This window comes from Erwinia sp. AC075 (genome assembly GCF_979253995.1).
On record NZ_CEEDEU010000001.1, the window covers coordinates 3,595,389 to 3,652,808 of the forward strand.

At 55.6% G+C, this 57,420-nt stretch carries 53 protein-coding genes and 1 riboswitch (2 of these 54 running past the window's edge); of the genes, 28 read left to right on the forward strand and 25 right to left on the reverse strand.

Annotated features, from left to right (window positions below; translation table 11 throughout):
• On the reverse strand, positions 1-197 hold the 5' portion of the coding sequence (gene btuB, locus AC0IXH_RS16915; protein WP_471720742.1) for a TonB-dependent vitamin B12 receptor BtuB. Its footprint begins 1,678 nt before the window's first position; only the first 197 of its 1,875 coding nucleotides appear in the window; the start codon lies at positions 195-197; the stop codon falls past the left edge of the window.
• 72 nt (positions 198-269) lie between these two features.
• Positions 270-449: riboswitch (cobalamin riboswitch) on the reverse strand.
• Positions 450-573: 124 nt separating this feature from the next.
• Here btuB and trmA point away from each other — a divergent pair.
• Positions 574-1,674, forward strand: coding sequence for a tRNA (uridine(54)-C5)-methyltransferase TrmA (gene trmA / locus AC0IXH_RS16920; protein WP_134823171.1), 1,101 nt, complete (start codon positions 574-576; stop codon positions 1,672-1,674).
• A gap of 27 nt (positions 1,675-1,701) precedes the next feature.
• Here trmA and AC0IXH_RS16925 read toward each other — a convergent pair whose 3' ends face one another.
• Complete coding sequence (locus AC0IXH_RS16925; protein ID WP_013200215.1) at positions 1,702-2,058, reverse strand: YijD family membrane protein; 357 nt, start codon at positions 2,056-2,058, stop codon at positions 1,702-1,704.
• Between the two features lie 11 nt (positions 2,059-2,069).
• Positions 2,070-2,711, reverse strand: a complete 642-nt coding sequence (fabR, locus tag AC0IXH_RS16930; protein ID WP_041692180.1) for an HTH-type transcriptional repressor FabR — start codon at positions 2,709-2,711, stop codon at positions 2,070-2,072.
• Positions 2,712-2,913: 202 nt separating this feature from the next.
• Here fabR and sthA point away from each other — a divergent pair, with 202 nt between their 5' ends.
• Entirely contained in the window at positions 2,914-4,314 is a 1,401-nt protein-coding gene (gene sthA / locus AC0IXH_RS16935; RefSeq protein WP_013200213.1) for a Si-specific NAD(P)(+) transhydrogenase, read from the forward strand.
• Here sthA and oxyR read toward each other — a convergent pair.
• The gene (oxyR, locus tag AC0IXH_RS16940; RefSeq protein WP_013200212.1) at positions 4,297-5,214 is read right to left on the reverse strand and encodes a DNA-binding transcriptional regulator OxyR; all 918 of its coding nucleotides are present in this window, start codon (positions 5,212-5,214) and stop codon (positions 4,297-4,299) included. The two genes, sthA and oxyR, sit on opposite strands and share 18 nt — an antisense overlap.
• A gap of 135 nt (positions 5,215-5,349) precedes the next feature.
• Here oxyR and AC0IXH_RS16945 point away from each other — a divergent pair, with 135 nt between their 5' ends.
• Positions 5,350-6,081: a redoxin family protein gene (locus AC0IXH_RS16945; protein ID WP_013200211.1), complete on the forward strand. Its 732-nt coding sequence runs from the start codon at positions 5,350-5,352 to the stop codon at positions 6,079-6,081.
• Positions 6,082-6,222: 141 nt separating this feature from the next.
• Here the strand turns inward: AC0IXH_RS16945 and argH are convergent, their stop codons facing one another.
• From argH to argC, 4 genes are all read right to left on the reverse strand, one after another.
• Positions 6,223-7,596 (reverse strand): argininosuccinate lyase, encoded by a 1,374-nt coding sequence (argH, locus tag AC0IXH_RS16950; protein WP_013200210.1) that lies wholly within the window; start codon positions 7,594-7,596, stop codon positions 6,223-6,225.
• 84 nt (positions 7,597-7,680) lie between these two features.
• Complete coding sequence (locus AC0IXH_RS16955; RefSeq protein WP_013200209.1) at positions 7,681-8,901, reverse strand: argininosuccinate synthase; 1,221 nt, start codon at positions 8,899-8,901, stop codon at positions 7,681-7,683.
• A 26-nt stretch (positions 8,902-8,927) separates the two neighbouring features.
• Complete coding sequence (gene argB, locus AC0IXH_RS16960; RefSeq protein WP_053145354.1) at positions 8,928-9,704, reverse strand: acetylglutamate kinase; 777 nt, start codon at positions 9,702-9,704, stop codon at positions 8,928-8,930.
• 15 nt (positions 9,705-9,719) lie between these two features.
• Positions 9,720-10,724 carry an N-acetyl-gamma-glutamyl-phosphate reductase gene (gene argC, locus AC0IXH_RS16965; protein WP_013200207.1) on the reverse strand — a complete coding sequence of 335 codons (1,005 nt, stop codon included), beginning with the start codon at positions 10,722-10,724 and terminating at the stop codon, positions 9,720-9,722.
• A gap of 180 nt (positions 10,725-10,904) precedes the next feature.
• Here argC and argE point away from each other — a divergent pair, with 180 nt between their 5' ends.
• Both argE and ppc read left to right on the forward strand, forming a co-directional pair.
• The gene (gene argE, locus AC0IXH_RS16970) at positions 10,905-12,056 is read left to right on the forward strand and encodes an acetylornithine deacetylase (protein ID WP_053145335.1); all 1,152 of its coding nucleotides are present in this window, start codon (positions 10,905-10,907) and stop codon (positions 12,054-12,056) included.
• 245 nt (positions 12,057-12,301) lie between these two features.
• Positions 12,302-14,953, forward strand: a complete 2,652-nt coding sequence (gene ppc, locus AC0IXH_RS16975; protein WP_151038575.1) for a phosphoenolpyruvate carboxylase — start codon at positions 12,302-12,304, stop codon at positions 14,951-14,953.
• A 100-nt stretch (positions 14,954-15,053) separates the two neighbouring features.
• On the opposite strand, the gene metF is transcribed toward ppc, so the two are convergent.
• From metF to metB, 3 genes are all read right to left on the reverse strand, one after another.
• Positions 15,054-15,953: a methylenetetrahydrofolate reductase gene (gene metF / locus AC0IXH_RS16980; protein ID WP_013200204.1), complete on the reverse strand. Its 900-nt coding sequence runs from the start codon at positions 15,951-15,953 to the stop codon at positions 15,054-15,056.
• A gap of 223 nt (positions 15,954-16,176) precedes the next feature.
• Complete coding sequence (locus AC0IXH_RS16985; RefSeq protein ID WP_346596223.1) at positions 16,177-18,606, reverse strand: bifunctional aspartate kinase/homoserine dehydrogenase II; 2,430 nt, start codon at positions 18,604-18,606, stop codon at positions 16,177-16,179.
• Between the two features lie 2 nt (positions 18,607-18,608).
• On the reverse strand, positions 18,609-19,769 hold the full coding sequence (gene metB, locus AC0IXH_RS16990) for a cystathionine gamma-synthase (protein WP_013200202.1): 1,161 nt from the start codon (positions 19,767-19,769) through the stop codon (positions 18,609-18,611).
• 286 nt (positions 19,770-20,055) lie between these two features.
• On the opposite strand from metB, the gene metJ reads away from it, so the two are divergent.
• Positions 20,056-20,373, forward strand: a complete 318-nt coding sequence (gene metJ, locus AC0IXH_RS16995) for a met regulon transcriptional regulator MetJ (RefSeq protein WP_013200201.1) — start codon at positions 20,056-20,058, stop codon at positions 20,371-20,373.
• 104 nt (positions 20,374-20,477) lie between these two features.
• Here metJ and AC0IXH_RS17000 read toward each other — a convergent pair whose 3' ends face one another.
• Positions 20,478-21,479, reverse strand: a complete 1,002-nt coding sequence (locus AC0IXH_RS17000; protein WP_013200200.1) for an aldo/keto reductase — start codon at positions 21,477-21,479, stop codon at positions 20,478-20,480.
• Between the two features lie 99 nt (positions 21,480-21,578).
• Here AC0IXH_RS17000 and AC0IXH_RS17005 point away from each other — a divergent pair, with 99 nt between their 5' ends.
• Positions 21,579-22,481 carry a LysR family transcriptional regulator gene (locus AC0IXH_RS17005; RefSeq protein WP_346596226.1) on the forward strand — a complete coding sequence of 301 codons (903 nt, stop codon included), beginning with the start codon at positions 21,579-21,581 and terminating at the stop codon, positions 22,479-22,481.
• A gap of 81 nt (positions 22,482-22,562) precedes the next feature.
• Here the strand turns inward: AC0IXH_RS17005 and rpmE are convergent, their stop codons facing one another.
• Positions 22,563-22,778, reverse strand: a complete 216-nt coding sequence (gene rpmE, locus AC0IXH_RS17010; protein WP_013200198.1) for a 50S ribosomal protein L31 — start codon at positions 22,776-22,778, stop codon at positions 22,563-22,565.
• 217 nt (positions 22,779-22,995) lie between these two features.
• Between rpmE and priA the strand changes: the two genes are divergently transcribed.
• From priA to rraA, 7 genes are all read left to right on the forward strand, one after another.
• Positions 22,996-25,194: a primosomal protein N' gene (gene priA, locus AC0IXH_RS17015; RefSeq protein ID WP_346596228.1), complete on the forward strand. Its 2,199-nt coding sequence runs from the start codon at positions 22,996-22,998 to the stop codon at positions 25,192-25,194.
• A 192-nt stretch (positions 25,195-25,386) separates the two neighbouring features.
• Positions 25,387-26,424 (forward strand): DNA-binding transcriptional regulator CytR, encoded by a 1,038-nt coding sequence (gene cytR / locus AC0IXH_RS17020; RefSeq protein ID WP_013200196.1) that lies wholly within the window; start codon positions 25,387-25,389, stop codon positions 26,422-26,424.
• A gap of 168 nt (positions 26,425-26,592) precedes the next feature.
• Positions 26,593-27,498, forward strand: coding sequence for a cell division protein FtsN (gene ftsN, locus AC0IXH_RS17025; protein ID WP_346596229.1), 906 nt, complete (start codon positions 26,593-26,595; stop codon positions 27,496-27,498).
• A 90-nt stretch (positions 27,499-27,588) separates the two neighbouring features.
• Positions 27,589-28,119, forward strand: a complete 531-nt coding sequence (gene hslV / locus AC0IXH_RS17030; protein WP_013200194.1) for an ATP-dependent protease subunit HslV — start codon at positions 27,589-27,591, stop codon at positions 28,117-28,119.
• Between the two features lie 11 nt (positions 28,120-28,130).
• Entirely contained in the window at positions 28,131-29,462 is a 1,332-nt protein-coding gene (gene hslU, locus AC0IXH_RS17035; RefSeq protein WP_346596231.1) for an HslU--HslV peptidase ATPase subunit, read from the forward strand.
• A 157-nt stretch (positions 29,463-29,619) separates the two neighbouring features.
• The gene (locus tag AC0IXH_RS17040; RefSeq protein ID WP_471720743.1) at positions 29,620-30,549 is read left to right on the forward strand and encodes a 1,4-dihydroxy-2-naphthoate polyprenyltransferase; all 930 of its coding nucleotides are present in this window, start codon (positions 29,620-29,622) and stop codon (positions 30,547-30,549) included.
• A 106-nt stretch (positions 30,550-30,655) separates the two neighbouring features.
• Positions 30,656-31,141 carry a ribonuclease E activity regulator RraA gene (gene rraA / locus AC0IXH_RS17045; protein ID WP_013200191.1) on the forward strand — a complete coding sequence of 162 codons (486 nt, stop codon included), beginning with the start codon at positions 30,656-30,658 and terminating at the stop codon, positions 31,139-31,141.
• Positions 31,142-31,186: 45 nt separating this feature from the next.
• On the opposite strand, the gene zapB is transcribed toward rraA, so the two are convergent.
• Entirely contained in the window at positions 31,187-31,426 is a 240-nt protein-coding gene (zapB, locus tag AC0IXH_RS17050; RefSeq protein WP_013200190.1) for a cell division protein ZapB, read from the reverse strand.
• A 448-nt stretch (positions 31,427-31,874) separates the two neighbouring features.
• Here zapB and AC0IXH_RS17055 point away from each other — a divergent pair, with 448 nt between their 5' ends.
• The 3 genes from AC0IXH_RS17055 (at position 31,875) to glpX (ending at position 35,381) form a co-directional block, all read left to right on the forward strand.
• Positions 31,875-32,723, forward strand: a complete 849-nt coding sequence (locus AC0IXH_RS17055; protein ID WP_013200189.1) for an MIP/aquaporin family protein — start codon at positions 31,875-31,877, stop codon at positions 32,721-32,723.
• 32 nt (positions 32,724-32,755) lie between these two features.
• The gene (gene glpK, locus AC0IXH_RS17060; protein ID WP_013200188.1) at positions 32,756-34,270 is read left to right on the forward strand and encodes a glycerol kinase GlpK; all 1,515 of its coding nucleotides are present in this window, start codon (positions 32,756-32,758) and stop codon (positions 34,268-34,270) included.
• Between the two features lie 100 nt (positions 34,271-34,370).
• On the forward strand, positions 34,371-35,381 hold the full coding sequence (gene glpX / locus AC0IXH_RS17065) for a class II fructose-bisphosphatase (protein WP_471720744.1): 1,011 nt from the start codon (positions 34,371-34,373) through the stop codon (positions 35,379-35,381).
• 91 nt (positions 35,382-35,472) lie between these two features.
• On the opposite strand, the gene emrD is transcribed toward glpX, so the two are convergent.
• Complete coding sequence (emrD, locus tag AC0IXH_RS17070; RefSeq protein WP_471720745.1) at positions 35,473-36,651, reverse strand: multidrug efflux MFS transporter EmrD; 1,179 nt, start codon at positions 36,649-36,651, stop codon at positions 35,473-35,475.
• A gap of 305 nt (positions 36,652-36,956) precedes the next feature.
• On the opposite strand from emrD, the gene fpr reads away from it, so the two are divergent.
• Entirely contained in the window at positions 36,957-37,703 is a 747-nt protein-coding gene (gene fpr, locus AC0IXH_RS17075) for a ferredoxin--NADP(+) reductase (protein WP_013200185.1), read from the forward strand.
• On the opposite strand, the gene AC0IXH_RS17080 is transcribed toward fpr, so the two are convergent.
• Positions 37,694-38,137 carry a DUF805 domain-containing protein gene (locus tag AC0IXH_RS17080; RefSeq protein ID WP_471720746.1) on the reverse strand — a complete coding sequence of 148 codons (444 nt, stop codon included), beginning with the start codon at positions 38,135-38,137 and terminating at the stop codon, positions 37,694-37,696. The two genes, fpr and AC0IXH_RS17080, sit on opposite strands and share 10 nt — an antisense overlap.
• 90 nt (positions 38,138-38,227) lie before the next feature.
• Here AC0IXH_RS17080 and AC0IXH_RS17085 point away from each other — a divergent pair, with 90 nt between their 5' ends.
• Together AC0IXH_RS17085 and tpiA are read left to right on the forward strand one after the other, a co-directional pair.
• Positions 38,228-38,821, forward strand: a complete 594-nt coding sequence (locus tag AC0IXH_RS17085; RefSeq protein ID WP_151038583.1) for a DUF1454 family protein — start codon at positions 38,228-38,230, stop codon at positions 38,819-38,821.
• 119 nt (positions 38,822-38,940) lie between these two features.
• A complete protein-coding gene (gene tpiA / locus AC0IXH_RS17090; protein ID WP_013200182.1) occupies positions 38,941-39,708 on the forward strand; it encodes a triose-phosphate isomerase in 768 nt (255 codons plus the stop codon).
• A 44-nt stretch (positions 39,709-39,752) separates the two neighbouring features.
• Here the strand turns inward: tpiA and pdxR are convergent, their stop codons facing one another.
• Positions 39,753-41,183, reverse strand: a complete 1,431-nt coding sequence (gene pdxR / locus AC0IXH_RS17095; protein ID WP_471720747.1) for a MocR-like pyridoxine biosynthesis transcription factor PdxR — start codon at positions 41,181-41,183, stop codon at positions 39,753-39,755.
• Positions 41,184-41,270: 87 nt separating this feature from the next.
• On the opposite strand from pdxR, the gene AC0IXH_RS17100 reads away from it, so the two are divergent.
• Positions 41,271-41,723: a carboxymuconolactone decarboxylase family protein gene (locus AC0IXH_RS17100; RefSeq protein ID WP_013200180.1), complete on the forward strand. Its 453-nt coding sequence runs from the start codon at positions 41,271-41,273 to the stop codon at positions 41,721-41,723.
• Positions 41,724-42,131: 408 nt separating this feature from the next.
• A complete protein-coding gene (gene mqo, locus AC0IXH_RS17105) occupies positions 42,132-43,751 on the forward strand; it encodes a malate dehydrogenase (quinone) (RefSeq protein ID WP_471720748.1) in 1,620 nt (539 codons plus the stop codon).
• 53 nt (positions 43,752-43,804) lie between these two features.
• Here mqo and AC0IXH_RS17110 read toward each other — a convergent pair whose 3' ends face one another.
• Entirely contained in the window at positions 43,805-44,389 is a 585-nt protein-coding gene (locus AC0IXH_RS17110) for a LysE family translocator (protein ID WP_013200178.1), read from the reverse strand.
• Between the two features lie 136 nt (positions 44,390-44,525).
• Here AC0IXH_RS17110 and AC0IXH_RS17115 point away from each other — a divergent pair, with 136 nt between their 5' ends.
• Positions 44,526-45,983 (forward strand): aminotransferase-like domain-containing protein, encoded by a 1,458-nt coding sequence (locus AC0IXH_RS17115; protein WP_013200177.1) that lies wholly within the window; start codon positions 44,526-44,528, stop codon positions 45,981-45,983.
• Positions 45,984-45,985: 2 nt separating this feature from the next.
• Here the strand turns inward: AC0IXH_RS17115 and AC0IXH_RS17120 are convergent, their stop codons facing one another.
• The gene (locus AC0IXH_RS17120; RefSeq protein WP_013200176.1) at positions 45,986-46,609 is read right to left on the reverse strand and encodes a glutathione S-transferase family protein; all 624 of its coding nucleotides are present in this window, start codon (positions 46,607-46,609) and stop codon (positions 45,986-45,988) included.
• Positions 46,610-46,770: 161 nt separating this feature from the next.
• Here AC0IXH_RS17120 and AC0IXH_RS17125 point away from each other — a divergent pair, with 161 nt between their 5' ends.
• A complete protein-coding gene (locus AC0IXH_RS17125; protein WP_471720749.1) occupies positions 46,771-47,622 on the forward strand; it encodes a PhzF family phenazine biosynthesis protein in 852 nt (283 codons plus the stop codon).
• A gap of 59 nt (positions 47,623-47,681) precedes the next feature.
• On the opposite strand, the gene AC0IXH_RS17130 is transcribed toward AC0IXH_RS17125, so the two are convergent.
• A complete protein-coding gene (locus AC0IXH_RS17130; RefSeq protein ID WP_471720750.1) occupies positions 47,682-48,440 on the reverse strand; it encodes an SDR family NAD(P)-dependent oxidoreductase in 759 nt (252 codons plus the stop codon).
• A gap of 114 nt (positions 48,441-48,554) precedes the next feature.
• Between AC0IXH_RS17130 and AC0IXH_RS17135 the strand changes: the two genes are divergently transcribed.
• Together AC0IXH_RS17135 and yhjD are read left to right on the forward strand one after the other, a co-directional pair.
• A complete protein-coding gene (locus AC0IXH_RS17135; RefSeq protein WP_053145298.1) occupies positions 48,555-49,454 on the forward strand; it encodes a LysR family transcriptional regulator in 900 nt (299 codons plus the stop codon).
• 57 nt (positions 49,455-49,511) lie between these two features.
• Positions 49,512-50,513, forward strand: a complete 1,002-nt coding sequence (gene yhjD, locus AC0IXH_RS17140) for an inner membrane protein YhjD (RefSeq protein WP_013200172.1) — start codon at positions 49,512-49,514, stop codon at positions 50,511-50,513.
• Positions 50,514-50,544: 31 nt separating this feature from the next.
• Here yhjD and AC0IXH_RS17145 read toward each other — a convergent pair whose 3' ends face one another.
• The 5 genes from AC0IXH_RS17145 to cpxP all read right to left on the reverse strand — a co-directional run bounded on the left by AC0IXH_RS17145 (position 50,545) and on the right by cpxP (position 55,362).
• Complete coding sequence (locus AC0IXH_RS17145) at positions 50,545-51,303, reverse strand: CDP-diacylglycerol diphosphatase (RefSeq protein WP_206404656.1); 759 nt, start codon at positions 51,301-51,303, stop codon at positions 50,545-50,547.
• Positions 51,304-51,523: 220 nt separating this feature from the next.
• Positions 51,524-52,516, reverse strand: a complete 993-nt coding sequence (locus AC0IXH_RS17150; protein ID WP_106382037.1) for a sulfate ABC transporter substrate-binding protein — start codon at positions 52,514-52,516, stop codon at positions 51,524-51,526.
• Between the two features lie 144 nt (positions 52,517-52,660).
• Positions 52,661-53,623, reverse strand: a complete 963-nt coding sequence (gene pfkA, locus AC0IXH_RS17155; protein WP_013200169.1) for a 6-phosphofructokinase — start codon at positions 53,621-53,623, stop codon at positions 52,661-52,663.
• 207 nt (positions 53,624-53,830) lie between these two features.
• Positions 53,831-54,733, reverse strand: a complete 903-nt coding sequence (gene fieF, locus AC0IXH_RS17160; RefSeq protein ID WP_206404635.1) for a CDF family cation-efflux transporter FieF — start codon at positions 54,731-54,733, stop codon at positions 53,831-53,833.
• A 119-nt stretch (positions 54,734-54,852) separates the two neighbouring features.
• Positions 54,853-55,362, reverse strand: a complete 510-nt coding sequence (gene cpxP, locus AC0IXH_RS17165; RefSeq protein WP_106382036.1) for a cell-envelope stress modulator CpxP — start codon at positions 55,360-55,362, stop codon at positions 54,853-54,855.
• A 150-nt stretch (positions 55,363-55,512) separates the two neighbouring features.
• On the opposite strand from cpxP, the gene cpxR reads away from it, so the two are divergent.
• On the forward strand, positions 55,513-56,211 hold the full coding sequence (gene cpxR, locus AC0IXH_RS17170; RefSeq protein ID WP_013200129.1) for an envelope stress response regulator transcription factor CpxR: 699 nt from the start codon (positions 55,513-55,515) through the stop codon (positions 56,209-56,211).
• Positions 56,208-57,420, forward strand: the 5' portion of a protein-coding gene (gene cpxA / locus AC0IXH_RS17175; RefSeq protein ID WP_013200128.1) for an envelope stress sensor histidine kinase CpxA. Its footprint extends 164 nt past the window's final position; the window shows 1,213 of its 1,377 coding nt (coding positions 1-1,213); the start codon lies at positions 56,208-56,210; its stop codon lies beyond the right edge, outside the window. The genes cpxR and cpxA overlap by 4 nt, the downstream gene beginning before the upstream one ends.

Genomic DNA, 57,420 nt, shown 5'->3' on the forward strand with positions numbered 1-57,420 from the left:
ACGCTTTTGGACTGCCAACGGTCAATTTCTTCCCGGGTGACAACCGTAGTCGGGGCTAATACCGAAGAAACAGGCTGCGCAAAGCGATTCGCCGTGGTGACCAGCGTATTATCCGCATCCTGTGCAAAGCCATTTTGCGCCCAGAGGGAAATCGCCGTTGCGCTAAAAGCCAACAGTGGGGTTTTATTAATTATCATTTTTGACAAAGCATCCATAAATTCATGCAGGATGCCGCAGGCCTGCGACCGATAGCACGCGATGGTCACAGGAATTGCGACGTAATACCGGCAGGTCTTCGGGCTCGGAATCATAAATGGCGAAGACTTCCCATCCGGAGACAGTGTCTGAATTACGTTCGCCAAGACATTCCCTACCGCTGCGCGTCAGCTCCAGCTTGGTACTGGATTCCCTTTTAACTGTTTGAAAGGCCGGAAATCGCATCTTATGTTCAACAATGAGAGAAGTCCAGATATCCAGACATCCAAAACCCAGCGAAACTGCACAATACTGGACATTGAGTGCCAGATGCCTACAATCGCCCGGCAATAAAAGCCCTTCAACCCAGGAAAACGCATGACGCCCGAACAGCTGCCCATTGAACACTATGATGCCCAACTTGAGGAAAAGGTTACCCGTCTGCAGACGTTGATGACCCCGTTTGCGGCTCCGGAAGTTGACGTATTTCGTTCACCGGTCAGCCATTACCGTATGCGCGCGGAGTTTCGTCTCTGGCATGAAGGGGATGACCTGTATCACATCATCTTTGATCAACAGACCCGCGAGCGGATTCGGGTTGACAGCTTCCCGGCGGCCAGCCAGTTAATCAATGCGCTGATGCCACGCCTGATTGCCGCCGTTCGCGATAACAAAACGCTGCGCCACAAGCTTTTCCAGGTCGATTATCTGTCCACGCTGAGCAACCAGATCGTGGTTTCAATGCTGTATCACCGTGCTCTGACCGAAGAGTGGCAGCAGGAAGCGGAAGCCCTGCGGGATGCGCTGCGGGCAGAAGGCTTTGACGTACAGCTGATTGGTCGCGCCACCAAGACCAAAATCTGCCTGGATCGCGATTACGTTGATGAGTGTTTACCGGTTGCCGGAAAAGACATTATCTATCGTCAGGTCGAAAACAGCTTCACCCAGCCGAATGCGGCGATGAATATTCAGATGCTGGAGTGGGCGCTGGAAGTCACCAAAGATTCATCCGGGGATTTGCTGGAGCTGTATTGCGGTAACGGCAATTTCTCGCTGGCGCTGGCCCGCAACTTTAACCGCGTGCTGGCGACTGAAATCGCGAAACCGTCGGTGGCCTCAGCTCAGTACAATATTGCGGTGAACAATATTGATAACGTGCAGATCATCCGCATGTCAGCGGAAGAGTTTACCGAAGCAATGAAAGGGAAGCGCCAGTTCAGGCGTCTGGAAGGCATCGATTTGCAGAGCTATCAGTGCGAGACGATCTTCGTCGATCCGCCGCGCAGTGGGCTGGATGCCGATACGGTGAAAATGGTGCAGGCTTACCCGCGCATCCTTTATATCTCCTGCAACCCGCAAACGCTGTGCGAAAACCTGGCCACACTGTCAGAAACGCACACGGTTGAGAAGCTGGCGCTGTTCGATCAGTTCCCGTATACCCACCATATGGAGTGCGGCGTTCTGCTGACCCGACGCTAAAAGGTTGGGCGACCTCAGTCGCCCATTTTACTCCTGGCTTTTGCGCGTACGCAGCTTCAGCCCAATCCAGAACACCAGCGCTACCATCAGGATGGTCGGGATAAAGTTAGAGCCGATTTCCGGGTATTCCGCGCGCACAATGGCGCTGTAAAGCAGGATACCAAGCAGAAAAAAAGCGGCGGCCAGTGAAGGCATGCCATCCGGCATTGAGCGGTTAAGATAGCGTTGATGCAGGCACCAGGCCGCCAGGCCAAGCGCGATAAGCGGAAAAATTGAGAACGGCACAAGGGAACTGAATAACACCGAAAACGTCCCGTTGATCGACAAACCGGTAAGAAATGCCAGCAACAGCGTACCTCTGTCACGGCCAGGCGCTAAACTCATGTCACTTTCCTTTAGTCATGGGATTCCAGCGTTACCGCCAGCCTCTCCTGTTCACGACGATACCAGTAATAAGCCCCTTTCGAAATCATCCGCAGCTGCAACACCAGCCGTTCTTCCAGCTGACGGCGCTGATCGATATCGATATCCAGCGCTTCTGCACCGGCGTTAAACACGATAATGACCATGGCTTCCGCCTGCGCTTCAGTGAAGCTGCGCGGCATGCGGTTTTCAATCTCAAGGTAGTCCGCCAGTTCGGCGATAAAATGCTGAATTTCCCGGGCCACCGCGGCACGAAACGCCGCCGAAGTCCCCGAACGTTCCCGCAGCAACAGGCGGAATGCGTTGGGATTGTTGCCAATAAACTCCATAAACGTGGAGACCGAGGTGCGAATGACGCTGCCCCCTTTGGCGATGCGTTGACGCGCCTGGCGCATCAGCTGGCGTAGCATCAGACCACTTTCATCTACCATGGTTAGCCCTAACTCATCTACATCACGGAAATGACGATAGAATGACGTCGGTGCGATCCCCGCTTCCCTGGCGACTTCTCTCAGACTCAGGCTGGCAAAACTCCGCTCGGCACTTAGTTGACTAAATGCCGCTTCAATCAGCGAACGTCTTGTCCGTTCTTTCTGCTGTGCTCTGACGCCCATGGTAGTCATGTTTGTGCCTGTTTTACTTAGCTGATCGGCACTATAACAAAAATTTCAGCGTACAGTGGCATCTAGTTTGTGAGCGCCTGTTAACCCCACGCTTTGACAAATGATGGCAAAAAAGTCGGTTAGAATTGGGAAGTGGTCATCGGGATGTTAGAATCTCGTTGAAAAATTGTATAAAAAAATAGGACGTATTGGTATGCAACAGTCTTATGATTACGACGCCATTGTGATTGGTTCAGGTCCTGGCGGTGAGGGAGCCGCCATGGGCCTGCTGAAACAGGGTGCCCGCATCGCCGTTATCGAGCGCTATCACAACATCGGTGGCGGCTGTACGCATTGGGGAACCATTCCATCTAAAGCACTGCGTCACGCAGTCAGCCGTATTATCGAGTTCAACCAGAACCCACTTTACAGCGATCAGACCCGTCTGTTGCGCTCCTCGTTTGCCGACATCCTTAACCACACTGAAAACGTGATTAGCCAGCAAACCCGTATGCGCCAGGGGTTCTATGAACGTAACCGCTGCGAACTTTATCAGGGTGATGCACGCTTTATCGATGCCAACACCATTGAAATTGCGTCCCACGACGGTAGCCTGGAGCGCCTGACGGCAGAGAAATTTGTCATCGCCTGCGGTTCACGCCCTTACCATCCTGCAGACGTCGACTTTACCCATCCTCGCGTGTACGACAGCGACTCCATTCTGAACCTGCACCATGAACCCGGCCACGTCATTATTTATGGCGCTGGGGTGATTGGCTGTGAGTACGCCTCAATCTTCCGTGGCCTGAACGTGAAGGTCGATTTGATTAACACTCGCGACCACCTGCTGGCGTTCCTCGATCAGGAAATTTCGGATTCGCTTTCCTACCACTTCTGGAACAGCGGCGTGGTTATTCGCCATAACGAGGAGTTCGAGAAGATTGAAGGCGTCAGTGACGGGGTGATTATGCACCTGAAGTCAGGCAAGAAAGTGAAAGCTGACTGCCTGCTTTACGCCAACGGACGTACCGGTAACACCGATTCGCTGTCGCTGGAAAATGTGGGTCTGGAAGCGGACGGCCGTGGATTGCTGAAAGTGAACAGCATGTATCAGACCGCTCAACCGCATATTTACGCGGTGGGTGATGTGATTGGCTACCCAAGTCTGGCCTCTGCGGCCTACGATCAGGGCCGTATTGCGGCACAGGCGCTGATTAAAGGTGAAGCCAATGCTCACCTGATTGAAGACATCCCTACCGGGATTTATACCATCCCTGAGATCAGCTCTGTCGGCAAAACGGAACAGCAGCTGACGGCGATGAAGGTGCCATACGAAGTCGGTCGTGCGCAGTTTAAGCATCTGGCGCGTGCGCAGATTGTCGGGATGAATGTTGGGAGCCTGAAAATTCTCTTCCACCGCGAAACCAAAGAGATCCTTGGCATCCACTGCTTTGGTGAGCGTGCTGCGGAGATCATTCATATCGGCCAGGCCATCATGGAACAGAAGAACGGCGGCAACACGATCGAGTACTTCGTGAATACCACCTTCAACTATCCCACCATGGCCGAAGCCTACCGCGTGGCGGCATTAAACGGTTTAAACCGCCTGTTTTAACGCCGGGCCCATATAGTTTTGCATATGGACCTTGATTGCCTCTGCCAGCTGCTCATAGCGGCCGCGCAGTGGCGATCCAGGGCGATAAACCAGCGCGATAGTACGCTGCGGGACAGGTTTGTAGCACGGCAGATAGCAAACCCCGTCGCGCACGCGTTCTTTCGGTACGGCTAACGCAGGTAACAGCGTAATGCCGCTGCCTGCTGCCACCATATTGCGCAACGTCTCCAGACTGGTCGCACGGAAGTGCGTATCTTCATCTGCGCCTGCCTGGAAGCAGAATCCCATTGCCTGATCGCGTAAGCAGTGCCCGTCTTCCAGCATCAACAGCTTTTCACCGGCCAAATCGGACATCGGTACACGATCGCGATCGCGCCACGGGTGATCCTGATAAATCGCCAGCTTCATCGGCTCGTCAAACAACGGCACCTCAATAAAGGCTTCCGACTCTTTCACCAGCGCCAGAATGGCACAATCCAGCTTCCCGCTATCCAGCTGAGCCAGCAACTGTTGGGTCTGCGCTTCGTGCAGGTACATTTCCAGCTTAGGGAAGGTTTTATGCAGGTTGGGGACGATCTGCGGCAACAAATACGGCCCGACAGTCGGTATCAGCCCGATATGCATTGGCCCGGACATCTCTTCGCCTTGCTGGCTGGCCATCTCCTTTAGCACTTTCACTTCACGTAAAACCGTACGCGCCTGATCGACCAGCAACAGTCCAGCCTGGGTAAACAGTACCTTACGACTGGTTCGCTCGAGTAACATCACGCCAAGCTCATCTTCGAGCTTGCGGATCTGGCCGCTCAGGGTGGGTTGGCTGACATGGCAGGAATCTGCTGCACGTCGAAAATGACGATGTTCGGCCAACGCTACCAGGTATTCAAGATCACGAATATTCATTTTATCCTCCGGGCCACGATAGTCCGTGGCGATAGATAGGATAGCAATCAACGATTATCCCTATCAAGCGCAGATGGCAATAATGTCCCCCGTTCGCGAGATAAATCAATTTTTAAGAAATTACAGAGGGTATTTATGTTTGCTAGTCAGGAAGGTAAGTCAGTCCCGCAGGTCACTTTTCATACTCGTCAGGGCGATAACTGGGTAGATGTTACTACTGATGAGCTGTTCAAAGATAAAACCGTCATTCTGTTTTCGCTGCCGGGTGCCTTTACCCCAACCTGCTCTTCCAGCCATTTACCACGTTACAACGAACTGTCTGACGTCTTTAAAAAGCACGGCGTTGATAGCATTCTCTGCGTGTCGGTAAATGACACCTTTGTGATGAATGCCTGGAAAGCCGATCAGCACGCCTCGAACATTACGTTTATTCCCGATGGCAACGGTGATTTTACCCGTGGCATGGAGATGCTGGTTGAGAAAGCCGACCTCGGCTTTGGCCCACGTTCATGGCGTTACTCCATGCTGGTGCGCAACGGCGTGGTAGAAAAAATGTTCGTTGAACCCAACAAGCCGGGCGACCCGTTTGAAGTGTCTGATGCTGACACCATGCTGCGCTATCTGGCACCGGAATTTAAGGTGCAGGAGTCCGTCTCGCTGTTCACCAAGCCAGGCTGTTCATTCTGCGCTAAGGCCAAACAGATGCTGCAGGATCGCGGTATTCAGTACGAGGAGATTGTGCTGGGCCAGGACGCGACAACCGTCAGCCTTCGCGCCGTAACGGGCCGAGCAACGGTGCCACAGGTCTTTATCGGTGGACGCCACATTGGTGGCAGCGACGATCTGGAAAAGTTTTTTGTAGCCTGAGAACCTGAGCAGAACGGGTGATGCCTGCATGACCCGTTCTCTTATGTGCCGAGAACGTATAATAAAGTCGAATCTTATTTGGCGGACCCTTGGTCCGCCTTTTTTTCGCGAGAAGGAAAACGCTTCCCGCTCTGACGCACCTTAAATCAGACGATTTTTCGCATCAGTGATCGCCAGCGACACCTGATGAGGAGAAACGCCGCCCTTCGCATTACGTTTGTCCAGGCAGGATTGCAGTGACAGGAACGGATAGACATCTTCGGCAATCACGCTGCTGTAAGCCTGCAATTCCGTCAGCGGCAGAGCTTCCAGCGCCACGCCTTTAGCAATCGCCGCCACCACCACTTCACCGACAACATGGTGAGCTTCACGGAACGGCACGCCTTTGCTGACCAGATAATCCGCCAGTTCGGTTGAGTTAGCGTAACCCTGTTCTGCCGCTTCCTGACAACGCGGACGCTTCACCTGAATACCATCCAGCACCAGCGCCGCCATATGCAGGCAGTCTGACCAGGTATCCAGCGCGTCAAACAGGCCTTCTTTGTCTTCCTGCATGTCTTTGTTGTAAGCCAGCGGCAGACCTTTCAATGTCATCATCATGCCGGTCAGTGCGCCCTGTACACGGCCACATTTGCCACGGATCAGCTCCAGCGCATCCGGGTTTTTCTTCTGAGGCATCAGAGAAGAACCGGAGGTCACGCGGTCGGATAGCTCTACAAAGCCCGCTTCACCGGTGTTAAAGAAGATCAGGTCTTCTGCGAAACGCGACAGATGCACCATGCCGATCGAGGCATTGGACAGCAGTTCCAGCACGTGATCGCGGTCAGACACCGTGTCCAGACTGTTACGGGTGGCGGACGCAAAGCCCAACCAGCCGGCCAGCTGTTCACGATCGATTTCGTACGCGGTTCCGGCTAATGCGCCACAGCCTAACGGGCTGACATCCAGGCGCTTCAGCGTATCCTGCAGGCGGCTTTCATCGCGCGCCAGCATTTCCACATATGCCAGGCACCAGTGCGCAAAGGTCACCGGCTGAGCGCGTTGCAGGTGGGTGTAACCCGGCATCACCGCATCCTGGTTTGCTTCCGCAGTGGCCACCAGCGCCTGCTGCAACTGGCGGGAAGCGATCAGCAATTCGCTGACCTGCGCTTTACACCACAATTTCAGATCGGTCGCCACCTGGTCATTACGGCTGCGTCCGGTATGGAGCTTTTTGCCAAGCGCGCCGACCTTCTCGATCAGGCGTCCCTCAACATAGCTGTGAATATCTTCTGCATCGCTTTCAAGGATTTGCTGCGGATTGGCACGCACCTCTTCCAGCAATACCGTCAGCGCGCTTTCCAGCTGCTGCTGCTCTTCTGCTGTCAGAACATTGACCGTCACCAGCGCTTTGGACCAGGCAACGGATCCGACAATATCCTGCTCTGCCAGACGATAGTCGAAGCGCAGCGAGTCATTAAACTGTTTGAAACGTTGATCTGCTGCCTGAGTAAACCGTCCACCCCAAAGTGCCATGTCAGTGCTCCATTAATTCGTTTGGTGAGAGTAAATTTTTAGCGGGGCGCCAGAGAGGATCTCCCTGGCGCGATTGGCCTGAACTCAGGCCTTGTTCTTTTCGTTCAGCGCACGGATGCGTGAAGAAAGGGAGAACAGACGGATGAAGCCACCCGCGTGACGGTGATCGTACACTTCATCTTCGCCGAAGGTCGCGAACTCTTCAGAATAGAGGCTGTTAGCCGATTTCTTCTGCGTTGCCGTCACGGTGCCTTTGTACAGCTGCAGCACCACTTCACCGTTCACGTCTTCAGCCAGTGACTCAGCCGCCGCCTGGATGGATTTGCGCAGTGGCGCGAACCAGCGACCGTCGTACACCACATACGACATCTCATGGCCCAACTGCTCACGCCATTTGAAGCTGTCACGGTCCAGAACCAGCTGCTCTACGGCGCGCAGTGCGTTCACCATGATGGTGCCGCCTGGGGTTTCGTAGCAGCCGCGGGATTTGATGCCGACCAGACGGTTTTCCACGATGTCGATACGGCCAACGCCGTGTTTGGCACCGATCACGTTCAGCGCGTCCAGACACTGGAACGGGCTCATCGCTTTGCCGTTAACCGCAACAACGCGGCCTTTCTCAACAGTCACAGTCACCTGCTCCGGCTGATCTGGCGCTTCCAGCGGATCGACGGTCCACACCCAGCAATCTTTATTCGGTGCATTCCATGGGCTTTCCAGCACGCCGCCTTCGGTAGAGATATGCCAGGCGTTTTCATCACGGCTGTAGATCTTTTCCAGAGAGGCGGTGGTTGGGATGTTGCGCTCTTTCAGGTAGTCCAGCAGGGCTTCACGGGAACGCAGGTTCCACTCACGCCATGGCGCAACCACTTTCAGCTGTGGTGCCAGCGCGGTATAGGTGGTTTCGAAACGCACCTGGTCGTTACCCTTACCGGTCGCACCGTGGCACAGCGCATCGGCACCCACTTTCAACGCCAGCTCAACCTGCGCTTTAGCGATGATTGGACGCGCCATCGAGGTGCCCAGCAGATAGGTGCCTTCGTACAACGCACCGGTCTGCAGCACGGGGTAAACGTATTCGCTGATGAATTCTTCACGCAGATCGACAACGTGACATTCGGACGCGCCTGACTGCAGAGCTTTCTGCTCAACGCCTTCAAGATCGCCACGTTCCTGACCGATATCAGCCACAAATGCGACCACTTCACAGCCGCCGTAGTTCTCTTTCAGCCATGGAATGATGGCGGAGGTATCCAGACCACCGGAGTAAGCCAGAACGATTTTTTTGATGCTCTTGTCTTGCATTGTCTTTTCCTTGAATCCGTTTCTGATTAAGCGAGGATCCGGGTGCCAATTGACACGCCGTTAAATAGGGTCGGCAGCTGCTCAGCATGACGCCAGCTGGCGATATCCACCGGACGGCCCAGCGTGCGGGCAGCGTCCAGGGCTGCATTGACTTTGACAATCATACCGTCGGTGATCACGCCTTCAGCAATCAACTTCTCAGCTTTGGCGGCGGTCATCTCTTCGATACGCTGTCCCTGGCCGTCGAGGATGCCACTGACATCTGACAGCAGGATTAAATCGGCACCCAGGGTGGCCGCCAATGCGGTCGCAGCCTGGTCGGCGTTGACGTTCATTAACTTACCATCCTGAGTGATGCCGATGGAACTGATCACTGGCAGGAAACCGGCGGTCAGCAGAGTATTAATTAACACCGGGGAACCTGGCGTGGCCAGACCCACGTGGCCGAGTTCTTCGTCGAAGGCTTCCACGTTAACGCTGCTGCCGTCGCCCAGGCAGAGGCCAACTGCCTCGATGCCGTGCTTTTTCGACCAGGCCAGCAGGGTTTTGTTTGCGGTTCCCGCCAGCGCGCCGGTAATAATGTCGATCTGATCCGCAGGCGTGACGCGCAGGCCATTTTTCTTTTTCACCGGCAGCGAGAGCTTGCTCATCAGCTCATCCACCAGGCAGCCACCGCCGTGCACAATCAGCAGTGGACGCTGATGCTCAGCCCGGTAGGCCACCAGCGCGCCAAACAGGCGCTCCAGCGCTTCTTCGCTATCCAGCAGCACGCCACCGAGTTTAATAATTAAAGGAGTCGTCATAATCATCTTCACCGATTAAATAAGTGACTGCGTTTCCGGGAAGCCGAAACGAATATTCAGGCATTGCACTGCCTGCGAGGAGGCGCCTTTCAACAGGTTGTCTTCTGCCGACACGACAATCAGGTGTTCACCCTTCACCGCAAAACCGATGTCGCAGAATGGCAGACCAACAACACCCTTAATTGACGGCACGCCTTTGTCGTAAACACGCACCAATGGCTTATCGTGATAGGCATTATGGAACGCTTCTGCCACGTCGTCAGCGGTCACACCTGCTTTTAACCGGCAGGTGGTGGTAGCCAGAATACCGCGCGGGAAGTTGCCCAGATGCGGGGTGAAGATCACCGGCACACCGAGGTGCGCTTCGATTTCTGGGTGATGACGATGGGTGAAAATACCGTACGGCTGCAGGCTGACTTCACAGAAGCTGGTGCCGACCGCCGCTTTGCGCCCTGCCCCGCTCACGCCGCTGGTGGCATTGATCACCGGCCATTGCGCATCGTTCAGCAGGCCCGCTTCGACCAGCGGCTTTAAGGCCAGCTGGGCAGCGGTAGGATAGCAACCCGGCACCGCAATCAGCTGCGCTTCTTTAATTTTGTCATGCTGCCATTCGGCCAGACCATATACCGCTTTTTCCAGCCAGTCCTGATGCTGATGCGGGAAGCCGTAGTAGTCTGTGAAGAAGCTTTGATCGTTCACGCGGAAAGCAGCGGAGAGATCGAATACCACACAACCCGCGGCGAGGAACTCTGGCGCAAGGTCATGGCTGACTTCGTGAGCGGTCGCCAGAAAAACGACGTCCACTTTATCGGCATACTGCGAGGCGCTGCTCAAGGGCTGCAGCGGCATATCAAGGATGCCTTTCAGCTGCGGATGAAGATCGGAAAGTAATTTTCCTGCGTCCGGGCTTTGCGCTGAAACCGCCAAAGCGGTTATGTTCACCTGTGGATGACGATTCAGGTAAGTCGCAAGCTCTACGCCAGCATAACCACTGGCACCAACAATCAGCGTATTCAACATCAGACTGACACCTTTTTCTGGTCTCAAATTTCCGGGCTGCAGCGAATTTTCGCTGTCTTCCCACGCGAGCGGCGCTGGACGATGGAGCAATTTGTGGTTTCCATCCGTACGCCGTTAATGTATTTTTATTCACTATTAATGCATGAATATGACACTATCCTAACTCAAGGAATGGCAACAGTGAAGACAAAATTACCCCCTTTTATCGAGTTATACCGTGAGTTGATTGCCACACCGTCGATCAGCGCAACCGATATTGCCATCGATCAGAGTAATGAAACTTTAATCAATTTGCTGGCAGGCTGGTTCCGTGACCTTGGCTTCAGCGTTGAAGTGCAACCGGTGCCCGGCACGCGCCACAAATTCAATATGCTGGCCAGAACCGGAAACGGCGCGGGAGGCCTGCTGCTCGCCGGTCATACCGATACCGTCCCGTTCGACGATGGCCGCTGGACGCGCGATCCGTTCACCCTGACCGAGCATGACAACAAGCTCTACGGTCTGGGCACCGCCGACATGAAAGGCTTCTTTGCCTTTATTTTAGATACTCTGCGTGATGTTGACGTGACCAAACTGGAAAAGCCGCTCTACATCCTCGCCACCGCCGATGAAGAAACCACTATGGCCGGCGCGCAGTATTTCTCTGAAAACACCACTATCCGCCCGGACTGCGCGATTATTGGTGAGCCCACCTCACTGAAACCGGTGCGTGCTCATAAGGGCCATTTATCTCAGTCGATCCGCATTCAGGGCCAGTCGGGTCACTCAAGCGATCCGGCGCGTGGCGTTAATGCGATTGAGCTGATGCATGAGTCCATCACTCACCTGATGGGCCTGCGTAATACGCTGAAAGAGCGCTATCACCATGATGGCTTTGCCATCCCGTATCCGACCATGAACTTCGGCTACATTAACGGCGGCGATGCGCCAAACCGCATCTGTGCCTGCTGTGAGATGTATATGGATATTCGTCCGTTACCGGGCCTGTCACTGCAGGATCTGGAAGGTTTGCTGAATGATGCGCTGGCTCCGGTGAGTGAACGCTGGCCAGGCCGGGTGACGATTGGTGAATTGCATCCGCCCATTCCAGGCTACGAATGTCCGCGCAACCATCAGCTGGTGCAGGTAGTGGAGAAATTACTGGGTACCGAAACCGAAGTGGTGAACTACTGTACCGAAGCGCCGTTCATTCAGACGCTGTGCCCAACGCTGGTTTTGGGCCCGGGATCGATCGATCAGGCGCACCAACCGGACGAATATATCGACACCGCATTTATTAAACCCACCCGCGAACTGATCGCTCAGGTTGTGCAGCATTTTTGCCACCACTAAATCACATTTGGGGCAATTCACTGCTGAAACAGCGTGTTGCCCCTGATTTGTTCCGTCTTTCATGATAAGAATAACTTATCTCACTTGCCTGTAATTAAATTTCATAAATTACCGACATTTAGCCGCTGAAGCCGCCAGATTTAAGTCATTTGACGAATGGTAACGAACGTGGCTAGATAAAAGGCAAAGTTATGCCGGCAACGGTGAAATAAAGTGACAAAAACAAGAAGGGTGTCAGGGGTCATATGAACGAACAATATTCCGCAATGCGAAGTAATGTCAGTATGCTCGGCAAACTGCTCGGGGATACGATTAAGGATGCACTTGGAGAGAACATCCTTGAGCGGGTGGAAACCATCCGCAAACTCTCGAAGTCATCACGTGCGGGAAATGACGCCCACCGTAAAGAATTGCTGTCAACGCTGCAAAACCTGTCGAATGATGAGCTGCTGCCTGTTGCACGCGCCTTCAGTCAGTTTTTGAATCTGACTAACGTTGCCGAGCAGTACCATACGATTTCCCCGAAGGGTGAAGGGGCCAATCACCCGGAAATGCTGACCAAAGTCTTTGATCGCCTGAAGCAGCAACCTCATCTGACCGAAGCCTCGATCCGTGAAGCTATCGAATCGCTTTCACTGGAACTGGTGCTGACTGCACACCCGACAGAGATCACCCGTCGTACTTTGATCCACAAACTGGTTGAAGTGAACAGCTGCCTGAAGCAGCTCGATCACAACGATCTTTCTGATTACGACCGATCGCAGATTATGCGCCGCCTGCGCCAGCTGGTTGCTCAGGCCTGGCACACCGATGAAATCCGTAAATACCGCCCTTCCCCGGTTGATGAAGCCAAATGGGGCTTCGCCGTGGTCGAAAACAGCCTGTGGGAAGGCGTGCCTAACTTCCTGCGCGAACTGAATGAGCAGGTTGAAGCCTCGTTCGGCGTCAAGCTGCCGGTGGATTTCGTGCCGATCAAGTTCACTTCGTGGATGGGCGGCGACCGTGACGGCAACCCGAACGTCACCGCCGATATCACCCGCCATGTGCTGCAGCTTAGCCGCTGGAAAGCGACCGACCTGTTCCTGCGTGATATCGCCGTGCTGGTGTCAGAGCTGTCGATGTCTGAATGTACGCCAGAAGTGCGTGAGCTGTGTGGTAACCCGGAAGCGCTGGAACCTTACCGCGAGATCATGAAAAACCTGCGTGGTCAGCTGATGAGCACCCAGGCCTACCTGGAACGTCGTCTGAAGGGCGAACGTCTGCCGCGCCCGGCTGACCTGTTGATCTCCAACGACCAGCTGTGGGACCCGCTGTACACCTGTTATCAATCCCTGCAAGCGTGCGGCATGGGCATCATTGCCAATGGCCAGCTGCTGGATACGCTGCGCCGCGTGAAGTGCTTCGGCGTGCCTTTGGTGCGCATTGATATCCGCCAGGAAAGCACCCGTCACACCGAAGCCATTGCCGAAATCACCCGCTTCCTCGGTCTGGGTGATTATGAAAGCTGGTCAGAAGCCGACAAACAGGCGTTCCTGATCCGCGAACTGAATTCAAAACGTCCGCTGCTGCCGCGCAACTGGGAGCCAAGTGCCGATACGCGTGAGGTGCTTGAAACCTGCCGCGTCGCCGCTGAAGTGCCGAAAGGTTCGATTGCCGCTTACGTTATCTCGATGGCCAAAGTGCCGTCCGACGTGCTGGCGGTGCATTTGCTGCTGAAAGAAGCCGGCATCCCGTTCACCATGCCGGTAGCCCCGCTGTTTGAAACGCTGGATGACCTGAACAATGCCAATGACGTGATGAGCCAGCTGCTCAACATCGACTGGTATCGCGGCATCATTCAGGGCAAGCAGATGGTAATGATTGGCTACTCTGACTCGGCGAAAGATGCCGGCGTGATGGCCGCAAGCTGGGCGCAGTACGAAGCGCAGGATGCATTAATCAAAACCTGTGAGAAAGCCGGCATCGCCCTGACGTTGTTCCATGGACGCGGTGGCTCTATCGGCCGTGGCGGCGCACCTGCCCATGCGGCATTGCTGTCCCAGCCTCCAGGCAGCCTGAAAGGTGGCCTGCGCGTGACCGAACAGGGCGAGATGATCCGCTTTAAATACGGTCTGCCAGAAGTCACTATCAGCAGCCTGTCGCTGTATACCGGTGCCATTCTGGAAGCCAACCTGTTGCCACCGCCGGAGCCTAAGAAAGAATGGTGCCGCATTATGGACCAGCTGTCTGCGGACTCTTGCGAGATGTATCGTGGCTACGTGCGTGAAAACAAAGATTTCGTGCCTTACTTCCGCTCGGCGACGCCGGAGCAGGAGCTGGGCAAGTTGCCTCTGGGTTCCCGTCCGGCCAAACGCCGTGCAAGCGGTGGCGTTGAGTCGTTGCGTGCAATTCCGTGGATCTTTGCCTGGACGCAGAACCGCCTGATGCTGCCCGCCTGGCTGGGTGCCGGTGCCGCGCTGCAAAAAGCGATGGAAGCCGGTAATCAGGATGAGCTGGAAACCATGTGTCGCGACTGGCCGTTCTTCTCAACCCGCGTCGGCATGCTGGAGATGGTATTTTCGAAAGCTGACCTGTGGCTGGCCGAATATTACGATCAGCGCCTGGTCGAACCGTCGTTGTGGCCACTGGGCAAACAGCTGCGCGATCAGCTGGACTCAGACATCAAAGCCATCCTGACTATCGCCAACGATGCGCACCTGATGGCCGATCAGCCATGGATTGCCGAATCGATTGCCTTGCGTAACGTCTACACCGATCCGCTTAACGTTCTGCAGGCAGAACTGCTCCACCGTTCACGTCAGCAGGAAGCGAAAGGTGAACCGGTCGATCCGCACGTAGAGCAAGCGCTGATGGTCACCATTGCTGGTGTGGCTGCCGGCATGCGTAACACCGGCTAAGCCGCCGTCGGGAGGCTCAGGCCTCCCGCAATTTCTGCAGCGGGCAACGCCCATAAAAAAAGACGCCCACGGGCGTCTTTTTTCCTTTATTTCATCCGTTTCAGACGACGGCACCGCGCGGGCGAACGCCCAGCGTGTGGCAGATAGCGTAGCTCAGCTCTGCGCGATTCAAGGTGTAGAAATGGAAATCCTTCACCCCTTCGCGGCTGAGGATCTTCACCATATCCATGGCGACGTTGGCGCCAACCATTTTGCGCGTTTCAGGATCGTCGTCCAGCCCTTCAAACATGCTGGTCATCCAGCCCGGCACGCGCACGTTGGTCATGGTGGCAAAACGCTGCAGCTGCTTAAAGTTTGAAACCGGCAGAATGCCCGGGACGATTTCCACATCAATACCGGCGGTCACGCAGCGATCGCGGAAACGCAGGTAGCTTTCCACGTCGAAGAAGAACTGGGTGATGGCACGGTTGGCACCGGCATCGACCTTACGCTTAAGGTTGATCAGGTCAGCCTGCGCGCTTTTCGCTTCCGGATGGACTTCCGGATAGGCGGCAACAGAGATATCAAAATCCCCAACGTCTTTCAGCAGGCCGACCAGATCGGCACCGTACATTTCCGGCTTACCGCTGCCCGGTGGCAGGTCACCCCGCAACGCCACGATATGGCGAATACCGTTGTTCCAGTAATCCTGGGCGATGGTGCGCAGCTCGTCGCGAGTGGCATCCACACAGGTCAGATGCGGTGCCGCTTCCAGCCCGGTGCGATCCTTAATGCCTTTGATAATGCTGTGGGTACGGTCACGTTCGCCGGAGTTGGCGCCGTAGGTCACCGACACAAATTTAGGTTTCAGGCTGCTAAGACGATCGATAGAGTTCCACAGAGTTTGTTCCATTTCACTGGTACGCGGCGGGAAAAATTCAAAAGAGACGTTAATTTGCCCGTTCAGTTCGGCCAGATTCTGGTTCAGCGCGTCGCGCTGATTGGCGTGGAAAAAACTCATACCTGCTTACCTCATCGATCGCTGCAATAGAATAAATATCCCTCACTGAACATCCATACGTTTAGACGTCCAGACATTCAAAATGAACGAAATCGCTTATTCAGTCAACAGATAGTTGGTCAACATGCGTGACAAATTCTCACTCAAGTTGAACAGACTTCATGATGGCAGGAAAATTTTGAGGAAAATCAGGGGCCAGCGGATGCCGGCCCCGAAGACAGGATTACAGCAGTTGTGCCAGACGGTTCAGGTCAGACTGAATGGCACCGGCGGTCACATCACGGCCAGCCCCCGGCCCACGGATAACCAGCGGGTTATCACGATACCAACGGCTTTCAATCGCGAAGACGTTATCGCACGGCAGCAGTGAAGCCAGCGGATGCTCGGTGCGCACCGCTTCCACACCCACGCGGGCTTTGCCATTGGCATCGAAGCGCGCCACGTAGCGCAGCAACAGCCCCATTTCCTGAGCGGCTTCAAAACGCTGCTGCATCTGGTCGTTCAACGCCTCACCATTTTCGAAGAAGTGATCGACCGACTCGCCCTTACAGCTGTCCGGCACCAGCGATTCAACGCGAACCTGATCCGGCTCGATGTCATAACCCGCTTCGCGCGCCAGGATCACCAGCTTACGCATCACGTCCTGACCGGAGAGATCCACTCGCGGATCGGGCTCGGTCAGTCCCTGCTGCCAGGCTTGATCCACCAGCTCGGTAAAAGGCACCGTGCCGTCATATTGCAAGAACAGCCAGGAGAGCGTGCCGGAGAAGATGCCGCTGAGTGACAAAATGCTGTCGCCACTTTCACGCAGATCGCGCACCGTATGGTTCACCGGCAAGCCCGCGCCGACGGTGGCGTTATACAACCACTGGCTGCCGGTCTTGGCGAACGCATCGCGGATCTGGCGATAACGATCGGTCGTTGACGCGCCCGCCACTTTATTGGCGCTGACCACATGGAAGCCGTAGCTGGCGAAATCCAGATACTGATCGGCCAGCGTTTCGCTGGCGGTGACATCCAGCACCACCAAATCATCGTACGGGTGGGCACGCATCCACAGGAACAGCGACTCTTCATCCTGCTCGACCGCTTCATCTTCGAAGAAAGCCAGCGCGCGGGAGGCGTCCAGCCCGTCATAGTTCAGCAGGCTGCGGCGGCTGTCCACCACGCCAGCCAGCAGGAATTCGAAGCCGGTGCGGGCAGAGAGGATTTCCTGCTCACGTCCGAACAACTCCAGCCAGCGTGAACCGATATTGCCTTTGCCAAACAGCACCAGTCCAATACGCTTTTCCGCACGGAACAGCGAGTGGTGCAGGCCTCTGATCAGGCTTTCGGTCGGGCCAACACGCAACACCGCCACCAGACTGATTCCGTCTTCAGACTGCCAGATAAATTCTACCGGCTGATCTTTCAACTGCTGCCAGAAGCGGTGGCTGTGCAGCGGGTTACGGCAGACGCCCGCACCGACCATCGCCACCAGCGCCATGCCTTCACGCAGCTGAATGCGGCCCGGGATGCCCGCATCCTGCAGCAGATCCAGCGCGCTGCTGACCACTTCAGAGGTGTAGCACAGCTGAATAAGATTGCGGTCGGGATGCACACCGGTGGCCAGCGGACGTAGCTGCGCGCGCTTCAACAGGTGATCGATCTCTTTATGCTGAGAGGCAAAGTCGTGCTGCGAAGGCACATGGAACTCAATCAGACAGACGTCATCATGGCTGGTGACAATCCTTGCGCCCGTGCCGGAAGCCAGCACGCGCTCAATGCGGGTTGAACCCTGCTCAGGCTGATAGCTGCAACGCAGTTGCAGATCGATATCGCTGCCGGAGACGGGTTGCAGAGTACGGGTGTGCAGAACCGGCGCGGCAAGGCGCGCAAGCTCACTGGCTTCATCCAGACGAAGCAGCGGCAACAGGCAGGCATCCTTTACCTTGCGCGGATCGGCACTGTAGACGCCCGCCACGTCGCTCCAGATGGTGACGCGGGACACGCCCGCCAGTGCACCAATTTGCGTGGCTGAGTAGTCACTGCCGTTGCGACCGAGCAGCACCGTTTCACCCGCTTCATTGCGGCAGATAAAACCGGTGACCACCAGACGACGGTTGGGATGCTGGATCATCAGCTGCTGTAGCAGCGGCCAGGATTTCCCTTCGTCTACTTCCGGCTGCGCAGCACGCTCAGCACAGAGGAATTCACGCGCGTCCAGCCAGCTGGACGCGATATCTTGCCGTGTCAGCACCGCAGCCATCAGCCTGGCGGACCAGATTTCGCCGTGTCCCACCACTTCGGCATAGACTGCATCAGTGATTTTGCCGTCCAGCAGCGCAGCGAGTTTTTCCAGATCGTGAATAAACTCGGCAATCATGCCGTCTGCCTGAGCAGGTGGCAGCAAGCTGGCAATCAGCTCGCTCTGATAGCGACGCAGCGCCTGCTGCACCTGGTGAGCCGATAACCGATCGCTCTGGCTTAACTTCAGCCAGCTGATCAACTGGTTGGTCGTGCTCCCCGCAGCGGAGACCACCATGATATCGCCGGGATGGCTGTATTCCGCCATGATCCCCGCCACACGCAGGTAACATTTGGCGTCCGCAAGACTGCTTCCACCAAATTTATGCAACTGACGCGTACCTGCTGCCACTGCTGACTGACTCATACTTACCTCTCGGCCGCTATCCGGAATGCATTATCCAGATCGGCGATTAAATCTTCGTGGTCTTCAATTCCAACTGACACGCGCAACAGCGTCTCAGAAATACCTGCGGCGGCACGGGCTTCAGCCGACATGCCTGCGTGGGTCATGGTTGCGGTGTGAGAAATCAGGCTCTCCACGCCACCCAGTGACTCTGCCAGCGTGAACAATTCCAGCGCTTTCAGGAAACGGCGTAAGGTCTGCTCATCGCCATCCAGCTCGAAACTGAGCATCGCGCCAAAGCCTTTTTGCTGACGAACGGCAAACTGGTGGCCCGCGTTTTCCGGCAGGGAAGGATGATACAACTTTTTGACCAACGGTTGTTGCTTCAGGTAATCAACGATGGCTAACGCATTGCGTTGTGCCGCCGCCATACGCGGTGCCAGCGTGCGCATGCCGCGCAGCAGCAGATAGCTGTCGAACGCGCTGCCGGTGGCACCAATATTGTTTGCCCACCACGCCAGCTCGGTCACCAGCGCCGGGTCTTTCGCGATCACCGCGCCCGCTACCACATCAGAGTGGCCGTTCAGGTATTTGGTGCACGAGTGCAGCACCACGTCAGCGCCGAGCGCCAGCGGGTTCTGTAAGGCCGGGCTGAGGAAGGTATTGTCCACCACGGTAATGGCACCGGCTTCCGCAGACGCTTTGCAGATGGCGGCGATATCCACCACGCGCAGCAGCGGATTGCTTGGGCTTTCGATCAGCACCAGCTTCGGCTTTTCGGCCAGCGCCGCGTTCAGTGCCGCTTCATCGCCCTGATCGACAAACTTCACGCGGTACGCACCGCGTTTGCTCAGGCTGTCGAACAGGCGATAGCTGCCGCCGTAGCAGTCGTGCGGGGCAACCAGCAGATCGCCAGGCTTCAGGAATACCGTGCACACCAGGTTAATGGCTGACATCCCGGTATTGGTCATCACCGCACCGGCACCGCCTTCCAGCTCGGCCAGCGCACGCTGAACCACATCGCGCGTCGGGTTGCCACGGCGAGAGTAGTCATGGGCGCGAGGCTCGTTGAAATCGGTAAAGTTATAGGTGCTGGAAAGGTGGATCGGCGGGACAACGCAGCCATATTGCTCGTCATCATTCAAACCGCTGCGTACTGCGATGGTTGCCTGTTTACGCGTCATGGTGCAAATATTCCTGACTGGATAATAAAGAAGAGCCCTAGCATAACAGCGCAAAGATGGACGTCAATACATCTGGACATCTAAATGTCTTTGCGTATAGATTGAGCAAACCGACAATAACCGTTAAGATTATGACGCTATAGCCGACAGAAAGTTGAGCCAATGCAGTGTGATGGTCACTAACTTCGGGCATAATTAGCCGAATTTCGGTATATACCCAACGCTCACAGGCAGGCATGCCGGGAAATAAAGGGTAATTTCAATTTAATGATGACTAAGGTAACCCATGGCTGAATGGAACGGCGAATATATCAGCCCGTACGCTGAGCACGGCAAGAAAAGCGAACAGGTTAAAAAAATCACGGTATCCATTCCGTTGAAAGTATTAAAAATTTTGACCGATGAGCGGACACGCCGTCAGGTTAATAACTTGCGTCATGCCACTAACAGCGAACTGCTTTGCGAAGCGTTTCTGCATGCTTTCACCGGCCAGCCTTTGCCAGATGATGTTGATCTGCGTAAAGAACGCAGCGATGAGATCCCGGAAGAAGCCAAAGCAATCATGCGTGAGATGGGCGTCGATCCCGATACCTGGGAATACTAGGCCCGCCTCAAGGCATAAAAAAATCCGTGAATGGATAGCATTCGCGGATTTTTTTTGGCCGTGATTTAGGGGTTCACCGCCTGTGCGGATCGCCTTTACGGCATTCAGTCACGCTCAACCAGCCCAAACTCACCGGCGTTATAACGTTCTCCCGCGATATTGCCAACGCTGAATAAGCGGTCAAGATGGCTGACATCGCCAGCCGCCAGCGCAATCTCGGTGGCTTTGCAGTTATCTTCCAGGTTGGCGATTTTACTCGCGCCAGGGATGGGTACGATGTTCTGCCCTTTCGCCAGCACCCAGGCCAGCGCGATCTGGGCGGACGTCGCGCCATAACCTGATGCCATCTCCGCCAACTGGGCGAGCAGCTTGTTGTTTTGCGCCAGGGCATCGGGCTGGAAACGCGGCAGCGTTCTGCGATAGTCGAAGGCATCAAGCGTGTCAGGATCGGGCAACTTGCCGGTCAGGAAGCCGCGTCCAAGCGGACTGTACGGCACGAAACCGATGTTCAGCTGCTGACAGGTAGCCAAAACGCCCTGTTCAACATCCCGGCTCCACAACGAGTATTCGCTCTGTAAAGCGGTGACCGGATAGACAGCCTGCGCTCTTCTCAACGTCTCGCTGGAGACTTCGGACAGGCCGATATGCTGGATTTTACCTTCGCGCACCAGATCTGCCAGCGTGCCCATCACCGCTTCAATCGGCACCGCAGGATCGGGACGGTGCTGATAAAACAGGTCCAGCGTCTCAACGTTGAGCCTTTTTAACGACGCTTCCGCCACGGCGCGGATATTCGCCGGTTGGCTGTTAACGCCTTTAATCCGTTCCCACCCTTCCCCCTGGTCAGTGATGTTAAAGCCGAATTTCGTTGCGACCTTAATCCGTCCCTGATACCCCTTCAGGGCCTCTGCCAGCAGTTCCTCGTTATTGAAAGGCCCGTAAACTTCCGCCGTATCGAGAAAATCCACGCCCAGATCGAACGCACGGTGGAGGGTGTTGATCGCCTGCTGGCGATCGTTGTGACCGTAAGCGAAAGTCATCCCCATGCAGCCGAGGCCGATGGCCGAGACCTCAAAACCCTGACTGCCTAATGTTCTGCGCTTCATTTTCTTCTCCGGTAATTGGCGACAGAACCGTTATACTTTGCTCAGATTTATTCAACAATTGATGCCTTTTAAGCAGATTAGTGAAAAATAATCACGAATATGAAAACACGCGCCACGCTGCAGGAATTAGAGATTTTCACCGCCATCGCCCGCCATCTTAACTTTGGCAAAGCGGCGAAGGAGCGAAACGTCACGCCCTCGACGCTCAGTCACACCATGACCAATCTGGAACAGCGCATCGGCGTTCGCTTGCTGAATCGCACCACGCGCAGCGTTTCACTGACTGATGCCGGGAAAGCATTTTTACTGCGTATTGAACCGGCGATGCTGGATCTTTCGTTGGCGGTGGATGAACTGAATCACTGGCGGGTCGATCCGCGCGGCACGCTGCGGCTGAATATGCCGCGCAGCGCCGAAGCCCTTTACCTGCAGTCATTGCTGCTGCCCTTTCGCCAGCAGTTTCCCGATATCGCGCTGGAGGTCACGACCAGTGACAGTCTGGTGAACATTGTCGAAGGGGGATTTGATGCAGGCGTTCGTTTTGGCGAGGCCATCCCGCAGGATATGGTGGCGATCCCCTTTGGCAGAAAACTGCGGGGATCGGTGATCGCCAGCCCGGCCTTTATCACACAGCATGGCGTCCCTGAGCATCCTCAGGAGTTAATCAACTTCCCCTGTATTCAGCGGCGTTTTCCTAGCGGGATGAATTACAAATGGGAATTTAGTGACGCAGGTAAGCCACTGGCGGTTGCCGTGCTGGGCAGCCTGACGCTGGACAATGATTTTGTGCTGGCAGACGCGGCGAGCGCAGGGGCTGGATTCGCCTTCGTATTTAAAGATCTGGTGCAAAACCGGCTGGATAACGGTGAGCTGGTGGAAGTGCTGGCTGATTTTGCCGCCCCGGCTGAAAGCTTCTGGCTTTACTATCCCGGCAGGAAATACACCTCAACGCCGCTGCGCTGTTTCATTGCGTGGCTGCAGGCGTTTAACCGCCAGCCCTGAGCGGAATAACAGGCATAAAAAAACCCAGCCGTAGCTGGGTTTTCATCACTTGCGAAACGGAGACCGTTTCTTTCAGGCAACTTACTTGCTGCTGCCAGGCATAGTGAAACGCTTGTTGAAGCGGTCAACACGACCACCGCTAGCAACGTCACGCTGCTTACCGGTGTAGAACGGGTGGCAGTTACCACACACGTCCAGGTTCAGGTCGTGACCCACGGTTGAGCGGGTTTTGATTTCGTTACCGCAAGAACATTTAGCAGTAACTTCAGCGTAATTAGGGTGAATACCTTTTTTCATGGGAAACCTCAGTTAAGGCCGTGTCGCTCTCCCGTGCCAGGATTATTCCTGCACCGGCACCACACGCGGATTAATAATAACAGGTGTTTTGATACCAATAATGCCGTATCAACGGCGGCAAACTATACAGAAAGGTAACGTCTGCTGCAATCGAATCCGCACATTACGGAAGACACAGTGTACACTATCTCGCTCATAATTTCATCCGGATGATTTCATGCCCGTTGTTCAGGTCGCGCTACCCGTCCCGCTTGCCCGCAATTTTGACTATGCGTTACCCGCTCATCTGCCGTTACCGGTAGCCGGCGCGCGCGTCAGCGTGCCTTTTGGCAAGCGCAAGGCGATTGGCGTGGTGGTCGGCACGTCTGAAACCAGTGATTTCCCGCTGGATCAGCTCAAGGCCGTGCATGAGGTGCTGGACGACGCGTCACTCTATCCGCCGTCGCTGTGGCGCATTCTGCTGTGGGCCGCCGATTATTATCACTATCCGCTGGGCGAAGTGCTGTTTCACGCCATGCCGGTGCTGCTGCGACAGGGGAAACCCGCGCAGGACGCGCCGATCTATCAATGGTTCCTCAGCGAGTCAGGGAAAGAAACGGCTCCGGAAAGCCTGAAGCGTGCGCCGAAGCAGCAGCAGGCGCTCGCCGCGCTGCGTCAGCGCCCGCTCTATCGCCATGAAGTCAGCCAGCACGATATTACCGACGCCACGCTGCAGGCGCTGCGGGCGAAAGGCCTGTGCGATCTGCGCGCGCAGCCACGGGCTCAGCAGGACTGGCGCACCGACTATGCGGTGAAAGGCGAGCGGTTAAGGTTGAATACCGAACAGGCCACCGCCGTGGGCGCGATCCGCAGCGAAGACGATCATTTTGCCGCCTGGCTGCTGGCCGGGATCACCGGTTCCGGTAAAACAGAAGTCTATCTCAGCGTGCTGGAGAATGTGCTGGCGAACGGCGGTCAGGCGCTGGTACTGGTGCCTGAAATCGGGCTGACGCCGCAAACCATCGCCCGCTTTCGGGAAAGATTTAACGCACCGGTCGACGTGCTGCACTCCGCCCTGAACGACGGCGAACGCCTGGCCGTCTGGCTGCGCGCCCGTCAGGGTGAAACGGCGATTGTTATCGGCACGCGCTCTGCGCTGTTCACGCCCTTCGCACGGCTTGGGGTGATCATCATTGATGAAGAGCACGACAGCTCCTATAAGCAGCAGGAAGGCTGGCGTTATCAGGCTCGCGATCTGGCCGTGTTCCGCGCACGACAGGAAGATATTCCGATTGTGATGGGCACCGCGACGCCCGCGCTGGAAACGCTGCACAACGTGCAGATGGGCAAATACCGCCAGCTCAACCTCAACAAACGTGCCGGTAACGCCCGACAGGCGACGCAACAGCTGATCGACCTGAAAGGGGTGAAATTGCAGGGCGGACTGTCGCCGATGCTGATCAAAAAAATCAGTCAGCACCTCAAAGCGGACAATCAGGTGCTGTTGTTCCTGAACCGTCGCGGTTTCTCTCCCGCCATGCTGTGCCATGAATGCGGCTGGATTGCCGAGTGTCAGCGTTGCGATCGCTACTACACGCTGCACCAGCACCATCGCCAGTTGCGCTGCCACCATTGCGACAGCCAGCGTCCGGTGCCCCATCAATGCCCGCAGTGCGGATCGACCAACCTGGTGCCGGTCGGGCTGGGAACCGAGCAGCTCGAACACAATCTCAGCGAGCAGTTCCCTGACGTTCCGCTGTCGCGCATCGATCGTGATACCACCAGCCGCAAAGGGGCGCTGGAACAGCATCTGGCGGATGTGCATCGGGGCGGCGCGCGCATTCTGGTCGGCACGCAGATGCTGGCCAAAGGTCACCACTTCCCGGATGTGACGCTGGTGTCGTTGCTGGATGTGGATGGCGCGCTGTTTTCCGCCGACTTCCGTTCAGCCGAGCGCTTCGCCCAGCTTTACACTCAGGTGGCCGGACGCGCAGGCCGTGCGGGTAAGCAAGGAGAAGTGATGCTGCAGACGCACCATCCTGAGCACCCGCTGCTGCAAACCTTGCTGCATCAGGGCTACGATGCCTTTGCCCAGCAGGCGCTGGTCGAGCGCAAAACCGTGTTCCTGCCGCCGTTTACCAGCCATGCGCTGTTCCGCTCCGAAGACCATGATAATCAGCAGTCTGCGCTGTTCTTACAGCAGCTGCGTAATTTGCTGGAAGCCAGCCCGTTAAAAGATGAGGCGTTTTGGGTGATGGGGCCGGTTCCGGCACTGCAACCTAAGCGCGGTGGCCGCTTCCGTTGGCAGTTACTGTTACAGCATCCGTCACGCGCCGTATTACAGCGGTTAATTAAAAATTCACTGCCGCTGATTGGCACCTTGCCGCAGGCGCGAAAAGTGAAATGGACGCTGGATGTGGATCCTACAGAAGGCTAAATCGTCTTACGGGTGCGAGTAACATCGAAAAAAGTCGCACAAGTCACAATTTTTATGCAAATTAAGTAACAGCCTGTCGCCGCATCTGATAAACATGAGTGTCTGGCCTGCAAAATGACCTCTCGCGGCTACTTATAATTAGAATCGTCCCCAAGTGTCAGGTCAGCTCAGGCTGGCGTGAGGAGAAAAGCGTTGGAGCACAATCAAGAGACAACAGGCGCGACCATGAAGGACGTGGCTGAAGAAGCAGGCGTATCAACGGCGACCGTTTCGCGCGCCCTGATGAACCCGGAAAAGGTCTCTGCCGCCACGCGCAAAAAAGTCGAAAAAGCGGTGCTTGCCGTTGGTTACTCCCCTCACGCGATGGCCCGCAGTGCCAAACGCAGCGAATCCCGTACGATCCTGGTGATCGTCCCTGACATCTGTGATCCCTTCTTTAGTGAGATGATCCGCGGCATTGAAGTGGTCGCGGCCGATCAGGGCTATCTGGTACTGATCGGCGACTGCGCTCATCAGAACAAGCAGGAAAAATCCTTTCTCAACCTGGTGATGACCCGTCAAATCGATGGCATGGTGCTGTTGGGTTCACAGGTGCCTTTCGACACCGGGATTGAAGAGCAGCGCAATCTTCCGCCAATGGTGATGGCCAATGAATTTGCGCCTGAGCTTGAGCTGCCAACCGTGCATATCGATAACCTGACCGCGGCCTTCGAAGCGGTTAATCATCTGCTAAAACTCGGCCACAGTCGCATTGCCTGTATTGCCGGTCCGCAGGATATGCCGCTGTGCCAGTATCGTCTGCAGGGCTACATCCAGGCGTTACGCCGCAATGGCCTGGCGGTCGATCCACACTACATTGTGCGCGGCGACTTTACCTTCGATGCCGGTTCGCGGGCGATGAAACATCTGATGACGCTGCCTAAGCCGCCGGACGCGCTGTTCTGTCACAGTGACATCATGGCGCTAGGCGCGATGTCGCAGGCCAAAATCATGGGGTTACGCGTGCCTCAGGATTTATCGCTGATTGGCTTCGATGATATCGAACTGTCCCGTTACAGCGACCCGCAACTGACCACCGTTGCCCAGCCGAGGTTTAATATCGGTCGGGAAGCGATGTTGCTGTTACTCGAACAGCTGCAGGGCAAAACCGTTAACAGCGGTTCCCGCCTGTTAGATTTTGAACTGAAAATTCGCGGCAGTACCGCGCCTTCCCTGCGGGAAAAAGTCTGAAAAGCTCACTATTTCCGTCACCACAGACGCAAAAACAAGATTCAGTGGATTCTTACAGGGATCCCCGCTGGTCAAACTTCCGGCCCTTAAGTAACATGACGGGCTGATAGCCGGGCGCGTCAGCTTTGGTCCGGCCTCACCTTTCATTGAATATTAGCGGAACGATTAGTGGCACAAAAAGATTACGTAGGCCGCGGGCGTTCGACAGGGACGCGTCGCAAGAAGACCAACAGTCGCACTAAAAAGCGCAGTGGTGGTGGTTCAGGAGTTTCAAAAATTATGGTTGTGCTTGCCGTTGCCGTGCTGGTGACGTTCGTCGGCGGACTGTGGTTTATTGCCCATCATAAAAAAGAAGAGACGCCGGAAATCCCCGCGCACAAAGCCGTGGGTAACGGCCTTCCGCCTAAACCGGAAGAGCGCTGGCGTTATATCAAAGAGCTGGAAAACCGTCAGATTACCGTTCCCTCACCTGTTGAACCGTCATCAGGTGGCGAAGTGCAATCCAAAACCCAGCTCACCGACGAACAGCGCCAGCTGCTGGAGCAGATGCAGTCTGATATGCGCCAGCAGCCAACGCAGCTGAATGAAGTGCCGTGGAACGAACAAACCCCGGCACAGCGTCAGCAAACGTTGCAGCGTCAACAGCAGCAGAGCCAGTTACAGCAGCAGTCACGGATGCCACAACAGCAGCAGCAGGCGCCTCGTCAGGCACCCGTCGCGCCGGTAACCCGGGCAACGCCGGCAGTGCGTGAGCCGGTTAAGCAGCAGCAGGCTGCGCCAGCGCAGGCACCGTCACAAACCGCTCAGCAGCCGAAAACGGAGAGCAAACCGAAAGAGGCCGAGAAGTCTCAGCACTGGATGGTGCAGTGTGGTTCGTTCAAAGGGACCGACCAGGCAGAGTCGATTCGTGCGCAGCTGGCCTTCGAAGGATTTGAAAGCCGAATCACGACCGGCGGTGGCTGGAATCGCGTAGTGATCGGCCCGTACAACAGCCGTTCTTCGGCTGACAGCACGCTGAAACGTCTGCGCGGATCTGGCCATTCAAATTGTATTCCTCTCGCCTCCGGGGGTTGAAACCCCTTAAAGCCGCCCCATATCTGGTTGCATCAATGCCCCGCAGGTGAACTGCGGGGACATCTTCTGACTGCAACAAGGGGTCTGCCCGTGACAACAATTGTAAGTGTACGACGCAACGGCCAGGTAGTAATTGGCGGTGATGGCCAGGCTACCCTCGGCAACACCGTAATGAAAGGCAACGTCAAAAAAGTGCGTCGTCTCTATAACGACAAAGTCATTGCCGGTTTTGCTGGTGGGACCGCAGATGCCTTTACGCTATTTGAACTCTTCGAACGTAAGCTGGAAATGCATCAGGGCCACCTGGTGAAAGCGGCCGTTGAGTTAGCGAAAGACTGGCGTACCGACCGTATGCTGCGCAAGCTTGAAGCGCTGCTGGCGGTAGCCGATGAAAATGCCTCCCTGATTATTACCGGTAATGGCGACGTCATTCAGCCGGAAAACGATTTAATTGCCATTGGTTCTGGTGGTCCTTACGCGCAGGCTGCTGCCCGTGCGCTGTTGGAAAACACCGAAATCGGCGCACGTGACATCGTTGAAAAAGCGCTGGGTATTGCAGGCGACATCTGCATCTATACCAACCACAACCTCACCATCGAAGCATTACCGTCTAAAGCGTAAGGATCCCAACTATGTCCGAAATGACTCCGCGCGAGATCGTCAGCGAACTGAACAGATTTATCATTGGCCAGGATAATGCCAAGCGCGCCGTGGCGATCGCCTTGCGTAACCGCTGGCGTCGTATGCAGCTCGACGAAGAGCTGCGCCAAGAAGTGACGCCAAAAAACATTCTGATGATCGGCCCGACCGGTGTGGGTAAAACAGAAATTGCCCGCCGCCTGGCAAAACTCGCCAACGCGCCGTTTATCAAAGTCGAAGCGACCAAATTCACCGAAGTGGGTTATGTCGGTAAAGAAGTGGATTCCATCATCCGCGACCTGACCGATTCTGCACTGAAGATGGTGCGTTCTCAGGCGATTGAAAAAAATCGTTACCGCGCTGAAGAGATGGCGGAAGAACGCATTCTGGACGTGCTGATCCCACCGGCCAAGAACAACTGGGGCCAGTCTGAAGCGGAAGCCGCACCGTCTGCCGCCCGTCAGTCTTTCCGCAAAAAACTGCGTGAAGGCCAGTTGAACGACAAAGAGATTGAGATCGATCTGGCCTCTTCATCGATGGGCGTTGAAATCATGTCGCCTCCGGGCATGGAAGAGATGACCAATCAGCTGCAGTCGATGTTCCAGAACCTGGGTAACCAGAAGCAGAAGCCGCGTAAGCTGAAAATTCAGGAAGCGATGAAGCTGCTGATTGAAGAAGAAGCCGCCAAACTGGTCAATCCGGAAGAGCTTAAGCAGGAAGCGATCGACGCGGTTGAGCAGCACGGTATCGTCTTTATCGATGAAATCGACAAAGTCTGTAAGCGTGGCGAAAGCTCCGGCCCGGACGTTTCCCGCGAAGGCGTACAGCGCGACCTGCTGCCACTGGTGGAAGGCTGCACCGTATCCACCAAGCACGGCATGGTGAAAACAGACCACATTCTGTTTATCGCGTCGGGTGCGTTCCAGGTTGCCAGCCCGTCAGACCTGATCCCGGAACTGCAGGGTCGTCTGCCAATCCGCGTTGAGCTGCAGGCACTGACCACCCATGATTTCGAGCGCATTCTGACCGAGCCGAGTGCCTCCGTGACCGTGCAGTACAAAGCGCTGATGAAAACCGAAGGCGTGGATATTCACTTCACCGAAGACGGCATCAGCAAGATTGCCGCCGCCGCGTGGCAGGTGAATGAAACCGCCGAGAACATCGGCGCGCGCCGTCTGCATACGGTGCTGGAGCGTCTGATGGAAGATATCTCCTATGACGCCAGCGACCTCAACGGTCAGTCGTTTACCATTGATGCCGAGTATGTTGGAAAGCATCTGGACGAGCTGGTTGCAGACGAAGATTTGAGCCGCTTTATTCTGTAACCGCGCGGCGAAAATCGACCTATCAGGAGGCTTCGGCCTCCTTTTTTATTGCCTGAAATCCCTTCCCGGCGGCTGCATCCTTGACGTGGAATAACTCTCTGGCCCGTCGCAGACGCTACCATAGCGCGACGTCTTCCCTCAGCCAGGACCTGCCGCTATGACGGATAATCTGCACCCGATGACCGCAATATCTTCTTCCCGCGCCTGGCTGGAAAGCCTGCGTTTGCGCACGCTGCCGCTGGCCTGTGCCTCGGTGATGACCGGTTCCGCGCTGGCCTGGTGGCAGGGACATTTTAATGCGGGCACCGCCGTGCTGGCACTGCTCACCACCGCGCTACTGCAAATTCTGTCCAACCTGGCGAATGATTATGGTGATGCCCTGAAAGGCAGCGACACGCCGGCCCGCATCGGGCCACTGCGGGGCATGCAAAAAGGCGCGATTAGTCAGAAGCAGATGCGCAGTGCCCTGATCCTCACCGTGGCCTTGACGGTGATATCCGGCGTCGCGCTGGTGATCCGCGCCTGCCAGTCGGTAAACGATTTTTTGGGCTTTATTGCGCTGGGCGCGGTGGCGATCGTCGCCGCCATCGCTTACACCGTCGGCAAGAAACCCTATGGCTATTTAGGGTTGGGCGATGCGTCGGTATTAATTTTCTTCGGCTGGCTTGGGGTAATGGGCAGCTACTATCTTCAGGCCCATCAACTCTCCCTGCTACTGCTGTTACCTGCCACAGCCTGTGGGCTGATGGCGGTCGCGGTGCTTAACGTCAATAACATGCGCGATATTGAAAGCGACCAGCAGCATGGCAAGTTTACCCTGGCGGTGCGCTTAGGGGCGAGTGGCGCCAGGCGCTATCATCAGCTGATCCTCACCGCGGCCGTGCTGTGCTGCGCGGTTTTTGCCCTGCTCACTTCGCTGAATCTCGCCGGCTGGTTATTCCTGCTCTCCGCACCGTTGCTGTTCAGACAGGCCCGCTACATTACGCAGCAGCCTTCCGCCGTTGCCATGCGTCCTATGCTGGCGAAAACCGTGAAATCCGCCCTGTTACTCAACCTGCTTTTCTCGCTCGGGCTGGTCCTCAATTAACTGCGATGTGTTTGACTCATCGCAACTTTTAACAATTGATGATTTTGCCAACAGCGGCGAGAAAGCGATATACTTAGAGTTCCTGTGGCAAACAGACGAAACCCTTATGAAATATGATACTTCTGAACTCTGCGACATCTATCACGAAGATGTGAACGTCGTTGAACCGCTCTTTTCAAACTTCGGTGGCCGTACGTCGTTTGGCGGGCAAATCATCACGGTAAAATGTTTCGAGGACAACGGGCTGTTGTACGATCTGCTGGAGGAAAACGGGCGAGGTCGTGTGCTGCTGGTTGATGGCGGCGGTTCAGTGCGTCGTGCGCTGATTGATGCGGCGCTGGCCAGGCTGGCACTGCAGAACGAATGGGAAGGCATTGTGGTGTACGGTTCCGTACGTCAGGTTGACGATCTGGAAGAGCTGGATATTGGCATTCAGGCGATTGCTGCCATTCCGGTCGGTGCTGCGGGTGAAGGCATTGGCGAGAGCGATATTCGCGTCAACTTCGGTGGCGTCACTTTCTTCTCCGGCGATCATCTCTACGCCGACAACACTGGCATTATCCTTTCCGAAGATCCGCTCGATATCGAATAAAAAAAACGGGTGCCACTGGCACCCGTTTCTCTGCTGACCGTTAAATCAGACTTCTTCCATTTTTCCCAACAGGGCGCGCAAACGCTCCTGCCAGACAAGCTGCTCTTCTTTCAGGTGCTGGTTCTCACGCACCACTGATTCGCTATTCCCTGCAGCCTGCTGAACCTGCTGATTCAGGTTGTTGTTCTGCTCTTTCAGCTCTTCAATTTCCATCTGTAACAGGGTGATGGTATCAATCGCCTGTTGTACTTTCGCTTCCAGTTTCTCGAACACTTCAAATGACATTGTAAAAGACCTCTCCAAATCGCCAGGCGTTGATGTTGCCAGCCGCAGATCATGAGGGGATAAGCCGGGATTCCACGGATAACAACGCTTCCCCGATTGTAAGTAGACCCGCGCCCCAAGTCCAGTAGCGAACCCGCACAGGGTGCAGACTGTAACAATTTTCAGCATAGACCTGGAATCTGCAACATTACCCGCAGTATTTGCGGGGCTAATGTTAACGATTTGGGATAAAAATCACCAAATGGAAAATTGAAATGTTGTTTCAGGAAAGCAAAAAGACGCGAAAACGCTCATTTTTATGACACAGCACACAACTTTTGATTTCGCTATTTCTCGTTTATGCTCGTTAACGATAAATTTACATCAGCCCTACATAAGATTTGGGCGGCTCAGGGAGTGAGAAAAAAACGAAGTACAACATTAAACCTCGCCTTCAGGAAATGTCATCATGAGTCAGACAGCAACAAGCACGCTCAAAGGGCAGTGCATCGCCGAATTCCTTGGTGTCGCCACCATTATCTTCTTTGGTGCCGGCTGTGTCGCCGCCATGAAACTGGCTGGTGCAAGTTTTGGTCAGTGGGAAATCAGTATCATCTGGGGGATTGCCGTTGCGATGGCCATCTACCTCAGCGCCGCTATCTCCGGCGCGCATCTGAATCCTGCAGTGACCATTGCACTCTGCCTGTTCGCCAATTTCGAACGCCGTAAAGTTGTGCCGTACATTCTGGCACAAATCGCCGGTGCCTTCTGCTCCGCCGCACTGGTTTACGGTCTCTACTACAATCTGTTCTTTGATTACGAGCAATCGCATCAGATGGTGCGCGGCAGTATCGAGAGCCTCGATTTGGCTGGGATCTTCTCCACCTATCCAAATCCGCACATCGGCGTTGGCCAGGCCTTCCTGGTTGAAGCGGTGATCACCGCGGTGATGATGGGCCTGATTATGGCGCTGACCGATGACGGTAACGGCCTGCCTCGCGGTCCGATGGCTCCGCTGCTGATTGGCCTGCTGATTGCGGTAATCGGTGGCTCAATGGGTCCACTGACCGGCTTCGCACTGAACCCGGCGCGTGATTTCGGACCGAAACTCTTTGCCTGGCTTGCGGGTTGGGGTAACGTCGCCTTTACCGGTGGCCGTGATATCCCGTATTTCCTCGTGCCGATCTTTGGACCGATTGTGGGTGCCAGCCTGGGCGCAGTTGGCTATCGCTATCTGATTGCCCGTAACCTGCCTGGCGCAGCTGTAGTAAAGAAAGACGAGAAGACGATAGCGCGTGCTGAGCAGCGTAAAGCGTAAGTGCTAACCCTTTACACCATCAGGAATGAATTATGACCATAGAAAAAAAATACATTGTCGCGCTCGATCAGGGGACGACCAGCTCTCGTGCCGTGATCCTGGATCATGACTCCAACATCGTTGCCGTCTCCCAGCGCGAATTTCAGCAAATTTATCCTAAGCCCGGCTGGGTTGAGCATGACCCGATGGATATCTGGGCTTCCCAGAGCTCCACGCTGGTAGAAGTGCTGGCGCATGCCGATATTCGTTCAGACGAGATTGCCGCGATCGGTATCACCAACCAGCGTGAAACCACCATTATCTGGGACAAAGAGACCGGCAAGCCGATCTACAACGCTATCGTCTGGCAGGATCCGCGCACCGCTGACTACTGTGCAAAACTGAAAAAAGAAGGGCTGGAAGAGTATATCCAGCACACCACCGGCCTGGTGATTAATCCTTACTTCTCCGGTACCAAGGTGAAGTGGATCCTCGACCACGTGGAAGGCTCACGCGATCGTGCGAAACGTGGCGAGCTGCTGTTCGGTACGGTTGACTCCTGGCTAGTGTGGAAAATGACGCAGGGACGGGTGCACATCACCGATTACACCAACGCCTCGCGTACCATGATGTTTAACATCCACAAGCTGGAGTGGGATCAGCGCATGTTGGATATCCTCGATATCCCGCGTGAAATGCTGCCAGAAGTGAAATCGTCTTCTGAAGTGTACGGCCAGACCAACATTGGTGGTAAAGGCGGTACGCGTATTCCAATCGCCGGTATCGCCGGTGACCAGCAGGCGGCGCTGTACGGCCAGATGTGTGTTCAGCCGGGTATGGCAAAAAATACCTACGGCACCGGCTGCTTTATGTTAATGAACACCGGTACCGAAGCGGTGACCTCAACCAACGGCCTGTTGACCACCATCGCCTGTGGCCCACGCGGTGAAGTGAACTACGCACTGGAAGGCGCGGTATTTATCGGCGGTGCCTCTATCCAGTGGCTGCGCGATGAGATGAAACTGATCGGCGATGCAACCGACTCCGAGTACTTTGCGACTAAGGTGAAGGACAGCAACGGCGTTTATATGGTGCCTGCCTTTACCGGCCTGGGTGCTCCTTACTGGGACCCGTATGCCCGTGGCGCGATCTTCGGCCTGACGCGCGGTGCGAATGCTAACCACATCATCCGTGCCACGCTGGAGTCGATTGCTTATCAGACGCGTGACGTGTTGGAAGCAATGCAGATCGATGCCAATACCCGCCTGCAGTCTCTGCGTGTGGATGGTGGTGCGGTTGCCAACAACTTCCTGATGCAGTTCCAGTCCGACATTCTGGGTACGCGTGTTGAGCGCCCTGAAGTGCTGGAAGTGACCGCGTTAGGTTCAGCGTACCTGGCTGGCCTGGCCGTCGGTTTCTGGTCAGATCTGGATGAAGTGCGTGAAAAAGCGGTGATTGAGCGTGAGTTCCGCCCAAGCATCGAAACCACTCAGCGTAACTACCTCTATGCCGGCTGGAAAAAAGCCGTTTCTCGCGCCCAGGCGTGGGAAGATCAGGACGACTCGTAAGTCTGAAAATTGCCCGTGGCCTCCCGGCTACGGGCTTTTCCCCCTCCCCCGCTTCCCCGCTGTGATAAACTTTCCGCCTCAACATTTCCCGAGGCCAATCATGAAACGAGAACTCGCCATTGAATTTTCACGCGTAACGGAAGCCGCTGCTCTGGCAGGCTACAAGTGGCTGGGACGCGGTGACAAAAACGCCGCAGACGGTGCTGCCGTCCACGCCATGCGCATCATGCTGAACAAAGTGAACATTGACGGCCAGATCGTCATTGGCGAGGGCGAGATTGATGAAGCCCCGATGTTATATATCGGCGAGAAGGTCGGCAGCGGCGAGGGTGATGCGGTAGATATCGCCGTCGATCCGATTGAAGGCACCCGCATGACCGCGATGGGCCAGCCTAATGCGCTGGCGGTGCTGGCGGTTGGCGATAAGGGCACCTTCCTGAATGCGCCCGATATGTATATGGAAAAACTGATTGTCGGGCCCGGCGCGAAAGGCGCAATCGATCTGGCTTTGCCACTCGAAGAGAATCTGCAGCGCGTCGCTGAGGCGCTGCGCAAGCCGCTGTCTGAACTGACCGTCACCATTCTGGCGAAGCCCCGTCACGATGCCGTGATTGCCCAGCTACAGCAGCTTGGCGTGCGGATTTTTGCCATTCCCGATGGCGATGTTGCGGCATCGATCCTGACCTGTATGCCAGACAGTGAAGTGGATGTGATGTACGGCATCGGCGGCGCACCTGAAGGCGTGATCTCGGCGGCGGTGATCCGGGCGATGGATGGCGATATGCAAGGCCGCCTGCTGGCGCGTCATGATGTCAAAGGCGACACGCCGGAGAACCGCGCGCTCGGCGAGCAGGAGCTGAAACGCTGTCAGGAAATGGGCATCGAAGCCGGCAAGGTTTTACGTCTGGACGAGATGGCGCGTAACGATAACGTGATTTTCTCGGCAACCGGCATCACCAGCGGCGACCTGCTGAAGGGCATCACCCGCAACGGCAATATCGCGACCACTGAAACGCTGCTGGTTCGCGGCAAATCCCGCACCATTCGCCGTATTCAGTCGATTCACTACCTCGATCGCAAAGATGAAAATCTGCACCCGTTTATTCTGTAACGCTTAAGTTGTCCGGTTCTGTGGACAACTAAAAACGGCCCCGGCAGCAGTGTTGCTGGCAGGGCCGTTTTTTTATGTGCGGCAGTCGCGATTATACCGCCATCGGCTCCGGACGGCGGGAAAGCGGCAGCCAGCACAGCAGGATCAGCAGCGCCATCGCCGACATCAGCATACCCAGGCTGAACTGCCCGGTCTGCGGCAACAGGGCGGAAAGCCATGCAGCCAGACCCGATCCCAGATTCTGCATTCCTCCTAACAACGCCCCCGCGGTCCCGGCCATATAAGGCCAGGGCTCCATCGCGCCGGTTGTTGCCAGCGGAAACAGCATCCCGGCCCCAAAGAAGAACACCGCCGCCGGCACGATCAGCGTCCAGATGGTCATCACCCCAAACCAGCCGGGGATCCACATCAACGCCCCGGCCAGCATGCAGCTGTTCACTGACCACCACATCAACTGCGGGAAAGGTCGGTTATCGCGCCCGGCAAACCAGGCACCAAAGAAGGCCGCCGGGATTGGCAGAATAAACAGCAGGCTGACGGTCAAGCTGTTCAGGCCCAACACGCCGCCCATCAACACGCCACAGCTGGCCTCAAACACCGCGATGCCGCCCAACGCCCCCATCAGCATAATCAGGTAGCGAATAAAGGTGCCATCCGCCAGCAGCGGGCGATAGCGCGAAAATAACCGGCGTTTCTCAACCGGTGCGGGACGCGTCTCCGGTAACCAGCGCAGCATCGCGGTACCTACGCAGAAACACAGCAGCAGCAGGAAAGCAAAACAGGCCTGCCAGCCAAACAGATGCGTCAGCAGCGCGCCAATCACCGGTGCCACCAGCGGGCTGACCAGGATACCCATATTCAGCAGGCTGTTTGCCAGCCTTAACGTGCTGCCGGCATACAGATCGCGCGGCATGGTTCGGGCCATCACGCCCGCTACGCCGGTGCCCAGTCCCTGAATCGCGCTGCCGAGCACCAGCAGATCGAAGGTGGCCGCATTGAGCGCCACCAGGGTACCCACGCAGAAAATCGCCAGACCGGCGAGGATCACCGGGCGGCGGCCGATATTGTCGGACAACGGCCCATACAACAGCTGGGAGCCGCCATAGGTCATCAGGTACGCCGCCATCACCCGTTGTACCGCGCCATCCCGGACGTTAAACGCCTCGGCAATGGTCGCCATCGCCGGGACATAGATGGTCTGCGCCATCTGCCCCACCGCCACCAGCGCGATCAGCATCAGCAACAGATGCCCGTTTTCAATTTTTCTCATTTCAGTCAGCACATTTATCGGCGTTACTCACTTAATTCAGCAATAACGCCAGCAGGAGGGAGTGTTATGCCGGGGAAAATATCAGGATTCGATGACAAAGCGAGAGGCAGGCTGAAAATGGTCAGGCATCCACTGTCAGAGAAAGCAGGCAGCAGCGTAAATCTATCTGTACGTTATAGTGTTTACAGGTGCGGACAATTTGTCGATACGAGCTTTGTCACCGACTGACACTGGAAAATCAGCCGCTGAGTGGAGAAGATACCGCTACGCCACCTTGCCCTTACCCCCGAATAAAGGAGTTATTTATGGCCGAATGGGTTAACGCCAGCATCAAACAGGTCAACGATTTTACCGACAGTTTATTCAGCCTGATCGTTACCGCCCCCATCGACCCGTTTACTGCCGGTCAGTTTGCCAAGCTGGCGCTGGAAATTGACGGAGAGCGCGTGCAGCGGGCTTACTCCTTTGTTAATGCCCCGAGCGATAACAATCTTGAGTTCTATCTGGTCACCGTGCCGGAAGGCAAACTCAGCCCGCGTCTGCATGCCCTGAAGCCAGGCGACGAAGTGATGATCACCAAAGAATCGGCCGGATTTTTTGTGGTGGATGAGGTCCCGGAATGCAAAACGCTGTGGATGCTGGCAACCGGCACCGCCATCGGTCCCTACCTGTCGATTTTGCAGGAAGGCAAAGGCCTGGCGCGCTTTGAGAATATCGTGCTGGTTCATGCCGCCCGCTATGCCCAGGATCTGAGCTACCTTCCGCTGATGCAGCAGCTGCAGCAGCGTTATAACGGCCAGCTACGCATCCAGACCGTGGTCAGCCGCGAAGAGATTACCGGTTCACTGACCGGCCGCGTCCCGGCGCTGATTGAGAGCGGTGAGCTGGAATCCGCCGTTGGCCTGCCAATGAATGCTGAAGACAGCCACGTCATGCTGTGCGGCAATCCGCAAATGGTCAGAGACACCCAACAGCTGTTGAAAGAGACCCGCGAGATGCGCAAGCACCTGAAACGTAAGCCCGGCCATATGACCGCCGAGCATTACTGGTAATCAGGCGCCCTGCGACGTAAATAGTTCACCGGGCTGGCCGCTTTACCAAAGCGGTTCTCGCCCGGCGTGCCGCGAAAGGTGCCGAGTTCCAGCGTCATGGTCACCAGGATCAGGGTTGGAATAAAGCATCCCAACGCCCACTGCCAGCTGGCCGGTAACATATCCCAGTCACGCGCCAGTAATACCCAGGCAACCACCAACAGCAGCGCCCAGTAGCCGGTTTTATTGCGATCATGCAGGCGTTTCACCACCACCGCACCGGTCGGCCATAGCAGACAAACCACGCAAAAAGCCGCAGTTTGTGTCGACATAAATCCCCGGTCGGCCAGCCAGAACAGCACCACCATCAGTGCCAGCCACAGCGTCAGCCAGACCCACAGATCCCGGCGTCCTATTCGGCCCCGCCAGGAAAAACACCACGCTTGTAAGGTCATTTTTATCCCCCAGAACAGCGTCAGGCTTTGACTTTGCCGGTCATTGTCCGTTCTAATCTTGAGCTGAATTTATTGGTTAGGGCTGACGGTATGAATAAAGCGATTTTTCTGGGCATCACGTTACTGCTAACGCTTACGGCGGCAAGAGCAGAAGACGCCCCTGTTGCGCAGGATCGTACTGAACACCTGCCTGCCGCGCCTTATCTTCAGGCGGGATCGCCCACCTTTGATATGACTATCGGCCAGTTTCGCGAAAAGTATAATGCTATCTACCCAACGTTACAGATTGCTGAATATCGCGCCATCGACAACCGTGGGGACAAAAGTAATTTGACCCGCGCCGCCAGCAAGATCAATGAAAATCTGTACGCGTCGACCGCCCTTGAGCAAGGGACCGGTAAGATCAAAACGTTACAGATAACCTGGCTACCGGTTCCCGGTCCGGATCAGAAGGAAGCGCAGGATAAAGCCCGTGCGTACATGGCCGCCATGGAGCGTTTTTTCGAGCCGACGCTTAACGAAGCGCAAAGCCTGAAACGGCTGGATGATGTGCTGAGCAAAGGGAAAGGATCGCGCTATTACACTCAGGATGAGGGCGCGGTGCGCTACATCGTGGCGGACAATGGCGACAAGGGTCTGACCTTCGCCATCGAGCCGATTAAACTCGCGCTGGCCACCAACTGACCGTCCGCAAAGATGACGAAAAGCAAAGCCTTTCGTGTTTTTGATCTCTATACTGTCTGGCAGACAACGCTGCCAAGGCAGGGTAATTTAACAGCATCGCGCTAAGCGTGGAGGATATAATGCGACATCCGTTAGTAATGGGTAACTGGAAACTGAACGGCAGCAAGCATATGGTCAACGAACTGATTGCCGGCCTGCGTACAGAGCTGAGCAATGTTGACGGCTGCGGCGTAGCCATTGCCCCTCCGGTGATGTATCTGGATCTGGCGAAACACGCTATTTCTGGCAGCCATATCGCCCTTGGCGCGCAGAATGTGGGTGTGAACCTGTCTGGTGCGTTTACCGGTGAAATTTCTGCCGACATGCTGAAAGACGTTGGCGCGAAATACATCATTATCGGCCACTCTGAGCGTCGTACTTACCACAAAGAGAGCGACGAGTTCGTGGCTGAGCAGTTTGCCGTGCTGAAAGCAGCCGGTCTGATCCCTGTGCTGTGCATCGGTGAAACCGAAGCAGAAAACGAAGCGGGTAAAACCGAAGAAGTCTGCGCACGTCAGATCGACGCGGTGCTGAACACTCAGGGCGCTGACGCGTTCAACGGTGTGGTTATTGCTTACGAGCCAGTATGGGCGATCGGTACCGGTAAATCGGCGACTCCAGCTCAGGCCCAGGCGGTTCACAAATTCATTCGTGGCCATATTGCCAAAAAAGATGAAGCCGTTGCCGCTCAGGTTATCATTCAGTACGGCGGTTCTGTTAACGACAAGAACGCCGCTGAACTGTTTGCTCAGCCGGACATCGACGGTGCGCTGGTTGGCGGCGCATCACTGAAAGCAGATGCTTTCGCGGTGATCGTTAAAGCAGCTGCAGCAGCGAAAAACGCCTGATGCTCTGCCTCCTGCGCTGGTCACAGCGCAGGATATTTTCCCCTTCAGCCACACTGCTCGACCAACATTTTTAATCTCAGCGCACTGCTTTCAAATCCCCCTTTCGGCATATTGGTCACGCTAAGCACTAAGCCATAACGACGCCGTTCTGCACACTGATACCAGACGGAAAGCGCCGTTGGCGCCATGCCCCAGGCAAGCGCTTCGCGCGCGATCACGCTGTCCCGCGTGCCAGCAGGCAATTCAATGACCACGCCGAGTGCCGCACGGGTCACCGACGGGAAATGCGGTCGCAAAGCCTGCAACATATTCTCCAGCCGCTCCGCGTACAGCCGTTTCATGCGCCGTAAATGCCGCATAAAATGCCCTTCCCGTAAAAATTCAGCCACCGCATTGTGCAGCACAAAGGAGGAGGCTGGAGACAGTAAAGCCGTGACGTCGCCAAAGCGGCTCGCCAGCCTTTCAGGCACCACCAGATAGCCTAAACGCAGTGAAGGGCTGAGGTTCTTACTGAAGGTGCCAATATGCAGCACGCGCTCGGTATCCAGTGAAGCCATTGCCGGTGCCGCCCGGCCATCAAGCTGGAGTTCCCCCAGATAGTCATCTTCGACAATCAGGCCATCGGTTTGCTGCGCCCACTGGATCAGCTCGCTCCTGCGCGCCAGAGAAAGCGTCATGCCCAGCGGCGCCTGCTGGCCTGGCGTCACCAGCGCGATCCGCGCTTCAGGCGCCAGCCGTTTGCCTTCATCCACCCGTATCCCTTCGCTGTCCACCGAAATGCCCACCGGCGTCACGCCGGCCATTTCCAGCGCCTTGCGTGCCAGCAGGTAGCCGGGATCTTCAATCCACGCCTGCTGGTCCCGCAGACCCAGGGTCAGGCAAATCAGTCCGAGCGCGCCCGCATAGCCGTTGGTGATCATGATTTGCGATGCCTGGCAACGAATGCCACGCGTCATCGCCAGATAGCTGACCAACTGTTCCCGCAGAATTACGCTGCCTCGGGGATCGGGATAGCCAACCGGCCGCGTCGCCATCTCGCGGGCGTGGCGGGTGAGAATGCGCGACCAGACTTTAGCCGGGAATGCGTCATCCGCCGGTACGCCCATCTGGAAGGTGAGCGGCGCTAAATCGAAGTCGTGAATAATGTCGAACAGTGGCGACATCACTTTTTGCCGGGCGCCAGGCTTCGAGGTAACCGGCAGCTGTGCCGCGACAAAGGTGCCCGCCGCGCCCTTCGCCACCAGCAACTGGCTGTCTACCAGCATATCGTAGGCATGGCGAACGGTTCCTCTTGCCACCCCAAGCTGAGCCGCAAGATCCCGGCAGGATGCCACGCGCGCGCCAGCCACCAGCCGACCTTCCCGGATAGCGGCGGTCACCTCATCGCGGATCTGCTCGCTGAGCGTCAGTTCCCCTCGTCGTGAGAGCGCAATCTGCACGGCAGATGGACCACTGTTTTTGTCAATTCCTGGCACTTTTACTGTCCCATCGAAGAAGAGAGAATCATCGCCAGCGGGGCTATTCAGCCCCTCACCTGCACCAGACCATTAAAGGAAAGAAAAATGAGCGAACGTATCGATTACACCCAGGTTGCCCCGGCTGGCATGAAAGCGCTCGGCGGCGTCTACAACTATGTAGCGCAATGCGGCCTGCCACAAGATCTGATCGAGTTGGTTTTCCTGCGCGTATCGGAAATCAATGGCTGCGCATACTGCATTGATATGCATACCAAAGCATTGCACAAAGGGGGCCTGCCGTGGGACAAAATTGTGCTGACCCAGGTCTGGCGGGAAGCGGGCGACTGGTTCACCTCGCGTGAGAAAGCAGCGCTGGCATGGGCAGAGTCACTAACCTTGATTGCCCAATCCCACGCACCGGATGCGGTCTTCGCGGAGGTTGAGGCGGCGTTCAGTGAAAAAGAGATCAGCGATATGACCATCGCCATTGGGCTGATGAATGCCTATAACCGCCTGGCGATCAGCCACCGTAAACTGCCTGACAGTGCCCCGCGCTAATGTTAAAAAGCTAAACGCGCTGCCAAAAAAAATGATCCCGCACCTGTACGGCTAAAAAGCGCGAGCCGCTGGGGACCCGGTGCCCTCACATAACCTAAGTCGCTGATTATAAAATAGCTCTCCTGCTCTCACTTCCTCCGACCGCGCCACCCTCACGGCGCGGTATCAATGTTACTAATTTCGTTTGATTTTTCATTCTCATTTTTAATCTTTAAACAATTTTTTAATTGACTGGTAACAATGGTATATTTCTATCGCTTTAACCATTTTCAATACATTCGTTTTAATGTGTGAATTTGCTTAAAAATTACCCTGGAAAAACGAGACAGCAAAACGCGCTCCTCAGAAGCCGAAACTGTTTCACCTGCTTACCATGTTGATGATTCAACATACGGAGAAGTCGCCCTCATGCGAAATTTAGCAGTACGCCTGGCTGGCTGGTTCAACGCAATAAGTTTGGCAAAATCGGTAACGGCTGAAGAAGAGAAAAATGACGTCGATGTGTTGTTGATCGGCGGCGGAATCATGAGCGCCACGCTCGGCACCTATTTACAGGAGCTTGAGCCCACATGGCGTCTTGGCATGGTTGAACGTCTGGACAGCATCGCTGAAGAGAGTTCAAACGGCTGGAACAATGCAGGCACGGGCCATTCCGCGCTGGCAGAGATGAACTACACCCCGGAAAAAAGCGACGGCTCGATTGAGATCAAAAAGGCCGTGGAAATCAATGAATCCTTCCAGATTTCCCGCCAGTTCTGGGCGTATCAGGTGCAAAAAGGCAACCTGCAAAACCCGCGCAGCTTTATCAACAGCGTGCCGCACATGAGCTTTGTCTGGGGCGAAGACAATGTCGAATTCCTGAAAAAACGCTTTGAAGCCTTGCAGAAAAGCACGCTGTTCCGTGGCATGGAATATTCAGAAGATGCGGAAAAAGTCAGGGAGTGGGTGCCGTTGATGATGGAAGGTCGCGAAGCGACTGACCGCGTTGCCGCAACCCGTATTCTGACCGGTACCGACGTCAACTTCGGCGAAATCACCCATCAACTGGTGAATTCACTGCAGAAGAGCCCGCAATTCTCGCTCAAAACCAGTCACGAAGTGCGCGATATCAAGCGTAACGAAGACGGTAGCTGGAGCGTGACCCTCGCCGACCTGAAAAACAACGGTCAGGAAAAAACGCTGCGCGCCAAATATGTCTTTATCGGCGCGGGCGGCGCGGGCCTGACGCTGTTGCAGAAATCGGGCATCCCGGAAGTGAAAGACTATGCCGGCTTCCCGGTGGGCGGCGAGTTCCTGGTCTCCGAAAACCCGGACGTGGTGAAGCGTCATCTGGCGAAAGTCTATGGCAAAGCGTCCGTAGGCGCACCGCCGATGTCGGTTCCGCATCTGGATACGCGGATGCTGGATGGTAAACAGACGCTGCTGTTTGGTCCGTTCGCCACCTTCTCCACCAAGTTCCTGAAGCAGGGTTCGCTGTTGGATATGTTTGGCTCGCTGACCTCTTCCAACATTAAGCCGATGCTGCACGTTGGCCTGAGCAACTTCGATCTGGTGAAATACCTGGTGGGTCAGGTGATGCTGACCGATGACGATCGCCTGAAGGCACTTCAGGAGTACTTCCCGGAAGCCAGAAAGGAAGACTGGCGTCTGGTGAAGGCCGGTCAGCGCGTGCAGATCATCAAGAAAGATGCGGATAAAGGTGGCGTGCTGAAACTCGGTACCGAGGTGGTGACGTCTCAGGATGGCACCATCTCCGCTCTGCTGGGTGCGTCTCCGGGCGCGTCAACCGCTGCGCCAATCATGATCGATCTGATGGCCAAAGTGTTTGAGGATCGCTTCTCATCGATTGAGTGGCAGGCGAAGCTGAAAATGATGATCCCATCGTATGGCAGGAAGCTGAACGGCAACGTGGCGGCGACCGAGAAAGAGCTGGCGGAAACCAGTCGTGTTCTGCAGTTGGAATATACCCCAACCTCAGCCGCGAACGATGAAGCAGAAGAAGCCAATGCGGCGGTAATCGGTAAGTAATTACTGGCCGGGCATCAGGCAATAAAGGGCGGCCGAAAGGCCGCCCTTTCCGATCAGGGGTGAATCACTTCCACGAGCATCCATAACGTCGTCGCCATCAGCGACAGTGCCATCACGGTGTTAAAGACACGCAGCTTCCACGCCACCTGCAGATGTTTCCCCAACCGGTCTCCCATCGCTGCCCAGATCAGAATGCACGGCAGATTCAGCGCCATAAACCCAATCATCACCGTCAAAATTCCGCTGCTGGCGGTGTACATCAGCGCGACGTTGGTGGCCATCAGCCAGGCTTTTGGGTTGATTGCCTGGAACATCGCCCCGCCCAGCAGCGTCATCGGCTGCGCTTTCTCACGCAATTCTGGCGCGCCGCTGCGGAAAATTTTCCATGACAACCAGAGCAGATAAGCCGCGCCCAATAGCGTTAACGGCAGGCGAATGGCGCTCATCCACACCAGCAAGACCTCCAGCAGTAATCCCGCTATCGCCGTCTGGATCGCGCAGCCGATCATGATTCCCAGCAGCATCGGCAGCGTTCTACGCATACCAAAATTGACGCCAGAGGTCGCCAGCATCAGGTTGTTCGGCCCAGGCGTAATCGACATAACGGTGACATAACTGAAAAAGGAGGGATCAAGCATGGTCTGTATCCTGCAGATGGTTGAGAACACCATGGTAGTGCGGGCAGCAGGATGGTAACAGATTCAGAAATACACTATTGTAATGAGTACAATGTCGAAATGACTTTCACTGTACCCATCACTAAGGCAGGCGATTGTGTCCATTGTCGAACCGCAGGAAAGTACCCTCTATCATCAGCTGGCGGAATCGCTGGCAGAAGCCATCCATAACGGCACTTTCCTGCCCGGCACGCGTCTGCCCGCGATACGACGCTGCGCCAGTAATCATCAGGTCAGTATCAATACGGTGCTGACGGCCTACCGTATCCTTGAAGATCGCGGCCTGATCGAAGCACGACCTCAATCCGGTTATTACGTGCGTGGCATGCTGCCTTCGGTGAAAAGCAGCGGCGATCGGCGGGCGAAAGTGCGCTCTCCCAGCAGCGAGAAGCTGGATTTGATTGATGCGGTTTTTGCCGCGCAGAATCATCCGGACTACACCAATATCTCGCTGGCCTGCCCGCAGAACAGTGATTTTTTTCCCACGGCAAAAATCAGCCGCATTATGGCCTCGCTGTTACGCCGCGAGCCGGAGTTAATTGGCCGCTATGCGTTGCCACCCGGCAGCGAACGCTTACGCCGGGCCATCGCCAAACGCTCGATGGATTTGGGCATGGCGCTGGCGACCGAGGATATCACCCTGACCCACGGCTGTATGGAAGCGCTCCAGCTGGCGCTGCGGGCGGTCACCCGGCCCGGTGACTGTGTGGGCGTCGAAACGCCAACCTATTTTTACCTGTTCCCGCTGCTGGCAAGCCTGGGGCTGAAGGTGCTGGAAATCCCCACCGATCCCCAACACGGGATGTCGCTGGATGCGCTGGAGCTGCTGCTACAGGAAAAGCGGCTACAGGCGATTGTCGCCATGCCCAACGTGCAGAATCCGCTGGGATTCAGTATGAAGCTGGACGATAAAAAGCGGCTGGCGAAGCTGGTCAACCGCTACCAGGTGCCGCTACTGGAAGACGGTTTGTACGGCGAGCTACAGTTCTGCTGGCCCCTCGCGCCTTCGGTGAAAGCCTTCGATACCCAGGGTTGGGTTCTGTACTGCGCCAGTTTTACCAAAACGGTGGCACCTGATTTCCATATCGGCTGGATTGCGGCGGGACGATTTAGCGGTGAACTGGCCAGGCTGAAAGCCGTCTCTTCGCTGGCAGAATCGCGGTTGTTGTCAGAAACGCTGGGCCATTTTCTGGAATCAGGCGGCTACGATCATCATCTGCGCACCATGCGCCGCCGCTATGCCGCGCAGCTGGATGAGGCGCGTGGCATTATTGCCCGCCATTTCCCGCAGGGAACCCAGGCAACGCTGCCCAGCGGCGGCTTTGTCTTCTGGGTGGAGCTGCCGGCGAAAGTGGATACCGTCGAGCTTTTCCATCGCCTGTTGCAGGAGAAGATATGCCTGACGCCCGGCGCACTCTATACCCTGAGCGATCGTGGGAACAGCGCGCTTCGCCTGTCCTGCTGCTATCCCTTTGATGAACGCTACACCTGGGCACTGAAGCGAACCGGTGCGGTGGCCTGTGAACTTAGCGGGCTGGAAGCGGGTATCGCCTGAGATTACGGCGTGCCGTTGCGGCCATAGGTCGCATAGCCTTTGCGCAGGGTCAGTCGCTCGTAATAGGCCCGCACCGCCGGAAAGTCAGGATGGTCCAGCGGCGTTTCATACCAGCGGTTAACCGACAGTCCGACCGGGATATCCGCCAGCGAGAAGGCTTTGCCCGCAACATACGCGCCGGTACGTTCCAGCTGCGCATTGAGAATGCCCATGGTATGCGACCAGCCTTTACTCGCCGCGGCCAGTAAACGCGGATCCTGATGCGCCGGAGAGTGGCGAACCAGCGACATAAAGGCGTAGCGCCAGGAGGTATTCAGCTCGGTGGCCTGCCAGTCAATCCACTGATCGACGGGCGCACGGGCGCGGGGATCCTCGGGATACAGCCAGCCGCCGCCGTACGCATTGGCCAGATAGCGGATAATGGCGTTGGATTCCCAAAGGATGAAATCCCCTTCCTGTATAACCGGGATCAGGGCATTGGGATTCATGTTTTTGAAGGCGGCGTCCTGGGGGGATTTAAATCCGTCGCCCCAGTCTTCCCGGCGGAAGGCAATGTCCAGCTCTTCACAAACCCACAGCACTTTGCGAACGTTGATTGATGAGGCGCGTCCCAGTATTTTCAGCATAGTTCCGTCACTTTTTTGTGCAGCGTGGAGCTATTAATACCCATATTCGCTCAGGCTGACAATGGCTAACCCCTTGCTGCCTCAACATTGTGATTTCCGCCAGCTTAAGCTGACAATTTTCCGTCTACTCTTGCAACATGCCAACCAGAAGGACTTTAGTGATGACACAGTTACGTGCATTTAAACAGGTTGATGTCTTTACCTCTTCCCCGCTCAACGGCAATCCGCTGGCGGTGATTATGGACGCCAGCGGCCTGAGCGATGAGCAGATGATGTCCGTTGCCCGTTGGACCAATCTGTCAGAAACCACCTTCGTGCTGCCGGCTGAAGATCCCGCTGCGGACTATCGGGTGCGCATCTTCACCCCGGACCTGGAACTGCCGTTCGCCGGGCATCCCACGCTGGGTACCGCCCACGCGCTGATTGAAGCGGGCGTAACCCTGAAAAATCCGGGCAAGATTGTGCAGGAGTGCGGGATTGGTTTGGTCACCATCAAAATTGCCGACGATGGCGCGCTGGCCTTTGCCGCACCGGAAGCCACGCTGACCGGGTTCAGCGATGCGCCGTTAAGCAGTGCCCTGAACAGTGATGCGCTGGAAACTCAGCTGCCGGTAATGGTGGCCGATATGGGCATTCGCTGGTTGCTGGTGCCGATGCAATCCGCTGAGGCGGTGCTGGCGATCAAGCCGAATATCGTGGAGTTTGAACGGCTGTTGCGGAAAGCTCAGGTGAACGGCGTGATGCCGTTTGGCCCGCTGGACGGTTTGCCCGAGCAGTATGAAGTGCGTGGCCTGCTGGTCGAGAACGGCTCCTTCACTGAAGATCCGGTCACCGGCAGCGCCAATGCCTGTCTGGCCCGCTATCTTCAGGCACAGGGCGTTGAGCTGGATTATCGGGTTCGCCAGGGGACGGCGATGAAGCGCGCAGGCAGGCTTAGCGTCACCTACGCCAGCGATGGCCTGTGGATTGGTGGGCAAACCGTCACGGTTATCGACGGGACGCTCACCGTTTAAGGACGGCAGTCACGGCCGCCGCTCTGCTGGCGTTGGATCCAGAGAGCGGCGCCAGAAGATTACATAAACATGCCGCCGGACGCTTCAATACGTTGACCGTTGATCCAGCCGCTCTCATCGCTGAGGATCTGCGCGACGGCATTGCCGATGTCATCCGGCAAACCGACCCGTCCCAGCGCCGTTTGCGAGGCGACAAAGGCATTCACTTCCGGGTTATCACGCACCATCCCACCGCTGAAATCGGTGGCAATCGCACCTGGCGCCAGGATATTCACCGCAATCCCACGCTTACCCAGTTCTTTCGCCTGATAACGGGTCAGCACTTCCATCGCCCCTTTTACCGACGCATACGCACTGGAGCCTGGCAGGCTAAAGCGCGCCAGTCCGCTGGAGATATTCAGGATACGTCCGCCGTCCACCAGCAGCGGCAGCAGCGTCTGGGTCAGGAAAAACGGCCCTTTGAAATGGACGTTCACCATCTCATCAAACTGCGCTTCGGTGGTCTCCTCGAAACTGGCGTGAAGTGCGGTTCCGGCATTGTTCAATAAATAATCAAAATGCTCTCTTTGCCAGACAGCGTTGAGATGTTTTTTCACTTCAGCCGCAAAGGCTACGAAGCTCTTGCTGTCGCCAACATCCAGCTGAAGCGCCACGGCACGGGCTCCGAGCGCCTCAATGCGCTGCACAACCCGATCGGCTTCCGGCTGCTTGCTACGGTACGTCAAAATGACGTCAACGCCTTTAGCGGCCAGTTTCAGGGCGGCATTCTCACCTAAACCCCGGCTTCCGCCGGTGATCACTGCGATTTTATGGCTCATTTTCTTCTCCAGTCTGTTTCTGTGGACAAAAAACAGGATATTACCTCCGTTCTGATCTATAAATGTCCTGAATGACGCTTCACTGTTTCATTCCGGACAACAACAGGCGCAAAAATGGATAAAATTCACGCAATGCAGGTGTTTGTCAGAGTCGCGGAGTTGCAGAGCTTTACCCGCGCGGCTGACAGCCTGGGTTTACCGAAAGGCAGCCTGTCGCGTCAGTTACAGGCGCTGGAAAACAGCATGGGAACGCGACTGCTGCACCGTACCACCCGCCGCGTGCAGCTGACCCAGGATGGACTGGTGTATTACGAGCGCTGCCGTGATGTGCTGGCCACGCTGGAAGAGATGGATTCCCTGTTTCAGCACGATCCCACCACGCTCAGCGGCCGGCTGCGGGTGGATATGTCGGTCAGCCTTGCCAGTAATTTCATCCTGCCGTTGCTGCCGCAATTTTTGCAGCAATACCCGGGGATCGAACTGGAGCTGAGCAGCAGTGACCGCCGTGTTGATGTGATTCGGGAAGGCTTTGACTGCGTGATCCGTGGTGGCACCCTGGGTGACTCCGGGCTGATTGCGCGCCCGTTAGGGAAGATGACGCAGGTAAACTGCGCCAGCCCTGACTATCTGGAACGGTTTGGCACCCCGCAGACCCTCGACGATCTGGGACAGCATGCGATGGTGCATTACAGCCAGCAGCTGGGCGTCCATCCGCAAGGATTTGAGTACTGGGACGGCAAAACAACCCGCTTTATCCAGACCGGCGGCGCGGTCACCGTCAACAATACGGTAACCTACCAGTCGGCCTGCCTGTCCGGACTTGGCATCATTCAGGCGCCTCTCGCCGGAATGAAAGCGTCACTGGCCAACAAAACGCTGGTGGAAGTTCTGCCGCATTTTCGGGCTGAACCGATGCCCATCTCGCTGATTTATCCCCACCGCCGTAACCTCGCCCGTCGGGTGCACGTTTTTATGGAATGGATCACTCAGACGATGAAAAAATACGTTACCTGAGTGCGGGGCTATAATTTCAGGCAGGTACATTCATTTGAAGGACATGAAGAAGGTGACATGAAGGAAAACCAATCCGCTGAAAACCAGCAAGAAGACAAACCGCTGATCAATATCAAGACAGGCAATCACACCGTTGATAAATCCATTACCCGGGTTTCAAAGCTGGCGAGCTGGTTCCAGGCCATTCCCGCCGTGGCGCATTTTCTGCGCGCGGGTGAACGCTTTAACGATCGACTGGGCAGCCAGTTTGGCGCGGCCATTACCTACTTCTCATTTCTCTCGCTGATCCCGATCCTGATGGTCTCCTTTGCCGCCGTCGGTTTTGTGCTGGCGTCTAACCAGGACCTGCTAACGCAGTTGATCAATAAGATCGTCGACAATATTAGCGATCCCACGCTGGCCTCGACGCTGAAAAACACCGTTAATACGGCGATTCAACAGCGTACAACCGTCGGACTGACCGGCTTGTTCATTGCGCTCTATTCCGGGATTAGCTGGATGGGCAATCTGCGCGAGGCGATCCGCGCCCAGTCGCGCGATGTCTGGGAAAGAAACGAGCAGGACAAAGAGAAAATCTGGCGGCGCTATTCCCGCGACTTTATTTCGCTGACCGGACTGGTGCTGGCGCTGATTATCACGCTGTCACTGACGTCTATTGCCGGCGCGGCGCAGGATATGATTGTGCGGGCATTAGGACTGGAGGGAATCGACTGGCTGAAACCGGCCATGACGCTGATTGCGTTGTCGATTTCCATTCTGGCGAACTATCTGCTGTTCCTGTGGATTTTCTGGATCCTGCCACGGCATAAGCCGCGTAAAAAAGCGTTATTCCGTGGGACCTTGCTGGCGGCGATTGGCTTTGAAGTGATTAAATTCATTATGACGCTGACCCTGCCTAAGCTGGCGTCTTCGCCTTCCGGCGCAGCTTTTGGGTCGGTGCTGGGACTGATGGCCTTTTTCTACTTCTTTGCCCGTCTGACCCTGTTCTGCGCCGCGTGGATTGCCACGGCGAAGTACAAGGACGATCAACCCATCGAGCCAGAGGCTAAAAAAGCCTGAGGCAGGGACTTAAGGGCAGCCGGGGTTGCCCTTAAGACTTGAGGATGCTGCAACTGTGGTCCTGCAACTCTTCAGCAGAACCCCGGTTCATCAGCAACAGATTGCGTTTGATCACCATCATCACGCGGCGACCATCTGGCAGCGCCGCAACGGCAATGCCGTATTTGTACATCTCTTCCCGCGCGCCGGGTATCTCTCTGGCGAGACGCAGAAACGGACTCATTTTTTTGATCTCGTCGCGGGTAACCGCCCGCACCTGATAGGTATGCCCGGCCAACTGCTCAGATTGCCATAAGCTGGTTAGTTTAGGGCTGAGGCCGTCCAGCTGTTGGCGAATATCCGGCCGCAGGCAGGAGATGTGAATATGCAGCTGATTCTGCGTTCTTCCCCGCTCTGAATTAATGCTTAACGCATAGGCACTGTCATCGATGGGCGCACCGCGCTTTTCTTCCATAAAATGACGCGAGCGCCAGGCTTCCGCAAAGAAATTGGGCGTAGCAGGATTGAGTAAGGCCGGACTTTCAATACCGGTAATCTTTTCCACCGGCATTAATAAAAACTGCAGAGGACCAACGCGATCTTTCAGGACCACATAACCATTGCGCAAGTCGACCTGACGACAGGGTGTGGGATCGTTATTTTGATTTTGGTTAGGCACACATTTTTGACTGACAATTTTCCATAACGCATCCGAATTGTTTTTATAATTCAACGCTATCGAGGCACAGCCCGCCGTCAAAATTACCCCTGCAATACCCACTACAATCAGGACCCGCTTTCGCCCCTGCATCATTGAAACCTCTGCTCATAATCTGCTCGTAATGTAAACGAATTACGGATAAAGATCATGTCAAATAATCAATCGCGGTGACCATTTTTCTGGGCGGGGATAAATCGACTTAAGGCAGTATTCGGAAGGGTTCGGAAAGGGTAAGGAAGGCGTAAATAAGCAGTAAAGACCGTGGATAAGGCAAATCAGGCGGTGAAGGTATTCACCGCCTGGGTAACAATTAATCGGGTTTCATAATCTGGTCGTAAGTGCCACCATCGGCAAAGTGTGTTTTCTGGGCCTGAGTCCAGCCGCCAAACTTATTATCAATGGTAAACAGTTTCACCGGCGCAAAGGTGCTGGCAAACTTCTTTGCGACCTCAGGATCGCGTGGGCGATAGTAGTTTTCCGCCGCGATGGTTTGACCCACTGGCGAGTAGAGATACTTCAGGTAGTCATCGGCCACTTTACGGCTGTCACGCTCGTCGACCACTTTATCCACCACGGACACGGTCGGTTCCGCCAGAATTGATTCACTTGGCGTCACGATCTCAAACTTGTCTTTACCCAGCTTGTTCACCGCCAGGTAGGCTTCGTTTTCCCACGCGATCAGCACATCGCCTAAACCACGTTCTACGAAGGTATTGGTCGCGGCACGCGCGCCGGAATCCTGAACCTCAACGTTCTTATACAGGGCTTTGACGTAAGCCTGCGCTTTCGCCTGATCGCCATGGTTCTGATCCAGTGCCCAACCCCATGCCGCCAGATAGTTCCAGCGTGCGCCGCCGGAGGTTTTTGGATTCGGACTGATCACCGACACGCCAGGTTTGATCAAATCACCCCAGTCGTGGATTTGCTTTGGATTGCCTTTGCGGACCAGGAAGACGATGGTCGAGGTGTAAGGAGCAGAGTTGTCTGGCAGACGTTTAATCCAGTTTTTGTCGATACGACCGCGTTCAGCAATGGCATCCACATCAGATTCTAACGCCAGCGTAACCACATCGGCACGAATGCCATTGATAACGGACGTCGCTTGCTTACCGGAGCCACCATGGGATTGACGGACGACAACATTGTCACCTGTTTCCTGCTTGTAATGCGCGCTGAAGGCTTTGTTGTACTGTTCGTACAGCTCACGCGTTGGATCGTAAGAAACATTCAGCAGCTGAATATCTTTCGCCAGCACGCTGGTTGAAGCCAGTAACAGGGTAAATCCCACACTCCACTTATTCATTACTCTCTCTCCCAAAGGTTTTCGCTGTAGGAGAGCCTGACACAAACCTATCCACGATTTAAAGAATTAAAAACAAGCTTTAATAACCTAATGGAATATAGCAAGGCAGTAAAAAGGCGCTGGGTTTCAGCGCCTTGATTTTGCTTAATAAAGCTTCTTGGCGGTATCCAGCCAGTCACCTTTGAAGGGACGCTTCATGTTTTCAATCGCATCGATGATGTCGTGGTGCACCATCTTCTCATTCTGAATACCGACACAACGGCCGCCATAGCCCTGCAACAGCAGCTCAATCGAGTAGGCGCCCATGCGGGACGCCAGGATGCGGTCGTAAGCGACCGGCGCACCACCGCGCTGGATATGGCCCAGCACCGTTGAACGGGTCTCACGCTTGGTTTCAGCTTCAATGTATTTGGCCAGCTCATCGATATCGCAGATGTGCTCGGTAATGGCCACGATTGCGTGCTTTTTACCTTTGGCGATGCCCGCTTTGATCTCTTCTACCAGCTCTTCGCGGGTGTAAGGGATTTCAGGCAATACGATAAATTCACAGCCACCGGCGATGGCCGCAGCCAGCGTCAGATCGCCACAGTAGCGGCCCATCACTTCAACGATGGAAATACGCTGGTGAGAAGAAGACGTGTCACGCAGACGGTCAATCGCTTCGACGACGGTTTCCAGCGCGGTGAAGTAGCCGATGGTGTAATCCGTTCCGGCCACGTCATTATCAATGGTGCCCGGCAGGCCGATGCACGGGAAGCCCATCTCAGTAAGACGTTTGGCGCCCATGTAAGAACCATCACCACCGATGACCACCAACGCATCAATCCCGCGCTTTTTCATGTTCTCGATGCAAACGGTACGCACTGACTCTTCACGGAACTCCGGGAAACGCGCGGAGCCCAGGAAGGTGCCGCCACGGTTAATCATGTCAGATACGCTGTAACGGTCCAGATTGGCCATGCGATCTTCATACAGGCCCAGATAGCCATCGTAAACGCCACACACTTCCAGGCCTTCGCTCAGGGCGGCACGTACCACGCCCCGGATGGCTGCGTTCATTCCTGGCGCATCGCCACCACTTGTCAGTACACCGATTTTTTTAATCATGACAACCTCTGAACTTGTTGATGCAAAATTAGAATTCTGAGCGCCCTGGAAGGTCGGCGCATAGGCGAGCTTACCCACTAATGATGGCAATAGTATATCAAAGCCAGGCAGCTGAATTGATTCAGGTCAGTCATGATTCAGCTATTTTTTTTGCGCCGCGTCACGTTTTTCACAATCATTGCGCTAACCCATTTATTTCCCGAGGAATTATAGATCAAGTCCCCGCGCCCTTTCAGCCGGTACCACCGAGCAGGGATCCTGATGAATGATCACATCTGATCCCGGAAAGCGGCTTAACAATGCCTTTTCAACGTCTTCTGCCATTTTGTGCGCCTGAAAAAGGGGCAAATCATCGTCCATTTCCAGATGCAGCTGAATAAAACGGGTTGGGCCCGACTGACGGGTACGGATATCATGTGCGCCCTGAACGCCCGGCCAGTTTGTGGCGATATCAATGATCGTCTGCCGGTCCTCATCCGGCAACGCCCGATCCAGCAACGCCTGAACGGCATCGTAGCCCATGCGCAATGCGCTGGTTAAAATCCACACGCCAATCCCCAGCGCAAACAGCGCATCCGCACGCTTAAAGCCGTACCAGCTTAGCCCCAACGCCAACAGAATGGCCCCGTTCATGATCACATCAGACTGGTAATGCAGCATATCTGCGCGGATAGCCACGCTGCGGGTGCGCTTGACTACCCAACGCTGGAAAGTGACCAACACCAGAGTGGAAAACAGGGCGATCAAGGTGACGACGATACCGATTAACGGTCCGCGCATTTCATTGGGCGTCGCCAGGTGTTGGAGACCGGTGAGGAACAGGAACAGCGCAGAGCCGGAGATAAACATGCTTTGGGCCAGCGCGGCCAGCGATTCTGCCTTGCCGTGACCAAAGGTATGCTCGCGGTCAGCAGGCTGAAGGGAGTAGCGGACCACAAAAAGATTGGTCAGTGAGGCGGCGATATCGACGAGGGAGTCGACCAGGGCGGCCAGCAGGCTGACGGAGCCGGTGTACCACCAGGCAAAAATCTTCACCAGCAGCAGCACCGAAGCCAGCATCGTGGCGGCCAGTGCGGCGCGATTCACCAGACGTGCGTAGTGTTGATCCATGCCACACTCCCTTAAGTTGAGTGCGTAAGTATACTGGATTTCAGGCAAAAAAAAGCCCCGCCATCATGGCGGGGAAGACAGGGATGGTGTCTATGGCAAGGAAAAACAGGGATACTATGTTACTGGTTACTGCCGGTACTACTCACTGCCTGCAGCGATGACGCCTGCTGCATGTTCGTTAGCTTGCGCATTTCACTCATGCGCTGCTGATGTTTCTCGTTTAAAACGTCCTGCTGGGCTGGCGTTAACAGGTGGTACATCTGGTTGCGTATCCGGGCCATTTCTACCTGCCGTGATACTTCCGCCTGTGCAATCTTATCCAGCTGAGCTTTGTAGGCCGCTTCATCAAATTTATCTGCAATAATCTTCTCGTGCAGTTGTTCTAAATCGTTAATACTTATGGAAGAACGATCATGACGCGCCTGTTGCATCAAATCTCGCATCTGTTGACGCTGCTGTTCGGTGAGATTGATGCCATCAAACATGTGACTCTGCGGAATTTGCGTCATACTGCGTGTCGCCGCATTGTCTTGATGCATCTCGTCAGTCGTCGTCACTGCTGCAGAACAGGCGGCGGAGAAACTGATTATCAGCGCCGGAACCACAACGACGGCGGTAACTTTGCGCATCGTTTACTCCCAGGTTGGTTTCCATTTTCGATTCAACGAGAGCCAGTCTACGGCGCCCGCTGCAAACATGCGTCAGCCGGTGTAAAACTACGTAAAGTCATGGAATGACAGCATTCGTTCACGGTATTTTGCCTGCGGAGGGCAATAAAAATGAATAAAATCCTGTTGGTTGACGATGACCGCGAATTGACTTCGCTGCTGAAAGAATTACTTGAAATGGAAGGGTTTGACGTTCTGGTTGCCGGCGACGGCGAGCAGGCACTCACCCTGATTGATAACACGATAGATCTCTTACTGCTCGACGTCATGATGCCGAAGAAAAACGGTATCGACACCCTGAAAGAATTGCGTCAACAGCACCAGACGCCGGTCATTATGCTGACGGCGCGCGGAAGCGAGCTGGATCGCGTTCTGGGCCTCGAACTGGGTGCAGATGACTACTTGCCTAAGCCATTTAACGATCGCGAACTGGTGGCGCGTATACGCGCTATTTTACGCCGTTCAAACTGGAGCGAGCAGCAACAGCAACACGATAACAGCTCACCGACGCTGGAAGTCGATCACCTGCGCCTGAATCCAGGCCGCCAGGAAGCCAGCTTCGACAGCCTGACGCTGGATTTGACCGGGACAGAGTTCACGCTTCTGTATCTGCTTGCCCAGCACCTTGGACAAGTGGTCTCCCGCGAACATCTGAGCCAGGAAGTGCTTGGAAAACGCCTGACGCCGTTCGATCGCGCGATCGATATGCATATCTCTAACCTGCGCCGGAAACTGCCGGACCGCAAAGATGGTCATCCCTGGTTTAAAACCCTGCGTGGCCGCGGCTATCTGATGGTTTCCGCTACATGATTTCAAGCCTGACCACCCGCATCTTCGCTATTTTCTGGCTGACCCTGGCACTGGTGTTGATGCTGGTTTTAATGGTGCCAAAGCTGGATACCCGTCAGATGACGCCGCTGCTGGATAACGAGCAGCGTCAGGGCACCATGATTGAACAACACGTTGAAGCGGAGTTGATGCAGGATCCGCCCAACGACCTGATGTGGTGGCGCAGACTGTTTCGCGCAATCGACAAATGGGCTCCGCCTGGTCAACGGCTTTTACTGGTCACCAGTGAGGGTCGCGTGATCGGCGCACAGCATAACGAAATGCAGGTGATCCGTAATTTTATCGGCCAGTCTGATAACTCCGATCATCCGCAGAAAAAGAAATACGGCCGCGTTGAGATGGTTGGCCCCTTCTCGGTTCGCGACGGAGAAGATAACTACCAGCTTTACCTGATCCGCCCGGCGGGCAGCTCACAGCTGGACTTTATCAATCTGTTGTTTGACCGTCCTCTGCTGCTGCTGATTGTCACCATGCTGATCAGCTCGCCATTGCTGCTTTGGCTGGCCTGGAGCCTCGCTAAACCGGCCCGTAAGCTCAAGCATGCTGCCGATGATGTGGCGGCCGGTAACTTGCGTCAGCGTCCCGAACTGGAATCCGGCCCGCAGGAGTTCCTGGCGGCCGGTGCCAGCTTCAACCAGATGGTCAGCGCCCTGGAAAGAATGATGACCGGTCAGCAACGTCTGCTGTCGGATATCTCACATGAACTGCGTACGCCTCTGACTCGCCTGCAGCTGGCCACCGCGCTGATGCGCCGCCGTCAGGGCGAAGGCAAAGAGTTGCAGCGTATCGAGATGGAAGCACAGCGGCTCGATGGCATGATCAACGACCTGCTGGTGCTCTCCCGCACTCAGCATAAAAATGCGCTGGTCAGTGAAGCGATGAAAGCCAACCAGCTGTGGTCCGGCGTGCTGGATGATGCCAAGTTTGAAGCCGAGCAGATGGGCAAAACGCTGGACGTGCCCTATCCGCCTGGCCCATGGCCGCTGTACGGTAACCCGAGTGCGCTGGACAGCGCGCTGGAGAATATCGTCCGCAATGCGCTGCGCTACTCCTACTCCAAAATCGCCGTCAGTTTTTCGGTGGATAAACAGGGCATTACCATTCACGTTGATGATGATGGCCCAGGCGTCAGTGCGGAAGATCGTGAGCAGATTTTCCGGCCGTTCTACC

Bases quoted from the DNA above. Each gene is read 5' to 3' on its own strand.
- ppc (WP_151038575.1), top strand. From the start codon at position 12,302: ATGAACGAACAATATTCCGCAATGCGAAGTAATGTCAGTATGCTCGGC.
- AC0IXH_RS17040 (WP_471720743.1), top strand. From the start codon at position 29,620: ATGACGGATAATCTGCACCCGATGACCGCAATATCTTCTTCCCGCGCC.
- AC0IXH_RS16985 (WP_346596223.1), bottom strand. From the start codon at position 18,606: ATGAGTCAGTCAGCAGTGGCAGCAGGTACGCGTCAGTTGCATAAATTT.
- yhjD (WP_013200172.1), top strand. From the start codon at position 49,512: ATGAAGGAAAACCAATCCGCTGAAAACCAGCAAGAAGACAAACCGCTG.
- AC0IXH_RS17145 (WP_206404656.1), bottom strand. From the start codon at position 51,303: ATGCAGGGGCGAAAGCGGGTCCTGATTGTAGTGGGTATTGCAGGGGTA.
- sthA (WP_013200213.1), top strand. From the start codon at position 2,914: ATGCAACAGTCTTATGATTACGACGCCATTGTGATTGGTTCAGGTCCT.
- trmA (WP_134823171.1), top strand. From the start codon at position 574: ATGACGCCCGAACAGCTGCCCATTGAACACTATGATGCCCAACTTGAG.
- oxyR (WP_013200212.1), bottom strand. From the start codon at position 5,214: ATGAATATTCGTGATCTTGAATACCTGGTAGCGTTGGCCGAACATCGT.
- argC (WP_013200207.1), bottom strand. From the start codon at position 10,724: ATGTTGAATACGCTGATTGTTGGTGCCAGTGGTTATGCTGGCGTAGAG.
- AC0IXH_RS17135 (WP_053145298.1), top strand. From the start codon at position 48,555: ATGGATAAAATTCACGCAATGCAGGTGTTTGTCAGAGTCGCGGAGTTG.
- tpiA (WP_013200182.1), top strand. From the start codon at position 38,941: ATGCGACATCCGTTAGTAATGGGTAACTGGAAACTGAACGGCAGCAAG.
- rraA (WP_013200191.1), top strand. From the start codon at position 30,656: ATGAAATATGATACTTCTGAACTCTGCGACATCTATCACGAAGATGTG.
- AC0IXH_RS17150 (WP_106382037.1), bottom strand. From the start codon at position 52,516: ATGAATAAGTGGAGTGTGGGATTTACCCTGTTACTGGCTTCAACCAGC.
- cpxP (WP_106382036.1), bottom strand. From the start codon at position 55,362: ATGCGCAAAGTTACCGCCGTCGTTGTGGTTCCGGCGCTGATAATCAGT.
- fpr (WP_013200185.1), top strand. From the start codon at position 36,957: ATGGCCGAATGGGTTAACGCCAGCATCAAACAGGTCAACGATTTTACC.
- AC0IXH_RS17100 (WP_013200180.1), top strand. From the start codon at position 41,271: ATGAGCGAACGTATCGATTACACCCAGGTTGCCCCGGCTGGCATGAAA.
- AC0IXH_RS17120 (WP_013200176.1), bottom strand. From the start codon at position 46,609: ATGCTGAAAATACTGGGACGCGCCTCATCAATCAACGTTCGCAAAGTG.
- argH (WP_013200210.1), bottom strand. From the start codon at position 7,596: ATGGCACTTTGGGGTGGACGGTTTACTCAGGCAGCAGATCAACGTTTC.
- emrD (WP_471720745.1), bottom strand. From the start codon at position 36,651: ATGAGAAAAATTGAAAACGGGCATCTGTTGCTGATGCTGATCGCGCTG.
- rpmE (WP_013200198.1), bottom strand. From the start codon at position 22,778: ATGAAAAAAGGTATTCACCCTAATTACGCTGAAGTTACTGCTAAATGT.
- AC0IXH_RS17000 (WP_013200200.1), bottom strand. From the start codon at position 21,479: ATGAAGCGCAGAACATTAGGCAGTCAGGGTTTTGAGGTCTCGGCCATC.
- metB (WP_013200202.1), bottom strand. From the start codon at position 19,769: ATGACGCGTAAACAGGCAACCATCGCAGTACGCAGCGGTTTGAATGAT.
- fabR (WP_041692180.1), bottom strand. From the start codon at position 2,711: ATGGGCGTCAGAGCACAGCAGAAAGAACGGACAAGACGTTCGCTGATT.
- AC0IXH_RS17080 (WP_471720746.1), bottom strand. From the start codon at position 38,137: ATGACCTTACAAGCGTGGTGTTTTTCCTGGCGGGGCCGAATAGGACGC.
- AC0IXH_RS17130 (WP_471720750.1), bottom strand. From the start codon at position 48,440: ATGAGCCATAAAATCGCAGTGATCACCGGCGGAAGCCGGGGTTTAGGT.
- hslU (WP_346596231.1), top strand. From the start codon at position 28,131: ATGTCCGAAATGACTCCGCGCGAGATCGTCAGCGAACTGAACAGATTT.
- AC0IXH_RS17085 (WP_151038583.1), top strand. From the start codon at position 38,228: ATGAATAAAGCGATTTTTCTGGGCATCACGTTACTGCTAACGCTTACG.
- AC0IXH_RS17125 (WP_471720749.1), top strand. From the start codon at position 46,771: ATGACACAGTTACGTGCATTTAAACAGGTTGATGTCTTTACCTCTTCC.
- AC0IXH_RS16945 (WP_013200211.1), top strand. From the start codon at position 5,350: ATGTTTGCTAGTCAGGAAGGTAAGTCAGTCCCGCAGGTCACTTTTCAT.
- pfkA (WP_013200169.1), bottom strand. From the start codon at position 53,623: ATGATTAAAAAAATCGGTGTACTGACAAGTGGTGGCGATGCGCCAGGA.
- AC0IXH_RS16955 (WP_013200209.1), bottom strand. From the start codon at position 8,901: ATGCAAGACAAGAGCATCAAAAAAATCGTTCTGGCTTACTCCGGTGGT.
- AC0IXH_RS17055 (WP_013200189.1), top strand. From the start codon at position 31,875: ATGAGTCAGACAGCAACAAGCACGCTCAAAGGGCAGTGCATCGCCGAA.
- AC0IXH_RS17110 (WP_013200178.1), bottom strand. From the start codon at position 44,389: ATGCTTGATCCCTCCTTTTTCAGTTATGTCACCGTTATGTCGATTACG.
- fieF (WP_206404635.1), bottom strand. From the start codon at position 54,733: ATGGATCAACACTACGCACGTCTGGTGAATCGCGCCGCACTGGCCGCC.
- metJ (WP_013200201.1), top strand. From the start codon at position 20,056: ATGGCTGAATGGAACGGCGAATATATCAGCCCGTACGCTGAGCACGGC.
- glpK (WP_013200188.1), top strand. From the start codon at position 32,756: ATGACCATAGAAAAAAAATACATTGTCGCGCTCGATCAGGGGACGACC.
- AC0IXH_RS16925 (WP_013200215.1), bottom strand. From the start codon at position 2,058: ATGAGTTTAGCGCCTGGCCGTGACAGAGGTACGCTGTTGCTGGCATTT.
- metF (WP_013200204.1), bottom strand. From the start codon at position 15,953: ATGAGTTTTTTCCACGCCAATCAGCGCGACGCGCTGAACCAGAATCTG.
- priA (WP_346596228.1), top strand. From the start codon at position 22,996: ATGCCCGTTGTTCAGGTCGCGCTACCCGTCCCGCTTGCCCGCAATTTT.
- glpX (WP_471720744.1), top strand. From the start codon at position 34,371: ATGAAACGAGAACTCGCCATTGAATTTTCACGCGTAACGGAAGCCGCT.
- mqo (WP_471720748.1), top strand. From the start codon at position 42,132: ATGCGAAATTTAGCAGTACGCCTGGCTGGCTGGTTCAACGCAATAAGT.
- AC0IXH_RS17005 (WP_346596226.1), top strand. From the start codon at position 21,579: ATGAAAACACGCGCCACGCTGCAGGAATTAGAGATTTTCACCGCCATC.
- zapB (WP_013200190.1), bottom strand. From the start codon at position 31,426: ATGTCATTTGAAGTGTTCGAGAAACTGGAAGCGAAAGTACAACAGGCG.
- cpxR (WP_013200129.1), top strand. From the start codon at position 55,513: ATGAATAAAATCCTGTTGGTTGACGATGACCGCGAATTGACTTCGCTG.
- argB (WP_053145354.1), bottom strand. From the start codon at position 9,704: ATGACGACTCCTTTAATTATTAAACTCGGTGGCGTGCTGCTGGATAGC.